The 57,671-nt window shown below is 46.9% G+C and carries 53 protein-coding genes and 1 tRNA gene (1 of these 54 running past the window's edge); 28 read left to right on the top strand and 26 right to left on the bottom strand.

Annotation, left to right across the window (positions count from 1 at the left end; translation table 11 throughout):
* The 3 genes from def to NDA06_RS12085 form a co-directional block, all read left to right on the top strand.
* Positions 1-37 carry the 3' end of a peptide deformylase gene (def, locus tag NDA06_RS12095; RefSeq protein WP_190410870.1) on the top strand. Its footprint begins 527 nt before the window's first position, so the window shows 37 of its 564 coding nt (coding positions 528-564); the start codon falls outside the window, past its left edge; the stop codon is at positions 35-37.
* Positions 38-54: 17 nt separating this feature from the next.
* Positions 55-249 carry a hypothetical protein gene (locus tag NDA06_RS12090; protein WP_190672969.1) on the top strand — a complete coding sequence of 65 codons (195 nt, stop codon included), beginning with the start codon at positions 55-57 and terminating at the stop codon, positions 247-249.
* A gap of 215 nt (positions 250-464) precedes the next feature.
* Positions 465-1,823, top strand: a complete 1,359-nt coding sequence (locus NDA06_RS12085) for a PrsW family glutamic-type intramembrane protease (RefSeq protein ID WP_190985483.1) — start codon at positions 465-467, stop codon at positions 1,821-1,823.
* Between the two features lie 57 nt (positions 1,824-1,880).
* Here the strand turns inward: NDA06_RS12085 and NDA06_RS12080 are convergent, their stop codons facing one another.
* The 6 genes from NDA06_RS12080 to NDA06_RS12055 all read right to left on the bottom strand — a co-directional run bounded on the left by NDA06_RS12080 (position 1,881) and on the right by NDA06_RS12055 (position 10,165).
* Complete coding sequence (locus NDA06_RS12080) at positions 1,881-2,939, bottom strand: alpha/beta fold hydrolase (protein WP_190985511.1); 1,059 nt, start codon at positions 2,937-2,939, stop codon at positions 1,881-1,883.
* A gap of 188 nt (positions 2,940-3,127) precedes the next feature.
* Positions 3,128-3,736 (bottom strand): exopolysaccharide biosynthesis protein, encoded by a 609-nt coding sequence (locus NDA06_RS12075; RefSeq protein ID WP_190410868.1) that lies wholly within the window; start codon positions 3,734-3,736, stop codon positions 3,128-3,130.
* Between the two features lie 922 nt (positions 3,737-4,658).
* Positions 4,659-5,282, bottom strand: coding sequence for a hypothetical protein (locus NDA06_RS12070; protein ID WP_348251733.1), 624 nt, complete (start codon positions 5,280-5,282; stop codon positions 4,659-4,661).
* 122 nt (positions 5,283-5,404) lie between these two features.
* Complete coding sequence (locus NDA06_RS12065; RefSeq protein WP_190410866.1) at positions 5,405-7,042, bottom strand: CHAT domain-containing protein; 1,638 nt, start codon at positions 7,040-7,042, stop codon at positions 5,405-5,407.
* A 363-nt stretch (positions 7,043-7,405) separates the two neighbouring features.
* Positions 7,406-9,772, bottom strand: a complete 2,367-nt coding sequence (locus tag NDA06_RS12060) for a protein phosphatase 2C domain-containing protein (RefSeq protein ID WP_190985485.1) — start codon at positions 9,770-9,772, stop codon at positions 7,406-7,408.
* A gap of 153 nt (positions 9,773-9,925) precedes the next feature.
* Complete coding sequence (locus NDA06_RS12055; RefSeq protein WP_190410864.1) at positions 9,926-10,165, bottom strand: DUF6737 family protein; 240 nt, start codon at positions 10,163-10,165, stop codon at positions 9,926-9,928.
* Positions 10,166-10,521: 356 nt separating this feature from the next.
* On the opposite strand from NDA06_RS12055, the gene NDA06_RS12050 reads away from it, so the two are divergent.
* Together NDA06_RS12050 and NDA06_RS12045 are read left to right on the top strand one after the other, a co-directional pair.
* Entirely contained in the window at positions 10,522-10,869 is a 348-nt protein-coding gene (locus tag NDA06_RS12050; protein WP_190681945.1) for a hypothetical protein, read from the top strand.
* Between the two features lie 85 nt (positions 10,870-10,954).
* Positions 10,955-11,227: a hypothetical protein gene (locus NDA06_RS12045; RefSeq protein ID WP_190410862.1), complete on the top strand. Its 273-nt coding sequence runs from the start codon at positions 10,955-10,957 to the stop codon at positions 11,225-11,227.
* Between the two features lie 80 nt (positions 11,228-11,307).
* On the opposite strand, the gene NDA06_RS12040 is transcribed toward NDA06_RS12045, so the two are convergent.
* Both NDA06_RS12040 and NDA06_RS12035 read right to left on the bottom strand, forming a co-directional pair.
* Positions 11,308-11,652, bottom strand: coding sequence for an NAD(P)H-quinone oxidoreductase subunit M (locus tag NDA06_RS12040; RefSeq protein ID WP_190410861.1), 345 nt, complete (start codon positions 11,650-11,652; stop codon positions 11,308-11,310).
* A gap of 134 nt (positions 11,653-11,786) precedes the next feature.
* Entirely contained in the window at positions 11,787-12,332 is a 546-nt protein-coding gene (locus tag NDA06_RS12035; RefSeq protein ID WP_190429652.1) for a 3-isopropylmalate dehydratase, read from the bottom strand.
* 371 nt (positions 12,333-12,703) lie between these two features.
* Between NDA06_RS12035 and NDA06_RS12030 the strand changes: the two genes are divergently transcribed.
* The 4 genes from NDA06_RS12030 (at position 12,704) to NDA06_RS12015 (ending at position 18,693) form a co-directional block, all read left to right on the top strand.
* Positions 12,704-13,597, top strand: a complete 894-nt coding sequence (locus NDA06_RS12030) for a hypothetical protein (protein WP_190985487.1) — start codon at positions 12,704-12,706, stop codon at positions 13,595-13,597.
* A gap of 483 nt (positions 13,598-14,080) precedes the next feature.
* Complete coding sequence (locus tag NDA06_RS12025) at positions 14,081-14,341, top strand: hypothetical protein (protein WP_190432645.1); 261 nt, start codon at positions 14,081-14,083, stop codon at positions 14,339-14,341.
* 219 nt (positions 14,342-14,560) lie between these two features.
* A complete protein-coding gene (locus tag NDA06_RS12020; protein ID WP_190985488.1) occupies positions 14,561-16,789 on the top strand; it encodes a GAF domain-containing protein in 2,229 nt (742 codons plus the stop codon).
* A gap of 221 nt (positions 16,790-17,010) precedes the next feature.
* Positions 17,011-18,693 (top strand): AarF/ABC1/UbiB kinase family protein, encoded by a 1,683-nt coding sequence (locus tag NDA06_RS12015; protein WP_190985489.1) that lies wholly within the window; start codon positions 17,011-17,013, stop codon positions 18,691-18,693.
* A gap of 103 nt (positions 18,694-18,796) precedes the next feature.
* Here NDA06_RS12015 and NDA06_RS12010 read toward each other — a convergent pair.
* Positions 18,797-18,869: transfer RNA gene (locus tag NDA06_RS12010), tRNA-Glu, on the bottom strand.
* A 292-nt stretch (positions 18,870-19,161) separates the two neighbouring features.
* Here NDA06_RS12010 and NDA06_RS12005 point away from each other — a divergent pair.
* The gene (locus NDA06_RS12005) at positions 19,162-19,653 is read left to right on the top strand and encodes a hypothetical protein (protein WP_190426015.1); all 492 of its coding nucleotides are present in this window, start codon (positions 19,162-19,164) and stop codon (positions 19,651-19,653) included.
* 59 nt (positions 19,654-19,712) lie between these two features.
* Here NDA06_RS12005 and NDA06_RS12000 read toward each other — a convergent pair whose 3' ends face one another.
* The gene (locus NDA06_RS12000) at positions 19,713-21,398 is read right to left on the bottom strand and encodes an iron uptake porin (RefSeq protein WP_190985490.1); all 1,686 of its coding nucleotides are present in this window, start codon (positions 21,396-21,398) and stop codon (positions 19,713-19,715) included.
* Positions 21,399-21,614: 216 nt separating this feature from the next.
* On the opposite strand from NDA06_RS12000, the gene NDA06_RS11995 reads away from it, so the two are divergent.
* From NDA06_RS11995 to NDA06_RS11975, 5 genes are all read left to right on the top strand, one after another.
* Positions 21,615-22,592: an aldo/keto reductase gene (locus NDA06_RS11995; protein ID WP_190985491.1), complete on the top strand. Its 978-nt coding sequence runs from the start codon at positions 21,615-21,617 to the stop codon at positions 22,590-22,592.
* A 258-nt stretch (positions 22,593-22,850) separates the two neighbouring features.
* Positions 22,851-23,885: a multicopper oxidase domain-containing protein gene (locus NDA06_RS11990; protein ID WP_190432673.1), complete on the top strand. Its 1,035-nt coding sequence runs from the start codon at positions 22,851-22,853 to the stop codon at positions 23,883-23,885.
* 97 nt (positions 23,886-23,982) lie between these two features.
* Positions 23,983-25,014, top strand: a complete 1,032-nt coding sequence (locus NDA06_RS11985) for a helix-hairpin-helix domain-containing protein (protein WP_190985512.1) — start codon at positions 23,983-23,985, stop codon at positions 25,012-25,014.
* A gap of 24 nt (positions 25,015-25,038) precedes the next feature.
* Entirely contained in the window at positions 25,039-25,473 is a 435-nt protein-coding gene (locus tag NDA06_RS11980) for a ferritin-like domain-containing protein (protein WP_190410818.1), read from the top strand.
* A 241-nt stretch (positions 25,474-25,714) separates the two neighbouring features.
* Positions 25,715-26,683 (top strand): FTR1 family protein, encoded by a 969-nt coding sequence (locus NDA06_RS11975; protein WP_190985492.1) that lies wholly within the window; start codon positions 25,715-25,717, stop codon positions 26,681-26,683.
* 317 nt (positions 26,684-27,000) lie between these two features.
* Here the strand turns inward: NDA06_RS11975 and NDA06_RS11970 are convergent, their stop codons facing one another.
* Complete coding sequence (locus NDA06_RS11970) at positions 27,001-27,300, bottom strand: 30S ribosomal protein PSRP-3 (protein ID WP_190410816.1); 300 nt, start codon at positions 27,298-27,300, stop codon at positions 27,001-27,003.
* 127 nt (positions 27,301-27,427) lie between these two features.
* Between NDA06_RS11970 and NDA06_RS11965 the strand changes: the two genes are divergently transcribed.
* From NDA06_RS11965 to NDA06_RS11955, 3 genes are all read left to right on the top strand, one after another.
* Entirely contained in the window at positions 27,428-28,261 is an 834-nt protein-coding gene (locus tag NDA06_RS11965; protein ID WP_190410815.1) for a TIGR01548 family HAD-type hydrolase, read from the top strand.
* Between the two features lie 154 nt (positions 28,262-28,415).
* On the top strand, positions 28,416-28,889 hold the full coding sequence (locus NDA06_RS11960) for a peptidoglycan-binding protein (RefSeq protein ID WP_242029116.1): 474 nt from the start codon (positions 28,416-28,418) through the stop codon (positions 28,887-28,889).
* Between the two features lie 313 nt (positions 28,890-29,202).
* On the top strand, positions 29,203-30,246 hold the full coding sequence (locus tag NDA06_RS11955) for a WD40 repeat domain-containing protein (RefSeq protein WP_242030323.1): 1,044 nt from the start codon (positions 29,203-29,205) through the stop codon (positions 30,244-30,246).
* A gap of 289 nt (positions 30,247-30,535) precedes the next feature.
* Here the strand turns inward: NDA06_RS11955 and NDA06_RS11950 are convergent, their stop codons facing one another.
* Positions 30,536-30,838 (bottom strand): RNA-binding protein, encoded by a 303-nt coding sequence (locus NDA06_RS11950; protein WP_190410814.1) that lies wholly within the window; start codon positions 30,836-30,838, stop codon positions 30,536-30,538.
* Between the two features lie 394 nt (positions 30,839-31,232).
* On the opposite strand from NDA06_RS11950, the gene NDA06_RS11945 reads away from it, so the two are divergent.
* A complete protein-coding gene (locus tag NDA06_RS11945; protein WP_190985493.1) occupies positions 31,233-32,297 on the top strand; it encodes a WD40 repeat domain-containing protein in 1,065 nt (354 codons plus the stop codon).
* Between the two features lie 218 nt (positions 32,298-32,515).
* Here the strand turns inward: NDA06_RS11945 and NDA06_RS11940 are convergent, their stop codons facing one another.
* Together NDA06_RS11940 and NDA06_RS11935 are read right to left on the bottom strand one after the other, a co-directional pair.
* The gene (locus NDA06_RS11940) at positions 32,516-34,936 is read right to left on the bottom strand and encodes a sucrose synthase (protein ID WP_190429972.1); all 2,421 of its coding nucleotides are present in this window, start codon (positions 34,934-34,936) and stop codon (positions 32,516-32,518) included.
* 184 nt (positions 34,937-35,120) lie between these two features.
* A complete protein-coding gene (locus NDA06_RS11935) occupies positions 35,121-36,644 on the bottom strand; it encodes a carboxypeptidase M32 (protein ID WP_190985494.1) in 1,524 nt (507 codons plus the stop codon).
* Positions 36,645-37,103: 459 nt separating this feature from the next.
* Here NDA06_RS11935 and NDA06_RS11930 point away from each other — a divergent pair, with 459 nt between their 5' ends.
* Positions 37,104-37,307 (top strand): hypothetical protein, encoded by a 204-nt coding sequence (locus tag NDA06_RS11930; RefSeq protein WP_190535634.1) that lies wholly within the window; start codon positions 37,104-37,106, stop codon positions 37,305-37,307.
* Positions 37,308-37,314: 7 nt separating this feature from the next.
* Here the strand turns inward: NDA06_RS11930 and NDA06_RS11925 are convergent, their stop codons facing one another.
* Entirely contained in the window at positions 37,315-38,244 is a 930-nt protein-coding gene (locus NDA06_RS11925; protein WP_190985513.1) for a tetratricopeptide repeat protein, read from the bottom strand.
* Between the two features lie 566 nt (positions 38,245-38,810).
* On the opposite strand from NDA06_RS11925, the gene NDA06_RS11920 reads away from it, so the two are divergent.
* The 3 genes from NDA06_RS11920 (at position 38,811) to NDA06_RS11910 (ending at position 41,685) form a co-directional block, all read left to right on the top strand.
* Positions 38,811-40,238 carry an aspartate ammonia-lyase gene (locus NDA06_RS11920; protein WP_190985495.1) on the top strand — a complete coding sequence of 476 codons (1,428 nt, stop codon included), beginning with the start codon at positions 38,811-38,813 and terminating at the stop codon, positions 40,236-40,238.
* Positions 40,239-40,297: 59 nt separating this feature from the next.
* Entirely contained in the window at positions 40,298-40,600 is a 303-nt protein-coding gene (locus tag NDA06_RS11915; protein ID WP_190410808.1) for a hypothetical protein, read from the top strand.
* Between the two features lie 122 nt (positions 40,601-40,722).
* Positions 40,723-41,685, top strand: coding sequence for a DUF362 domain-containing protein (locus tag NDA06_RS11910; RefSeq protein ID WP_190985496.1), 963 nt, complete (start codon positions 40,723-40,725; stop codon positions 41,683-41,685).
* A gap of 263 nt (positions 41,686-41,948) precedes the next feature.
* Here the strand turns inward: NDA06_RS11910 and NDA06_RS11905 are convergent, their stop codons facing one another.
* Positions 41,949-42,194 (bottom strand): HNH endonuclease, encoded by a 246-nt coding sequence (locus tag NDA06_RS11905; protein ID WP_190428030.1) that lies wholly within the window; start codon positions 42,192-42,194, stop codon positions 41,949-41,951.
* A gap of 33 nt (positions 42,195-42,227) precedes the next feature.
* Here NDA06_RS11905 and NDA06_RS11900 point away from each other — a divergent pair, with 33 nt between their 5' ends.
* Positions 42,228-42,521, top strand: a complete 294-nt coding sequence (locus NDA06_RS11900; RefSeq protein WP_190672894.1) for a DUF4090 family protein — start codon at positions 42,228-42,230, stop codon at positions 42,519-42,521.
* Positions 42,522-42,586: 65 nt separating this feature from the next.
* On the opposite strand, the gene NDA06_RS11895 is transcribed toward NDA06_RS11900, so the two are convergent.
* Together NDA06_RS11895 and NDA06_RS11890 are read right to left on the bottom strand one after the other, a co-directional pair.
* The gene (locus NDA06_RS11895; protein WP_190985497.1) at positions 42,587-42,979 is read right to left on the bottom strand and encodes a KGK domain-containing protein; all 393 of its coding nucleotides are present in this window, start codon (positions 42,977-42,979) and stop codon (positions 42,587-42,589) included.
* A gap of 154 nt (positions 42,980-43,133) precedes the next feature.
* Entirely contained in the window at positions 43,134-45,572 is a 2,439-nt protein-coding gene (locus tag NDA06_RS11890; protein ID WP_190985514.1) for a dynamin family protein, read from the bottom strand.
* Between the two features lie 137 nt (positions 45,573-45,709).
* Between NDA06_RS11890 and NDA06_RS11885 the strand changes: the two genes are divergently transcribed.
* From NDA06_RS11885 to NDA06_RS11875, 3 genes are all read left to right on the top strand, one after another.
* Positions 45,710-46,114: a PPC domain-containing DNA-binding protein gene (locus NDA06_RS11885; protein WP_190430111.1), complete on the top strand. Its 405-nt coding sequence runs from the start codon at positions 45,710-45,712 to the stop codon at positions 46,112-46,114.
* A gap of 356 nt (positions 46,115-46,470) precedes the next feature.
* The gene (locus tag NDA06_RS11880) at positions 46,471-47,958 is read left to right on the top strand and encodes a DUF2157 domain-containing protein (protein WP_190985499.1); all 1,488 of its coding nucleotides are present in this window, start codon (positions 46,471-46,473) and stop codon (positions 47,956-47,958) included.
* Between the two features lie 15 nt (positions 47,959-47,973).
* Positions 47,974-48,654: a GDYXXLXY domain-containing protein gene (locus NDA06_RS11875; RefSeq protein ID WP_190985500.1), complete on the top strand. Its 681-nt coding sequence runs from the start codon at positions 47,974-47,976 to the stop codon at positions 48,652-48,654.
* 91 nt (positions 48,655-48,745) lie between these two features.
* On the opposite strand, the gene NDA06_RS11870 is transcribed toward NDA06_RS11875, so the two are convergent.
* From NDA06_RS11870 to NDA06_RS11840, 7 genes are all read right to left on the bottom strand, one after another.
* Positions 48,746-48,988, bottom strand: a complete 243-nt coding sequence (locus NDA06_RS11870) for a hypothetical protein (protein ID WP_190985501.1) — start codon at positions 48,986-48,988, stop codon at positions 48,746-48,748.
* A gap of 110 nt (positions 48,989-49,098) precedes the next feature.
* Positions 49,099-50,913 (bottom strand): signal peptide peptidase SppA, encoded by a 1,815-nt coding sequence (sppA, locus tag NDA06_RS11865; RefSeq protein WP_190430107.1) that lies wholly within the window; start codon positions 50,911-50,913, stop codon positions 49,099-49,101.
* 88 nt (positions 50,914-51,001) lie between these two features.
* Positions 51,002-52,075 carry a type 2 isopentenyl-diphosphate Delta-isomerase gene (gene fni / locus NDA06_RS11860; protein ID WP_190985502.1) on the bottom strand — a complete coding sequence of 358 codons (1,074 nt, stop codon included), beginning with the start codon at positions 52,073-52,075 and terminating at the stop codon, positions 51,002-51,004.
* An 88-nt stretch (positions 52,076-52,163) separates the two neighbouring features.
* On the bottom strand, positions 52,164-52,700 hold the full coding sequence (gene pyrR, locus NDA06_RS11855; protein WP_190410797.1) for a bifunctional pyr operon transcriptional regulator/uracil phosphoribosyltransferase PyrR: 537 nt from the start codon (positions 52,698-52,700) through the stop codon (positions 52,164-52,166).
* 169 nt (positions 52,701-52,869) lie between these two features.
* The gene (locus NDA06_RS11850) at positions 52,870-53,487 is read right to left on the bottom strand and encodes a peptidoglycan-binding protein (RefSeq protein ID WP_190985503.1); all 618 of its coding nucleotides are present in this window, start codon (positions 53,485-53,487) and stop codon (positions 52,870-52,872) included.
* A gap of 244 nt (positions 53,488-53,731) precedes the next feature.
* A complete protein-coding gene (cbiB, locus tag NDA06_RS11845; RefSeq protein WP_190430628.1) occupies positions 53,732-54,865 on the bottom strand; it encodes an adenosylcobinamide-phosphate synthase CbiB in 1,134 nt (377 codons plus the stop codon).
* The gene (locus NDA06_RS11840; protein WP_190985504.1) at positions 54,810-55,253 is read right to left on the bottom strand and encodes an Rrf2 family transcriptional regulator; all 444 of its coding nucleotides are present in this window, start codon (positions 55,251-55,253) and stop codon (positions 54,810-54,812) included. The genes cbiB and NDA06_RS11840 overlap by 56 nt, the downstream gene beginning before the upstream one ends.
* A gap of 392 nt (positions 55,254-55,645) precedes the next feature.
* On the opposite strand from NDA06_RS11840, the gene NDA06_RS11835 reads away from it, so the two are divergent.
* Positions 55,646-56,059 (top strand): AbrB family transcriptional regulator, encoded by a 414-nt coding sequence (locus NDA06_RS11835; RefSeq protein ID WP_190410793.1) that lies wholly within the window; start codon positions 55,646-55,648, stop codon positions 56,057-56,059.
* Positions 56,060-56,145: 86 nt separating this feature from the next.
* Here the strand turns inward: NDA06_RS11835 and NDA06_RS11830 are convergent.
* The coding region (locus tag NDA06_RS11830) for a chloride channel protein (RefSeq protein ID WP_348251732.1) at positions 56,146-57,671 on the bottom strand (1,526 nt) is incomplete at its 5' end.

Below are 57,671 nucleotides of genomic sequence, written 5' to 3'. Positions count from 1 at the left end.
TGGCTTCTCTGCTCAAGCTGTCAAGCCAGTAGCTTAAGGATATCACCGCTCATGATGACGCCGAAAAGTGGTGTATTTTTGCTCGGTTCTTGCGTAGCAGCGATCGCTGCCGTTGGCTCCATTTTTGAACTCGCTTCTGGAAACCCTGACTTGGGCAACTTGCCCACCGGGATCATCCTGGCTGCCAGTATTCCTCTCGTAGGATTGCTGTTCTATGCCGCAGTTCGGGAAGCAAACTCTCACCAATAAATAGCATTGAATCAGGGTGATAGAAATCAACAAAAATCACCTCAGAAAGCTTGAGACCCGGTTTCTTGAAGAAATCGGGTTTCTTCTGATAGGGTTTTTTGTGATGATGTGCTGAGTTGTTAGCTTTTAGCCGGAGAGATGGGGTTAATCCCAGCCTCTACAACTCCCCACTAATTGCTAAGCTATCGCTAATCGCTTTCTCGCAATCTACTAAAATGACAGGCCAGAGCTACACAAGTGGGTTTCTCCGGCTGCTTTCTACTGGTGCTGCTGGTACGCCACTGCCCCCATACTTGCTTCCGCTCGATCGGGAGGTTGTGATTGGGCGCGAACCCAGTTGTCAAATTGTGTTGGATTCTAACCAACATGGTGTTGTATCCAGGCGTCATGCGGCAATCCGTCCCCTTACTCAGTCGGGAGTAGCATCCAGTTGGCAAATTTGCGACCTCAACAGTGCCAATGGTACCTACGTGAACGGGAGACGCTTACAGGGATGTCAAATGTTGCACGCAGGCGATCGCATTGAGTTGGGACAAAACGGCACAGAGTTTATTTTTGAGTTTCAAACTCCCTCAATCAGAACTCAACTGTCGTCTCAGCCATTCGCACCAGTGCAGCCATCCCAGCCGGAAGGAGTGACATTTACCCAGTTATTTCCGATTTTTTCCACCGGACGAGATTTAACGAAAAAAGCTTATCTAGTACCGGGGATGGTCACAGTCGGATTTGTGGTCTTGATGTTTGCCGCTGTCGGTGAGTCAGTGGTATTCAATCTGTTACTGGCAGCTTATCTGGCTTGGGCAGCTTATTACTTTGTCTACCAACTTTGCGGCAAGCATAAGCCTTGGTGGGTACTCCTGGGTTCAGCCGTCACAACCGCCTTGATTTTAGTCAGTCCTGTCTTACTAGCTTTTATCTATGTTTTTCGCCGTGTTTTGCCCGGAGACGTAGAAGCGGTACTCCGAGGTTCGGAACAGGTTAGTTTGATTGACTTTCCCAGTTTGCTGATCCGAATGTTTTTCGGGGCAGGATTAATGGAAGAGTTGCTCAAGGCGTTGCCGGTGCTGGGATTGTATTTAATTGGGCGGGGATTTCGCTCTCCCTTGCGCGATCGCATTGGCGTCTGGGAACCCCTGGATGGAATCCTGCTGGGAACCGCCTCAGCAGTTGGCTTCACCCTGTTGGAAACACTGGGTCAATACATCCCCCAGATTATCCAAAATGTGACACTACAAGCTGGAGAAGGTGCTGGAGAATTGGTGGGATTGCAACTCCTGATTCCCCGAATTTTAGGATCGGTGGCAGGACACATGGCTTACAGCGGCTATCTAGGCTATTTCATTGGGCTGAGTGCCCTAAAACCCAAGAAGCGCTGGACAATTTTGCTGATTGGTTATCTGACAGCATCAGGACTCCATGCGTTGTGGAACGCTACAGGCGCTGTCAGCGGCTTGTTGTTGGCGGTGGTGGGAATCATTTCCTATGCCTTTTTGACCGCAGCAATTCTCAAAGCGCGGGCTTTATCTCCAACGCGAAATTCAAATTTTGCCACCCGTTTTACTGCCCCGCCATAGTTAGTAGTGCAATTAAAAATTAAGGATGTAAAATGGCAACTCTTACATTTTGCATTTTTAGTTTTTAATTTCCTTATACCATTCTAAAATTCGATTCCACGCCCACCAGGGATCGGGATCTCCTATTTGACGCTGACATTCCCGGCTACTGATGTAGCCTACATGACCACCATATTGCGTCAGCACTAAAGTAATGTCAGGATTGCGATCGCTAGCCGCTTGCAACTCAGGCACAATTGAAGGGTCAAACATCGGATCGTCAGCGGCGTACAGAATTAGAGTCGGTTTTTTCAGGTGAGGCAACAGGTGTAGGGCACTGCTAGCGTCATAATACGCTTCGACAGATGGAAAGCCCAATCGCCCGATTACCAACTCATTGTCAAAGCCCCAAATGCTGTTAGCCCGCTCAATCGCTGCGGGATCGATGGCTTCAGGATGAGCATGATGAACGCGCCAAGCCAGTCTTTTTAATTCTCGCGCGATCGCTTGTTCTAAATACTTACCCAACGGGTGTTTCACCAAATAGGATAGGGAACGGTTAGAATCCAGGCTAGGACAAATCACCGCAGCCCCGCCAATCTCCCTTTCCTCCAAACCTAATTCCTGTCCTCTCCCGGTTAACAACTCCTGTGACGCTTTTACCGCCCATAGCGCCAGTTGCCCTCCCAACGAGTAACCCGTGAACCAGAACGGTGCAGGACAACCCATCGCCTTAGCTTGGGCAGCAATGCAGACAAAATCTTCTCCCTCGTACAAGCCATCAGAAGTCAAGGTCGGAGACAACTGAGCGGTTTTCCCGTGGGCACGCCAATCAAATAGCACTACTGCATAACCTTGTGCAAATGCCTTGCGCCCCAGCAGTCTCAGAAACCATTGATTCTCCAAATCGCCGGTAATGCCATAAGTCCCCACAATCGTACCGTGAGGGCGATCGGGGATAGCAACCCAGCCATAAATCGGTACGCCTCCGGCACCTGTAAAAGTTGTCTCCCGGTAACTTGGCTCCCGATCTACAGTCGTCTTTTCCCACTCGCGACCCGCCTGCAAAGCAGTATATAAGGTCATTGACAGACCATTTCTCAGCAACCAAGGCGGTGTATAGGACAAATTCGGCATCAACAAGCGCATCTGTGGAGTTCTGAGCATGAGCTGAGCATTACTTAATACAGCTTAACAAAGTAATGCTGGGTGCCTACATCCTAATTGAGATAGTGAAAAATAATCATTCTAGAGGTATCAAGATATGCGCCTTTACACTTCTATCTTGTAACCCCGAAGAACGAGAAAGCTCTAAATTATAGAATTTACTGAAACAAGCTTTGCAGCATCGAACTTAACGCTTGCCACAACGTCCCAGCAGCCACTGCAAACAACAAAGTAATCGCAGCAGTTAATCCATAACTGAAACACATCAGCAAACCATCGGCTTCTAGCATGGCAATGACGAGTAGCAAAATCCCAATTGTTGGAATCGGATTCGTAAAAGGGATGGGTAACATCAGCAACACAGACAGCCATGCAATACAAAGCCCGTTTAATTGCCAAATTTGAGGATTTTCTGCGATCCAGCGTAACCGGGGACGAGTCACTTTCTCTAGCACTCCTGTGACTCGTTGCAGATTTTTTAAAAGTTGCTGGGCAAACCAGCGGGGAAATCTGAACTGGCGAATTCTTTTGGGTAGCCAAGGAAAACGTTGCCCTAAAGCCATTTGCAACGCTAATATCAAGCTGCCGCTACCCAATATCACTGTAAATCCGGGTGGCATCGGAAACAGAAACGGCAAAACAAGTAATGCAATAACTAAACTAAAGCCCCTTTCAGAAGTTTCTGCCAGAACATCCGCTAAAGTTAACGGTTTATTCGCTAACTTCTCTAGAAGAGACTTGATATTTTGAGAGAATCTGAGATGCATGGGGTGTTAAATTCTCGGCTTTTAGGTCAACTTTTTTTCAATAAATAAATATCTCTTCTAATTTTAATGTAAAGTAAGATTGCTTTTTTCAACTGCGCTTAACTATTGGTCAGAGAAAAAAATGCAGTGGTGAAAAGCAGATCAACCCCTGCTTTTACGGGCAGAACAATTAAATAAATCCCACTAAATAGGGATGTTATCGAGGGGACTCTCATTACTTGGTATAGCAAGAGATGTTTGCACAATTACGAACCCCTACCTTATTTTAGCTAGCTATTCTGTCGGATGAGAATATCCTAGGAGATACTCAATCTTGCAGTTGCTTACTCACTTAGGAACAACTAGCTATGCCAGCAGGAAGAAGTGCTGTTGACTTCCCGAAGTGGGGGTATTTTAAAAAGGGCGAGCAAATTTTTCAAACGCCTGACTTCGCCAAGTCTCAACTACTCTAACAACAGAGCGAAAATACCTCTAACGATTGGTGCGTATCCTTTCCAGGGATTCAGTAATGGGGAATTATTGTACCAGACCAGAATGCTCCTTAACCAGTAGAAGCGATCGCCTGCCGGGGTCAGAAAAAAATAATGATGTTTTGTAACAAAAATTCTAGTTCTTGCATAAAAACCAGAATTTGACCGATATCTATACAGAGGGGACGGGTCTACTGATAAGCAGACCCTCGTTAACAACCCTCCAATCCTCTCCCACGTCGTCCATAGGAGCCTCTAGAATGACTGATTAAATGAACTGTTGGCAAAATGCCATCATCGATGTGTTGGCATCGATCGGCACTATAAGGCAGCCAGGAATCGAAGTACACCTTCCTGATTCCCTGTTTGAGACTCTTTGGGATTATTCTTAAACGCCAATCACAACCAAAATCACGCTCGATATTACGCAGAGAATAAATCCGATAAAGTGTCTACTCAGGGGACTTATTTTGTGCTGAAGAATTAAGGTCGTTGAATTGTCTGAGTGCATACCGGGCAACTGCTAAACTCAACCGTGCCCGTTCGCTTTCCGATAACTCATCCCACTCAACTGGGCGGGCAATTTCAGCTTCCGAGCCTCGCATGGCGGAAGCCAAAGGACGCGCCCATACCTGCAACACATCTTCTCCCCATTCCGGCAGCAGCTCTTGAACGCACTGTACCATCTGATCCGCGATTGACAGAGGGCTTGATACAACCTGTTGGGCTTTGTGAGCGATCGCATCCAGCCAAGCTTGGGGAACGCGGGCAGCAAACCGCTCGCTTAAACTAGATGTCACTGCGATCGCTGCTGTCGGCACAACTGCCACATTTGTATTTGCCCAGCATTCATCGAACTTTGCATAGAGTGCTTGCGACCCCCTACTGATTTCTTCATCTAACCATCCCTCAAGTTCAAACTCTTGTTCCAGCTCTGTCCAATAGGCTTCTACATTTGGATCGGCTGGATTCCAGGGATAGGGAGCTTCTTCAGGCTGGAGGAGTGCCTCTAGTAGTTCTGCTTGCACTTGAGAAAGAGAATTCTCATAAAATCCTTCGATTGATTTCCTTGCCATCATGATGCTCCTGTGTATTGATATACCGTTCTTGGCAGGGGTAGCTACAGCGGCACTTTGGCGAGTTCCGTAAATATTATTTAGCACTCAGTATTCTGTAGGGCGATTACTTTTACCGTACCCTAGCACTTCGTACTATCTTGAATAATGAACTCCCAAGTTTGACCCTGCATACTCCCAAACTTTATCTGGTCTCCCGATTGCAAAGGCACTTCCGGATGATAGACTTTCTGCCATCCACTCGGTCTTAAAATGAACGTGCCGTAACGAGATTTATCTTTTAGAAAGTAAGTAAGTTTACCGTCTGGGAGAGCATCACAAATAATTTCAGCGTGCTGCCGAGAAACTTCCTGTTTTTCAATCACCAAGTCGTTTCCCTTAGGATTACGCCCCACTCGCAAACTCGTGCCACTAATTGGCGAAACTTTGCTGGTTACTCCTAACGGACGAAGATAGGCAGAGGGAGTAGATAAATCGTGCCCGGATGACTTCACATCCACCGGCAGTATCGTCACTTCCTCGCCAATTGGTCGAATCAACTCACCCTCAAAATCTGGGTGCATATACAGAACCGGCAAAGTCCAGGCTGGTTGGTTGAACTTGTAAAGCGTCAACAACTTTTGCCTTGCTACCGCCACCGCCTCATCAATGGGCATCCGTGCTGCCAGAGCTTGTGCAAAAGCCTGAATAAACGACAGAGCCTCCTCGTCGGCAATCGAGTCGCGCATTCCCAAAACTGCTGGAACACCGTGATGAATTAATACCTCTGCCAAACTGCTGCGCGGCAAACTTTGTTGGTTGTGCCGCTCTGGTTGAGCGCCCCAACAAGCATTAAACACCGCTAGCGTCACCTGACAGCGAACCAAAACCTGGGCTAACTCCGTGCCATTGATTCTGGCATCCGGTCGCAAAAACAGTAATCCACCATCCGCTGCTGGAATGCCATGACCGGCATAGAACAAGATGTTGTAATTTTCTGTTTCCAGACGTGAAATCAATTCTGCTTTTGTAGGTTGTAAAAGCGTATCTACCTGGCACAGAACTGTTGCACCAGTATGTTCGCCATCTGGGTGTAAGTCTGGTCGTCCGCAGCGTTCCAAAATATTAGCCAGCGCCTCCGCTTCTTGTTCCAGCTGCAAGCTGGGAGCGACTTCGCTTTCTGTATCGTGTCCCAGTACCAACAGGATGTTTAAAGCCTGCTCTAAGCGCTGGGGTGGAAGCGGGTCAACCGCATTGCTGGTACGACTAAACAATAGTTGTTGTGATAGAGAAATCGCTTGTTTCCCTGGTTCGGGCTGCATAATTTCCCAAGGCACAGGAATTAAGTCTGGGTCTCGAATTTCTAAGCGCAGCCGCAGACGTTTTTTTTGCCCAATTGCAATTCCCTGGCTTTGAGCGAAACTATTTTGAATTTCCCCGTCAAATAACCACTTCCAGAGGCTAATCCCTAAATCTTGCATCAAACGAGCCGTATACGGAAGTGCTTGACCGTTGACATTCAGGGCGTCGAGTGGCACTGTCAAGGCGGGAGGGTTTGCCTGATGTACCAGCGGAACATCAGGGAGTCCCCGTGGGGAAAACATTTCCTGCCATGCCAGCCACTTTTGGGTCAACATTTCAGGCCACGTACAGTCATGCAGAACGTGACCACCCGGACAGGGTGCTTTCATCACCCAAATGGCAAAATGTTCTGCCCCAAGGGAAGTTTTGGAGAGCCGATTGATGGCTAAACTGAGGCAGGGATTCTCAGACTGGGACATTCTAAAGACATTAACCTTAAACCTAGCACTATACGAGGTTTTTTATCAGTCTACCCGAACAACAGGGGAATACTCACCGAATATTCTTCACTCGCTCTTATCACCTCAAATAGGGTAAACAAGGTTATTGAAGAGATATTTTAGCTTTAGCGATTCACTATCAATCGTTTTTGGGCAGTGAATCGTGAGTAATGGGTGGCAAGTCTCTGGCGGTCGTCACTGGCAGCAAAAGACAACTGACCTAGAGACGCGATTCATCGCATCTTTACCAATTGACGAATGACTCCCAACTAGCAACTACCCAAAAACACCTAACCCTGACAAAAACCGAAGTCCTAACAATTAAAGGCTAGCAACTAATTGCTATTTAGAGGGGGACGAAGTGACGGTAGGTGTTGGAGAAGCAGCCCCAATGGCACATTCGCCCAAATTAGCCGATGTTGGTGCGAAATTTGGATTAATTACAGGTAAAACGTCGGATTCTCGAATCCAGCCAATTTCTCCTGGTTTTATTGGGCGATAGGTCACTTCAGGGATGGCTCTTGGGTTTGGGGTGCTGGAATTAACTTGTTCAGGGGGAAGCTGCGGATTGGATGTAGGGAGCGTTGAGCAAACTTTTACCTGTAGCCAGCTGTCAGGGTCTTGATTTCGTTGGATGGAGCTGACTTGCAAAATACTCCCATCTAAAACTAACCCGACTACAGATTGGTTTTGGGGTGCCTGGGCACCACGTCGCAGCAAAACAGGAACTTCTTTTCCCTGAACGTTCTTGGTTGTGGAACGGGTGGTTTGGAGCAGCAAGCCAGCCTCTAAAGAGGGCACAGAGGTGGAAGGAGTCACGACAGGTTCTGCCGATGGAGATGAACTGGCTGCGGATGGTTCAGGACTAGGGCTAGAGGGGGGTGTCAGCCCGATTAGAGGCTTGACCCTGTCTTGGACTTCTGGAATCAACCAATAAGCGATCGCTCCGCTGACACCTGCTAACAGAAGCAGCACCAGAAGGAGCGGCAAAGGACTCCTAGTAGTAGACTGCGGTGAAATGATCTTGGTTTTGATTCTGGAAGCAGATGCAGATTGAGAGCGCACCGAAGCCGCTGGAGCCGGAGTTGGAGCTGCGGGTGGAATGGCTCCCATCTGTAGTGCTGTGACCTGTTGCCCAGTTTGAGCTGATGCCACTTGGCAGTAGACCAGGGCTACCGTAACGTTGTCGTGCCCGTTTTTGGTGTTGCCAATTTCAATCAGCCGGGTTCCGGCGGTTGACAAATCAATCTGACCTTCTAGGATTGGCAGAATCTCTGTTTCCCAGTATTGCTCTACTCGGTCATTGTCACTCAGACCATCCGAACAGAGAAGAAAAACACCGTCTTCATCTAAAACAAAGCGCTGTACGGAGGGGTGCAGGGTTGCTGATGAACTCATACCCAACGCCTGAACGAGAGAGCCAGCGCCGGATTGTTCCACTGCATCCCGGTAGAGGGCGTATCCGAGCCGCACCTCCCGCGAAGCAATATCATCATCTAGGGTGATCTGCCGACACCCCGTGCGAGTAATCCAGTAAGCTCGACTATCTCCCACATGAGTGATATACATTTCATGAGCGTGGGCTAACGCCATCACCAACGTAGTGCCCATGCGTTGCCGGTCGAGCCGCTGTTCCGTGTCGTTGCGCTGGCTGATAACATCATTGGCAGCACAGGCAAAGTTTTCCAATTCTAGGGTAAGAGCGGTCGGATTTAAAGGATTGGCTGGATTCGCCAGCAGACTCTGTACTCGCTCTTGGATAGTTGCAATTGCCAGATGGGAGGCGACTTCCCCGCCTTCATGTCCCCCAATACCGTCACAGACTATTGCCAAGGGAAGGGAGGGATTGGTACTGCTTGGACTGGGGGGATAGCAGGCATCCTCATTTTGCCGACGAGTTGGCCCTGTATCGCTGCGGGTAACAATTTGATAGGTGCAAGATTGCGATCGCCCAATGGTTTCCATTGCCTCATCCAACAGCCCCACCAGCTGCTCTGCCGTCTGTACGGCTCCTTGGTTGAGCTGCTGACAAACTTGTTCCAAAAATTTTCCAATGGTTGGGTGTGAAGCGGCGACCCATTTAGACCAAAGTTGACCTAAGTTTTGCAGCGTTACCGGGGAGCTTCGATCCGCCTGCAATATCAATAACCGTAGGATGGAACCTTCTACTCGCAGCAGCGCTGGTGTCAACAAGCTCGACCCTACATGATTGATTTGCAAGGGTTCCCACAAATTTGCCATCTGCCATAGCCAAGTCAGCTGGCGCATTGCCGAGGCATTTTTCCAGACGCTGGTTAGTTCTGGCATGAGAGTGCCTTCCCCGTTCCCGCAGCTGTAAATCGGTACCTGCTCTAGCAGCCAAGTTTCAGCGTTACGCTGCCCTTCTGTTGGTGTCAGAAGTCCGTATAGTTGGGGAACGTGCAGCTGATAGGGAGACAGCTTGAGATACGGCATGAGGCTGTTGGATATCTCCGGCAGCATTTCCGGGGACAAAGCCGGTTTGGTATCTAAAATGATGCGATCGCTTTTCAGCAAATATCGCTCAGCAATCAGATCCCCAGCTTTGTAAGCCTCTATCCCTTCACCAACTGCCCATAAGTACCGTTTGAGCAGCGGCGTGCGGCATTTCTGACAAAAGTTATGGCTCTGGGGATTAGGAGCCTGACAATTGAGATTCGAGCAGTAAAGCGTTGCCGCAGAATTGTTCATGAAGGTTATGCGCTCCCATCAGCCTGTTGTGATTTGACTTGCTGTTACCAGAAGCTACTGAGAAAGGTAGCTCTTTCTCAATTCGCCAAATCTGAGCGTTAATCTGGATTGTAGCCTCTGTCACTCAATAGATTTGCGATCGGTCAATAAAACTCATTCTTCACTTACAGAATTTTCGGTTTGCTGATAATAACGCCGCATTAGTCGAGGCCAGAGTAGCAAAAAGTATGACATCCACACAAGAATGGGAATCGAGACGCCAGCCGTTATCCAAATTGTTTTGGTTAGTGTCCAAGAGGCAGTGATGACGGTAATAGTTGTCAGCAAAATAGACCAAGGCTGACACCACCAAGGTTTATACGTCCAAGGGCTTTCGGGGTCTTTTTTATACACTAGAGGTAAAAAATAATCAAGTTTCTATTTCCAGAGTTTAGCGGTTAAGGGTCTTCTCGTGCTTGGGAAACTGACACTTCGCGTTAAATTTGAATCAGACTAGGCGATGCTTTTTTAAACGTTGGGTAAAATCACTCCGGTTACCAAACTTCAACGGGGGCAGTTTAACTCCTCTTTCAACTCCTCACGAGCGAGGGGTGAAATCCTCCCCTTTCTGGGTAGAGATGGGGAGTCGAGGGTTTACATTTGTTGTCCTGCTTTGATATCGCATTGTGCCCTTTGCAGGTTCTCCAATTTCGCCAATCAAGGATTGTTATTCCAATTTGCTCTGTGTACTGCCACTTTCCCCAATTGCCATGCCCAAGTCCGAAGCTTATACTGCTACAGATCCACCATTTGCAGAGCTTAATTCACCTGCTAGTGCAGAAATTAAGCAATTAATTGACTCTTTAGAGGAGTCTCACCGCCTGCGTTCCAAGATGGTAAATTTGGAAACTTGGGCGCTGGCTGAAACGATGGATCATTTTCTTCCAGGGTTTTGGAGCCGCTTCTTAGAAAATCGCCGCATTGCTCTTAAGCAATTTTTGGAGCAGAAACGAGCGGCTAAATCCCAAGTTGCTGCAAATGCTCAGTCTTTGGATGGTAGCGTTATCAACCCAACTCAGCAAAATTCCCCATCAATGCAGAAACAGACAGAGAGCTGACTTACACCCACAGAAAGAGGCGATCGCACACCCATTTCTCTAATCTAATATTAGTAACATTAAGATTCAAATCTTTAGGAGTTATATGGAAAACCCACCCAAAGATACAACCAATAGAACCACTAATCCGGGCGATAGAATTTCCGATAAACCCGAAACCGTTGAAGAAAAAGCCCAGCAAATTGCGGTGGATGCGCCAGATATTACCGGCGACCATATCGTTGTTCCAACTTACTTTGAAGTGGAAGAGCCGGACGGAGAAAAGAAGGCATTACACCATGTTAAGGATGCCGAGGAAATCTCTGATGTGATTCGCCAAGCTCGCGTTGATGAAAATGGGAATCGGATTTGGCGGTAAATTATCTGTAGTGACCAGTAATTAGTTGTTAGAAAGTTTTCTGATAATTAAACTCAACTTTTCTAACAACTAAAAAAGAATTACTCAGCCGATTGAGTGCTAACCTGAGGCAGTCCCATGCTGTAATTGAGAACGCGGCTACTCAGGTTGTAACTAATTTGCCCCTGCTGTAGCAGGCTTCTCAGGAAATGTTCCAAGTCGGAACCGATACGACGCAGATTATATTCGGTTAAATCTGCACCGTTGTAAGCTTCAACCATCTCATCGAATTTGCCATAAACCTGTTGTAGAGCGTCTTCGTTCCAATTAAATTCATTATCTGGATCAACATCTAGGGTTAATACATTGTCACTCTCGACGAGTTCGTTGTTCTTCACCTCAGCAGTATAGATGCGGATGTGGCGGGTTGTACACTTTAGCAGCATAGTCGTCAATAGTTTTTGGCTTACAGACATTAATAACTATTTTAAAGAATTGTAAAAGCGATCGCGCTTAGATTCAAAAGTTTTGAGTGTTGAAGGATTTAACTCGAAATTCAACACTCAAAATATTGCGATCGCTACCGCGTAGGAATCATCCCCGTTTGCCGAGCATAAGCGAAAATTCCCCCTGCATCAATCACTGGGCCTACATCGCCCAATGGCTGGAGAGAATAAGTTTTACCCAAAGTATGGTTAATCAGCTGATTTTGTTCAAAATCAATTGAAACATCCTGTCCCGTTTCAAATTCATCGCACAACCGCTCAGAGGATTCCCAAGGGTAAAGTTCCCCAGTAGCCGCACAATTGCGGAAAAAGATCCGAGCATAAGACTGAGCTACCACCGCTTTAACGCCGCTAGCACCCAAAGCAATCGGTGCATGTTCCCGTGAAGAACCGCAACCAAAGTTTTCCCCAGCAATAATGATGGGATACTGGGTCTTGATTTCTCCAGAAGCCACAAACTTTCCATAACGATCCGGCAATCCAATCAAGGCATAACTGCCCAACTTTTCGTACTCGTCAGGCTTGGAAGGAACCAGAGTCAGGTATTCAGCTGGGATAATTTGATCGGTATCGATGTTGTCATCCAAAACAAAAATTGCGCCGCGAATCAATGCGCCCATGATTCAGTTCCCGGTTTTTCCAATCTTCTGTTTAGCTATTTCACTTTATCATTCAAGAGTGCGACTGGCTGCTCTGCGACAGATAGCATCTCGCAATGGGAGGTGCTTGCATGCCTCCCAATTGCCTTAACAAAGCCTTCGTAAGCGAACCTCCCGCTCAATGTAGAAAAAATATCTTCTGACAGAGGCATCTTGCCACAGCAAGGCCTTTAGCAATCATCTGCGCTGCTTCAGGAAACTAAGAGCAAAAAAGGAGCGATCGCAGTTGCCGGTCAATTATACTACTCTGACAGAGTCTCTTAAACAAAAAGACTGATACTCTTAAATAAAAAAAGTCAGGTTGAACTACCGGCATCATTTACTCAAACAAAATGGTTGATCCGATGGATGATATCGCCAAACAAGCTCGCCAGGGGAGCGTGGCGGCGATTATTCAAATACTCAATGACAAGCTGGCAGAGGCTGGTGTCAGAACTAGAGCCATTTTTGCCGATGGTGTCTTGCAGCTTTTGTGTGAGGCAGCTACGCCAGATCAACTCGAACAATCTAGCCTGGTACAGCGCATTCGGCAGATTCTGGAATCAATTTCACCGCGAAATATTCGTCGAGTCAATATCAACAGTCGGATTGTCCGAGAGCAACAATTACTCTGGCTAGAAGAAATTCATCGAGATCCGGAGAGTCAGTTACTTTGGGCTGAAGAAATTACCCTTGCCAAGCCGAATGTTTTTCGACGTTTAGGAGAAGATTTCAAGGGACGGAAACCTGCCAAAAAAAGTCAGCCACCATTCCCCCAGCCGTCCTCCCGGTTTGTACGGGAAAAACGCCAATTCTGGCGTGGTATTGTGGGCGGTGCCAGCTTATCGTTACTTTTACTGCTGGTAGGCTGGGCGCTTTATGATTGGCTGGGGCCATTTACGATTACTCGGACGCCAGCTTCTGCGCCAAACTCTCCCCCAACGGCGACGACCGCGCCAGCAACCTCTTCAGCACCTGTGGCATCTAGCACTCAAACAACTGCATTGCCTTCGTCAGATCCTTTTGCAGACGCGGTGCGACTGGCGGAACAAACGTCAATTGCGGGGAGAAATGCTCAGACTTCTGCTCAGTGGTTGGATTTGGCGGCTAAATGGCAACAAGCTTCCGATTTAATGGCTGCTGTACCCCCCTCTGATAGTCGTTACGGAACGGCTCAGGATCGGGTGGAATCTTATCGGAAAAAGAGTGAAATTGCCCAGCAGGAAGCAAAAAAAAGGCGTTCTTAAACGTCAAACATTGTTGTTCCCTAGGTTGTTCCCTAGAAAAACCGCTGAAAATCACTTCTTTAGTGAGAACCCCGTTTTATTCAAAAAATGAGCTTCTCGTTGCTCCAATGGTTTTTCTGCCGACTACCTGACATTAGACTGGCAAGACTGCGCTAGCGCTACGCCAACTTCTCCTGACTCCTCTTGTTTTAGGGATGAAACGCTTACGGAGGAAGGGGAGAAAAGAAGTTACGTCACTGTGATTTAGAGCAAGTCTGCCATTGAGCTTTATTTAAGAAAAAGCCAATTTGGCATTCAGGTTTTAGTAGATATTTCAGTGATTTCAATCACAAAAGCCCTAACTGGAAATCACAAGAATCAGGATGTATACATCATAAAGTCATTGCCGACAGGGTCACTTAGACAGAAAGATTAGCGTCACCTGATGGCAACTGGATAAATTGGATACTGACCTTGCTGAGCAAGTCGTCTAGGAGGTGCACGATGATTCTAATTCGAGAAGTGGTTCAACAAGCTCTCAGTACTGGTTTTTTGACAGTGGAAGCAGAAGAGCTGCTCCGGGAGATGCTCCAAGGCAAATATGGCTCAGAGGATCTGAAAGCTTTTATGAGCCTACAACAAGCTGCCATGTCTGGTCAGGTGACGCAAGAGTCGCGCGTGCAGCTGGAAGAAAAAATACTGGGGCAGGCTGAGTCGTTGAAACGGTTACCTACAGAGGTACTGGTTACCACTTCTAGAAATTAGGCATTTGAACTGGTAGAAATCTAAAAAATCTGGGAACCCTAGTCTATAGAAGAGTGAGGGTGAAATCTGGTTGCCCCAGTCATGGTTGTAAAAGATTGACAGCGGATTGCTCCCGACAAACGACTGTTTTTATTGCTGCCGTGCCAACGCCTCTCCCTCTATCCAGCAGAGTGTCTTTTAACCCCTGCCTTGATGTCCTCCTAATGAAGCTCGGCTAAGATGAATGATGCACAAGCGGATATGGATGCAGCCACTGCGATCGCAACGCGGATGTCCCAAGAGTTGGTCGCAAAGCGGCACGCTAGCGTTAGTAAAGCGGCTCAGGAAGAGCTGGCGGCTGTCAAAGAGCTGCAAACAGCTGCAACCCTGATGGTAGAGCCTCTCACTTCACCGATGCCCAGTCCAGTTGAACCGGGTTTTATAGAGGAATACAAGGGCGCACTCATGCATTACCCCAGCGATCGCTGCATTCACTTAGGGCAACAGATTACTCAAATCCTTCTGACAACCTCAGCTCCGGAAGCGGTATTGCCCAAAATTGCGGAGGTGGTGGGAAGGAGTTTGCAGGCAGACGCTTGTTTTATAAAAGCGATCGCGAGCCATCAGGCGACGCCACAGGCTGCTTTTTGGTATGCAGAGGCATTTTCAGGGTCTAACGGAACATCCAACGTGGCGGAGGTGGGAACCGTTGAGTTTAAGAGCGTGCGTCCTCTGTCCTCGAAAGGATGGATGCAAGAAAATGCCGTGCTAGAAGAGATCCTAAGCGATCGCCAACCTGTAGCGATTTCGGATACTCAGGCAATTGAAACTGGACGTGCCTGGGAAGATCCGGTACGTGCCGTGCTGGGAATTCAAACCCAATTTCAATCTTCAGCAAATGGGGTGATTGTCGTCGGGCGATCGCAACCCGGCGATTGGACAGAGATTGAAAAAGAATTGCTGAAAGCTGTGTCAGACTCAGTTGCGATCGCCATTTCTCAAGTCCAACTCCAGCGACAGGTGCGTATCGCCGCCCAATACCAAATCCTGATCAACCAGCTGACCTTGGCAATTCGAGCAGGCAAAGACGTGAATCAGATTCTCCAACTCGCGCTTGCCGGTACAGCTCAAGCTTTCCAAGTTCACCGTGGCTTTATTCTACTGTTGAAATACGTCGCTCCCCCGTTGAAAAACCGTTCTTTAAAGCAGATTCCTAAAGCGAAAGTTACGGTAGTTTGCGAATGGTCTTCCCAAAGCAACAGCGAACAACCAGCAATTAAAGAAACAACCGCTTCTGTTTTACCTTCTTGGTTAAACCATTCTTTTGCTCTATCGGAGTGTCACTGGTGCCAACAAGTCTTCATGCAGTCGCCTGAGCTATTGGCGATCGCGAATCAAGCGGATCTCGCTACCAGCAACCCAGCAGACACCTCTGCCAGCCAATCCTCCGACCTGTTTAAAGAAGCCATGCCTGCTCTGCTGATGGTTCCCCTGGAAAGCCAAGGTACCGTGTTAGGGTTCCTGGTGCTACAGCATCATCAGCCTCGTTCCTGGCAATCTGAGGAATTAGAGTTAGTAAAATTAGTCAGCGCTCAGGCGAGTACGGCAATCATTCAAACGCAATCATTACGCCAAGTGCAAGCTCTTGTCGAGGAGCGTACCGCCCAGCTGCAAGGCAGTATGGAAGTGCAGGCAAAGTTGTACGAAAAAACTCGCCAACAACTCGATCAGTTGCGGCAACTCAATCAAGTGAAGGATGAATTCATCAGCAACCTGAGCCATGAGTTGAACACACCGCTCACCACGATGAAGCTAGCGATTCGGATGTTACGTCAAGCCGAACAGTCGCCAGAAAGTCGTGCTAAGTATCTGCAAATGCTGGACGAGCAGTGTACTCGAGAAATTGATTTGATCGCGGACTTGCTCGCTCTCCAGAAACTGGAGTCGAAGAAATCTTCAATTCATCTGCAAAAGATAGACCTCAAGCAGGTTATTCAAGAGTTAGTTGAGCCGTTTGAGCAGAAATGGGTGGATAAAGGATTAACGCTAGCCGTAGAGTTCCCCAAGCGATCGCTAATGCTTCAGACTGACACGGATAGCCTCAATCGCATACTGCATGAGCTTTTGACCAATGCTGGCAAATATTCTGAGCCAGATTCTACCGTTCATTTGCGTGCTACTCACGAGATTAATCCGCAAGGGAATCAGATTGTTCTTTACTTGAGCAACAATGGTCCTGGCATCTCGCCAGCAGAAATGGGGTATATCTTTGATAAATTCCGCCGGGGTAAAGGCATCACCGAACAAGCAATTCAAGGCACTGGGTTGGGTCTAGCTCTGGTAAAGTCTTTAGTACAGCACCTCAATGGTGCGATCGCTGTCTCTAGTTGTTCTACTGAAGATACTCACGCTTGCGAAACCTGCTTCACTCTCACCTTGCCTCAGTCTTTTGACAGCACTCAAGTCTGAAGCCAGAAACTAGACAATCAGACGCCAAATCTGAGAATTTATAAGCTGTTGCACGTTTAACTTGCATATTCTGAAAATAGGGGAAAAGTGGTGAATTCCTCTCTTCTGTTCTTGTAGCAGTTCAGACTGGCTTGCTTCGAGATTTCACGGCTTACTAATTCTTGTAAGGGCTTACCTGCCAAGCACCCCGATTCTGACTCTTGACTTTATTAAGGGATGATATGCTCGCAAAAGCTCCACTAAAACCCCTACGTTGGCAACGAACGAAATATACTGCCCTTGCTCGTCAACTAGACATTTTTGGAGCAGCAGCAGAGTGGGTGTTTTATTTATGGTGGGATAATATCTTTAGAAATACTTCCCCTTTACATAAAAAGCGACGGGCACAGTGGTTAGTTGAAACTTTACTAGATTTAGGTCCCACTTTTATTAAGATTGGGCAGGCATTATCTACCCGCGCAGATTTGCTGCCTCTAGAATATGTAGAAGCGTTGGGGCAGCTACAGGATCGGGTTCCGGAATTTAGTGCCGAGCAAGCAGTCGCGCTGATTGAATCGGAACTTGGTAATTCAATTCATGCTCTGTATCGGGAATTCGATCGTTTTCCGATTGCTGCGGCTAGTTTAGGGCAAGTCCACAAAGCACGGCTGCATACGGGTGAAGATGTCGTTGTCAAAGTACAACGTCCGGGATTAGAAAGGTTATTTAAATTAGATTTTCAAGCTTTGGGTAGGCTTGTCCGTTTTTCGCGGCGCTATATGCCTTGGACAAGAAAATATGAATTAGAAGCAATTTATAGCGAATTCTTTAATCTTCTTTATCAAGAGATTGATTATATTCAAGAAGGTAAAAATGCCGAACGTTTTGCTGCCAATTTCCTCGGTTATCCCCGGATTCTGATTCCGAAAGTTTACTGGCGTTACACAACCACAAAAATTTTAACTGTAGAATATTTACCTGGAATCAAAGTAAGCGATCGCAAAACTATTGAAGCCTGTGGGTTAGACCCGAAAAGAATCAACCAACTTGGAATCTGTTGTTATTTAAAACAACTCTTACAAGATGGTTTTTTTCAAGCAGATCCTCACCCTGGAAATATGGCAGTGAGCCAGGATGGCAGCTTGATTTTTTATGACTTTGGCATGATGGCAGAACTGAAGTCTATTGCCAAAGATCAAATGATTAGAACATTTTTTGCTGTCCTAAAAAAGGATACAGACGAGGTATTAGATACCTTAATTGATATGGGTTTAGTGGTGCCTGTCGCGGATATGACTCCGGTACGAAGGTTATTAACTTTTATCTTAGATAAGTTCACTGAAAAACCGATTGATGTCAAAGCTTTTAGTGAAATGAGTACCGAAGTTTATGCCATGTTTGAGCAGCAACCCTTTCGCTTGCCTGCCCAGATGACGTTTATTTTGAAGGCTTTAACTACACTCGATGGGATCGCTAGGACACTCGATCCTGAATATAATCCAGTAGCAGCGGCTCAACCCTTTATTAAAAGTATCACTGTCTCTCAAGCCAAAGGAAATTTAATCGGGGAACTTGCCCGACAAGCCAAGAATTTTATTGGTTATAAATTGCGACAGCCAAAAGCTTCGGAAATTTTAATCCGGCGCTTAGAAGAACGAATTGAACAGGGAGAGTTACAACTGCGGGTGCGAACCCTTGAAAGCGATCGCATCCTCAAACGGATTAATTTAGCCCTAAAAAGCCTAGTTTATGCCTGTTTAACAGGTTTTACCCTCCTGTCGGCGGCAGTGCTGCTGGCGCTACCTTCCTATAGTAGTTGGGCGATCGCTATTTTTGGTTTATCAGGTCTATGGTTCTTGGTGTTGCTACGCTCTTTATTCAATTTAGGCTTGAAAGAAAAAATAGACAAACTCACTGAAAAATAGCTGTTAGCCGTTCGTTCTTTTCTCATCTAGTAACGATGAGAATTTATTCCCTTAAATTAAAAAGGCAAAAGGCAAGAAAAACTTCTTGCCTTTTGCCTTTTGATACCCCCAGGGGAATTCGAATCCCCGTCGCCTCCGTGAAAGGGAGGTGTCCTAGGCCTCTAGACGATGGGGGCCTGCTCCGTTGCACTTTTATTAATTTAGCCAATTGAAAAGCTTTTGTCAACACCTAAACGAAAAAAATTTGAGCGGGGAGTTAAGACAGGCAATTTCGGAGTTTTGGGGCAGGAGGAGCGCGATCGCGTTAGGCTAGTGGCTGGGTAAGCAGCGAGTGTATGCGGCAATAATTTGCCGCTCCGCGATCGCGGGACGCGACCAATCGGGACGTAATTTTAGTGAAAAGCCCGATCGCGTCAGCTAGAGCTGCTAGAACAATAGTAGTCTTTAATTTCTATCTCCTCACATTCCATGCTGACCCATCACCGCAGACCTGTCTGCCTATCACTTGTATCTACTGATATGCCGGTTTGGTCTACCATTGAAACCGCTGCTACCTTATATCAAAAAGACAAACAGCGCTTTCATCTGCTGCTCACGGAACCAGAAATCCGGGATTGGGAACGCTCTGATGAAGCGCCCGCTGTTGCTAAAGACCAACCGCCAGAAACTCCCAGACTTTTGTGGTTGGAAATTTCCCCTTCTAGGGTGATCATGACCATGCAGGGAAACGGCAAGTTGAGTTATCGCCATCTCTGGGAACGAGGAATTTATGGTCTTAGCCGCTATTGGTTACATAGCGAGTCCTTAGCCGCGCATGGACAGGTGCGTCTGCGAAACTTTACCAAAAGTTTGACTCTAGAAGGGCGTCTCTTGCCAGAACATCTGCGGCTGGAATATGAATTATGGTCGGAAAAAGTCCAGTTGGGGAGCTATATCCTGAATCTGGAGATTCATCATTAGTCATTCGTCCTTAGTTGCGACTCCTCAACTAAGGACGGATGACTAATGACTTCAGACTTTTAAAAAGTAAATGTTGTTCGGATGGTGCCAATCACCAGATCGTCATTAGCCGCATTATGATCGGGAGCAGTGAGCCAGATAATCCCCGGTGTTATCGCGATGTTATCTGTCACCTGGTACTGATAGAACGCTTCTAGGTGCAATGAAGTATCTGAATCCTGAATGCCCAACTGGCTAAGGCTATTAGCCCGATTTGTCACCTTTGGTTCCATGCCAACAATCACACCTGCCAAATTGCCGGTTTTTCCCAAGTCAGGAAATGCCAACGTTAAAGCCCAGTTCCAGATGTTGGCATCTCCCAGCGCGATCGCCCTCGCCGCCGTGTAGCCAACCCATCCTCCGACGACAAACCGGGGACTAATCTGAAAAGAGGCTTCTACACCGTAGGAATTGCTAACAACTGGAAACCCTAACGGATTTAACTGATTATTCAGGTTGGCGTCATTGCTGCCAGTTTGCAGGTCATTTTTATAAGCGTGAACATAAGTTAATCCAATGCTGGCGCGATCGCTGGGTTTAAATAATACTTGTGCTAGTGCCCCATAAGAACCATTGAACAATCCGTTTCCAGATTCTGGATTATCAGCGTCACCGGCTAAATAGCCTAAGCTCAGTTCCAGTTTGTCGTTGAAAGCATGCCGAATCCCAATACCCGCCCCTTCAACCAGGTAGTAAATGGAAGGACGGGTTCCAAAGCGAGATAAGGCACCGCTGCCACCGTCGCCATCCAGGTAAGGGTTGACGGTATTCGTAAAGTTTTCTGCATCAGCGGCATTGGCAGCAACCACGACTTCTGTATTCTTGCCGACGGGGAACTGGTAAAGCAGCTCATCAATCACGACATCACTGCTAGTATCGCCCGTAAAAAACAGGTCGCCTTCTGGAGTAAGGGTACGTTCGGAAAGCGAACCCAATCCTTCAGCTTGCAGTCGAGTTCTCAGGATATCTCGACCTGTAAAGCTAGTTTCTAAGTTTAGGCGCGTCCGATGCCCAAAGATTGCCACGTCATCGATCGGCTTGCCATCAGCATTTTCCCCAGTTGCAACGCCTGCAACCCCAAAAATCGCTTCCCCAGCAAGTTTGGTCGTGGTGGAAAATCCAATCAGTTTCAGTTCCTCAGTCCGCGCTGTTAGTTCATCGACTTTCCCGCGCAGCAAGGCGAGTTCAAGGGTATATTCTTCTTTTAAACGCTCCAATATCACTAAGTCTTCTTTAGCAATGGCGTCTCCGTTCGCCACAGGCAGTACCTGGCTAATTCGGTTGAGGGCAAGATTTAGGGCAGCAGCGAATTCATAGCGGCTCAAGGCTCGATTGCCCCGAAAGGTGCCATCGGGATAGCCAGCAATGACCCCATATCGCTCTACTAAAGACCGTAGCGCCTCATATGCCCAGTCACCTGGTTGAACATCCTTTAGCTGGGAAACGTTCGTGACTTGGTTCATGCGGTCATCAACAGAGTCTTCCTGCGCCGAGTCTGGCTGAGCGTAGCCATCAATTTGTTCTAAAACGCTGGAGGATGACTCCGGGGGGTCATCGACGGGCATGACAACTTCTGGAGTGTCAACAGGAACAGGATTTTCTGGCGTTGTCGGAATTTCAGACGCGATCGCTTTCCCACTGACAATCAGGATTGCTCCTAAAACTGCTGAGCTTAGCCACTGAGAATTCCTGAGGATTTTGCACATCTCTACTCTTCACACCACTTAAGCTTCTTCCCCATTGTTCATTGTCAAATGCTTTCTAACATGAAGAGAGAGAAGATTTGTTTTATTTCACCCAGAGTATTGCGTCGTTGAAATTTCAGTAGCGATCGCATCCGATGAAACAACCAGAATCATTGCGATCGCAAGCAGGATTCGCTGCTAAAACAAAGAGTAGAAGCACTACTCTATAAAATCACCATGACACCGAAAACAACGCGCCGTGCTTTCTTAGCCACTAGCATAGCTGTAGCAGGAGGGATTGTCGGCACTGCGGCGTTGAAAGAAGAGCGGACGCCTGCGGAGTCATCTCCAACGCCGGTGACAGCGACCATGCCAGAACGGGAATTGGGAAGTACTGGGGTGCGTCTCCCGATTCTCGGTTTGGGAGGTGCTGGTCAGACACCATTATCTTGGGAAAATTCAGAAGAGAAAGCGATCGCGCTCGTTCAAAAAGCTTTAGATTTGGGCATTCGTCACTTTGATACAGGGGCAAGCTATGGCCCTAGCGAAGACTATCTGGGAAAAGTGCTACCTGCACATCGAAGTAAGTTATTCCTGAGTAGTAAGACGGCTATCCGCGACCGAGATGGGGCTTGGCGAGAGTTGGAGCGCAGTCTCAAACGTCTGAATACAGATTACCTTGACCTATGGCAACTCCATCATGTCTCTTTTGAGCAAGAACTAGACGAAATTTTTGGGCGCAACGGTGCAATTCAGGCTTTGGAAGAGGCAAAACAGCAAAAGCTGGTGCGTTTCGTTGGCATTACTGGGCACCACGAACCGGCAATCATTGCTGAAGGCTTGCGCCGTTATGCCTTTGACACAACACTTATTCCCGTAAATGCTGCCGATAAACACCATCCGCGTCCGTTTATCCCGGCGGTGCTACCCGTGGCGCGTGAGAAAAAGCTGGGCGTCATTGCCATGAAGGTTCCTGCTTATGGGCGTCTATTTAAGCCGGGAGTGTTGGATGGTATGCATCAAGCGTTGGGGTACTCGCTGTCAGTCCCAGGAGTCCATTGTGCAGTCATCGCCGCTGAGAATCCGGCACAGTTAGAGTCAAATGTTAAGGTAGCCCAGGCATTCCAAGCCCTGGCTGAGACAGCGATCGCAGAAATTGAGCAACGCACTGCTGCTGCTTGGGAGGATAATACTTTCTTCCGCGCTTGGACTTGATTGTTTTAACCGCAAAGGACGCAGAAAAATTCGCCCTCACGACGATTACCGAACCTCACTATCGAAAAAACGGCGATGAAAGTCGCACGACGCCTTAATGCTATGTATGCACTGTCAAAACTAGGCAAGCAATTTTACTAACGTTTATCTTGATTTACTTATTGAGAATAATTGACAATAAATGAACAGAGTTTTATACTCTTCTGGAATTATTTACAAACTTTCCTCAATTGATCGGCGCGAACCGTCGATCGTGTCATGCCGAAGAACCCACTACTATTACTACAACAAGGAAAACCTTTGAGCCGCCGCAAACTGCTGGCACTCGGATTAGCAGGAGTCGGTGTGACTGGTGCAGCGTTAGCCGGAGGTAATGCTTTACGCTTGGCTTTACCCGGTCTCAATAAAAAACGAACGCTCCCAGCAAGAGTGCCACCCGTTGCGAGCGATACACCCGCCGATCCGAGTGGCTTAAACCCCATGACGGTGTTGCGAGATTTTGATTATGGCACGATTAAGCAGGAAAATGGACGGGCAATCCGGGAATTTCGGATTGTTGCGGAGAATTCCATGCTACAGCTCAATAGTGCGGTTTCTTTTAACACCTGGACTTTCAACAATCGCGTACCAGGGCCAACATTACGGGCAAAAGAAGGCGATCGCATTCGCGTTCTTTTCCTCAATCAAGGTGGACATTCCCACTCGATGCACTTTCATGGCTTCCACCGTTCTGAGATGGATGGAGTGCGTCCGGTGCGCCACGGAGCCGCAACGATTTATGAGTTTGACGCAGAACCGTTTGGCGTGCATCTGTACCACTGTCACACGGAGCCTGTGACGCGGCATATTAGCAAAGGTCTGTACGGTATGTTTATCATCGACCCTCCTGAGGCTCGTCCACCAGCAGATGAGATGGTGTTGATGATGGCTGGCTATGACATCGATGAGGATCGGAAAAATGAACTTTATGCCTTTAATGGTCTGCCTGACTATTACATGATGCACCCGATCCCGATTTACCAGAATCAACTGATTCGCCTATACGTTCTGAACATGATTGAGTTCGATGTAGCGGCAACGTTTCACCTGCACGCCAATATGTTTCAGGTGTATCGCACTGGGCGCACTCTAACTCCCAGTGAAGAAACAGATGTCATCACGATGGGTACCGCTGAGCGGCATATCCTAGAATTTTCCTTCCGGTACCCGGGGAAATATATGTTTCATCCCCATCAGGATGAGATGGCAGAACACGGTTGTATGGGTCAGTTTGAAGTAATGGGTTCCGCTTAGTAGAAATTTTCGCAAAAAGTAGTTGATATAGTTTTGCAACTACTAGATAATAAACCCCGGAATCTGAATAAAAAAAATGTCTCAAAACTCTTCAATGATGCCTTCTTTTCGGTCTTTATCTTATACCGTGGCGATCGCTGGTTTAATCGCTCTCACCAGCTGTGGGAATGCCCCAACCACCGACAACACCGCATCCCCAGCAGCGAGTCCCTCGACCGCAGCTTCTTCCCCTGCAAGTACCACAGAAACGGCTGCTCACAATCACAGTAGTGGTAAGCAAATCAACATTAACACGGCTATTCTCTCCGAGTTAGACAAATTAGAAGCAAAATTAGGCATTCCAGCACTGTCTAATAAAATTCAAGCAAGTCGTCCCTACGGCAGTCCTGAGGAATTAGTTACCAAAAAAGTAATTAGCCAGGAGCAATATGACCAAGTGAAAGACATGGTCACGATTCAGGATGTGGTGCTAACTGGGGAAGCCAAAGACGTTGATTATATGACCAAGTTAGGCTTAATGAAAGGTCATCTCTTGGTTGCTAGAGAACTTCTAGATCAACAAAAACCCGACCAAGCCGAACCTCATATTGGACACCCGGTAGAAGAAATTTACGTGGATGTGGAAGACCAACTCAAGGAACGCAACGTTAAAGAATTTAAGACAACTTTGATTGGCCTGCAAGATTTAATAAAGTCCAAACCCAAGGATGCTAGCGTGAAAACAAGTTTCACTCAGTCCACACAGGCTGTTGACGCGGCAATTCAGGCTTTACCCGAAACCCAACGCCAGTCTCCAAAATTTGTGCTACAGACGATCAACGGGTTGCTGGATGCGGCGAATGCAGAATATAGAGCCGCGATCGCTAACGGCAAAATCTCCGCTGCGATTGAGTATCAAGACTCGCGGGGGTTTGTTAACTACGCCGACACTTTGTATAAAGGGATCGCCGATAAAATGGTTAAAGAAAATCCGGAAGCCCACAAAGCGATCGCAGACAGCATGACCCAGTTGAAAACTGCTTGGCCCTCCGCCATTCCCCCGGCTGCACCCGTAAAGACTCCGGAGGAAGTAAACCAGCTAATCAAGACAATTGAGAAGAACGCTCAAACTGCGATCGCGAAGAGTTAACCAATCTAGGACATCACCGAAAGCATGAAAGAGCTTGACCAAAAAAAGACTATTGACCTGCTGAACACCATCATGGAATTTGAGCTGGCAGGAGTGGTGCGTTATACCCACTATTCCTTGATGGTAATTGGCCCCAATCGAATTCCGATTGTGGAATTTTTCAAATTGCAGGCAACTGAGTCTTTGACCCATGCCCAACAAGCGGGAGAAATTCTGACAGGTTTAGAGGGACATCCTAGCCTACGAATTGCTCCCATTGAGGAGACTTATAAACATTCGGTGCAGGACATTTTGCGGGAAAGCTTCAATCATGAAAAGAAAGCGCTAGACCTCTATAAAACCTTGCTAGACACGGTTGCAGATGCCAGCATTTACTTGGAAGAATTTGCCCGCACGATGATTGGCACTGAAGAAATGCACACCATAGAAATCAAAAAGATGTTGCGTGACTTTAGCTAATGGGTAATAGGTAAGCAGAGTTTTGAGTTTTAAATGTTGAGCTTTGAGCTAGAAGAAAGTTCTAATTGCGGTTCTCGGTTATGTGAGGTACATTCTCAAAACTGAAAAGCTTGATAATCGTGAATTTTGGCGTACCTCACTAGTGCAATAACCGCGATCGCTCAAAACTCAAAACTCAGATGAGATAAACTCTTGCCTCTACAACCTTTTCCCAATTCCTTACTACCAATTACCAATTGTCATGGATTTTAGTTCTGCGCTACCGACCTTTGCGATCACCCTGCGGGAAGGAGTTGAAGCCGCCCTCGTTGTGGGAATCGTGCTGGCTTGCTTAAAAAAAGCCAAGCAGAGTTCCCTGAACCCTTGGGTTTATGCGGGTGTTGGGGCTGGGCTTGCCGCCAGTGCCGTAGTCGGCGTTTTGTTAGCCTGGATAGCTCAAGCGCTCTCGAAATCCAATCAACCCTTTGCACCCGTGCTGGAGCCACTTCTGGAGGGTGTATTCAGTGTAATCGCGATCGCGATGCTCAGCTGGATGCTCATCTGGATGACTCAACAGGCACGCTCGCTGAAAGCATCTGTCGAAGGAGCCGTTACATCGGCTCTGAGGCAAAAAGGGGGTTCGGGCTGGGGTATTTTCAGCCTAATTTTCATCGCAGTTCTGCGGGAAGGTTTTGAAACTGTTCTCTTTATCCTTGCCAAATTTCAACAAGGTTTAATTCCAGCTTTGGGTGCCTTGGCTGGCTTAGGAGTTGCTGCTGGGATTGGTGTTGCTTTATTCAAGTGGGGAATTCGGATTAATATCCGCCTATTTTTCCAGGTGATGGGCGTTTTATTGATCCTAGTTGTTGCAGGTTTAGTCGTATCCTCGTTGAGCCATTTTGACTCAGCGATCGCTACATTAGCTCAAATGGATCGGAAGTCAGAAGCTTTGTGTTTCTACTACGAACGGTTTGCTAAAAATCCCTCTTGTATTTTGGGACCAATCGTTTGGAATACGACCCAAATTTTTCCCGATGACAAGTTTCCTGGCCTACTTTTTAGCGCCTTGTTCGGATATACCGATAAGCTCTACGTCGTTCAAGCAGTCAGTTACCTGCTGTTTTTGCTGACTATTGGGGGCATTTATTTCCGCAGTATTACCGGACGCACCAGTGTAGCCGCGGCAAATGGTAAATCGGCACAAAAACCGATTAGCTATCGGCAAGAATAGCGCCAATTGCAAGATTCTAGAGATTGGTATAGAGGTAGTCATAGAAAAACCCGTTTTCTTCTCAGAAAACGGGTTTTTCTATGTTCGGATTGTGTTAGCGACATACCGATTGTCCCACCGCTTCAGGGTGACAGGAACAATACGTCCTTTGCAAAAATGAGCGATCGCCAGTTGCTAAGCAGGACAGTTTAGCCCTAGAAAAGAAATTGCTACCCTCTTTAGTCACATAAAGGTTAGCTTATCTCTCTTGCTCAACTCCGAAGTGCTTTGGCAGCAGGACAAAAGCATTAAACTCTGGCAGATGCACAGGAGAATTCTTAAGCACTACCTGTGAAGGCGACTTCTGGAAATTTTGCCTGAGCATCAGACATAGAACGGCGTTTGCCTTCTTCTTGCCAGTAGTTAATCACTTCTGTCGCTTTGTTGAGCAACGCGACGCGCTCTTGATCGGTAATCCAATGCTTGGCTTCCAACTCATTTTTTAGCTGTTCCCAAGCATCGTTCCGAGGCCAAAAAAAGTAAGATGTCAGAGGGCTGGTGCCTTTGCCTACTACTTGGTCAACTGCTAGTGCTACGTTCTCTTCCAGCCAGAGAACCTTTAAAATAAACCTCGACAATCACACCTCCAGGGAAGTCCCAGGCTTGTTGAATACTGTACAAACGATTATTTTACACCTAGGCGATCGTGGATAGCTATGTGTTTGCTCATCGAATATTTTAATTGGGATTGGGAGATGCTTTGCAGTGGTTCAAGAATCTAGTTGCCTAAGTTTAGTCGTTTTCGATATTGACGGTGTAGTGCGAGATGTTGGGGGATCTTACCGACGGGCGCTAGCTGATACTGTGGAGCAGTTTACGGAGGGTGCTTACCGACCAACCCCAGAGGAAATTGACCATCTGAAGTTGGAAGGGATGTGGAATAACGATTGGGAGGCATCCCAAGAATTGGTCTATCGTTACTTTGAAAGCGCTGGACAGAAAAGATCGCAACTAAGCCTTGATTATGACGTTTTGGTTGCTTTTTTCCAATCGCGGTATCGTGGGCCAGATCCACACCATTGGACGGGTTATATCTGCGATGAACCGCTGCTATTACAACCGAGCTATCTAGAGCAATTGACAGCGGCTGGGATTCCCTGGGGCTTTTTTAGCGGTGCTACCCGTGGATCGGCTAATTATGTCTTGGAGCAACGCCTGGGTTTAAAGTCGCCGTTGCTCATTGCGATGGAGGATGCTCCGGGTAAACCTGACCCAACAGGGCTGTTTGCGGCAGTACAAGCGATGGAAGAAAGATCGTCGGTTCCCCCCTCAACCCCGGTTATTTATGTGGGAGATACGGTTGCTGACATTTACACGATAGAAAAGGCGCGATCGCTTAGCGTCTCCCCAGGAGAATCGCTCCACCCTGACCGTCGTTGGATTGCAGTGGGCATTTTGCCACCCCACGTTCAGGAAAACCAGCAACAAAGGGATGCTTATGCAAATGCTCTCAAGGCTGCTGGTGCTGCTGCGATTTTCAGCAATGTACAGGAATTGACACCCGTGCAGATTTTACAACTGGTCAATTCACCAGAATGAGCGAATCGTGTAGCAGCGGGCGAGTGGGTATTGCTTCATACGAATGGGTGAGCGGTTAAGGTGAGTTTAAATACACCTAGCAGGGCGAAGGGGAAGCGGGGCTGCCATCAGTAGATTGGAACAGTAGAAACAACACTTCCCAGGAAAATTCATCATGCAATCAACCAATCAATTTGAAGCCATGACTCCTCAAGCCGCTGCTACCAATGCGATTAAAAAGCCAGTTCTGCGTAGAGGTTCCCGCGATCGCGCAGTGGTAGAACTCCAACAACTACTCGCTCATTGGGGCTATTATGCCACTCCTTTCGATGATGTGTTTGACCTCCCCGTCGAAAATGCCGTGAAAGCTTTTCAACACCGCGTCTTTCTAGTAGAAGATGGGATTGTTGGCGCTAAGACGTGGCAAGCTCTTTACTCTGGTGCCCCCGTTGATATGCCGGAACTGAGACTAGGTAGCCGTGGTGAAGCAGTGAAAACCCTTCAGAAAGTCCTACAGTTGATTCCCGATGGTATATTTGGGTCAATTACCCAGAATACTGTGAAAAGCTTCCAAAGCTCCCGTGGCTTGGTAGCGGATGGAATTGTCGCTTCTCGCACTTGGTTTGAGTTGAGCAAGCTACCTCACTAAGAAGTTGTTGCATCGGGATGTGGTGGCGCTCCTTTTTTACCCGCATCCCTCGTATCGAATTGGAACTTTCAACCAGCGCGATCGCTCTAGAAGTCCTAGGGCGATCGCTGTGTTTTTCGCGCTGGTTGTTTAATCAGGAGTTTCAACTGTGCAGAAAATCGATAAATTTTTACTCAGAATGCAGCTTCTGACCGCAGAGAGTGTGCGGAGCGGGTATCGCCATCTATATTAAGAAACGACCTGTAAAATTCTGCAATTACTGCCCATATTTCAGCAGATGTGCAAAATTTCTTCCCATTCGTCTGTTATTTCTATGTTTTCTGCTCAAACTAGGACTTTAGTCGGTACCATAGGCGCGATCGCCACAGTCATGGCTACGAGCGTTATAATTCCACCAAGCAACATCAAGGCATACGCAGCTCCAATCGATGCTTCTGTTGCAGTAGCGAACTTAAACGCTTGGGAAAACGCTCAACTAGAACGCACCCTCAGAGGGCATTCAAATTGGGTAAATGCTGTCGCCATCAGCCCTGATGGAACAACCTTAGCCAGTGGCAGTTCTGACAACACGATCAAACTTTGGAATCTTTCCAGCGGACAAGAAATTGGCACCCTTACCGGGCATTTCAAACCAATTTTCACAATTGCATATAGCCCCAATGGGCAGCTTCTCGCTAGCGGATCTCAGGATAATACAATCAAAATCTGGAATCTTGCTACAGGTCAAGTCATCCGCACTCTCAGGGGGCATTCTAGCTCCATTGATTCGGTCGTTTTCAGTCCTGACGGGCAGTTTATTGCCAGTGGGGGTAAGGACGACACGATCAAGATTTGGAATCTGACTTCCGGCGAGCAAATCTTAAGCCTCACAGGGCATTCTAATGGGATTGATGTTGTTGCCTTTACCCCAGATGGGCAGACCCTCGTGAGTGGTTCTGAGGACAAAACCATCAAAGTTTGGGATCTCTCTACAGGTCAAGTCATCCGCACCCTCAGAAAACATACAAATGCGGTTCATTCCTTGGCAATTACCCCAGATGGACAGACACTTATAAGTGGGGGTTTTGACAAAACTATCTACCTTTGGGACATGACCACATGGCAGCTCAAAGGTCGCCTGAGAGGGCATGCAGACATGGTTTATGCAGTTGCTATTAGTTCGGATGGACAGTTTCTCGCTAGTGGTAGCGAAGATAGAACAATTAAAATTTGGAGCCTAAAAACTGGGAAACAAATTACAACGCTGACGGGTGATTCTAGTGCAATTTATTCCCTCTCTATCAGCCAAGATGGACAGACGATTGCAACGGGTAGTTATGACAAAAACATCCGAATTTGGCGAACGCAGGGACTTTAAATTGAATAGCTAAAAACTAAAATCTGGGCTAAAAGCTTAAACCCATTGAAGCGAGTTTTAGCTTCCCCAGGAAAATTTTAGCTTGACCAATGCTATAAATGTCGCTCGTTGACGTGCATCTTGAATCGTCACACTTGAGAGGCATACCTGCAAAAAAAGGCTTAAGCATAATGCTTAAGCCTTTTTAAATTTAATACGAGTAACTGAAACTAATTGCGCTTACAAATTACTCAGCCCTTTTTGTCTCAGCTTTTTCAAGGAAAAACTAAAAAGGTTTAGTTTCTAAAGCTTAGTAGCGGCGAGAAAAGCTGTTGTTTCCGCGACCACCACCACCAGACGGGCCTCTATCTTCTTTGGGCTTCGCCTTGTTAACTTTCAAGTCGCGACCCATCCATTCAGCACCGTCAAGCGCTTCAATGGCAGCTGTTTCTTCAGCTTCTGTACCCATTTCTACGAAACCAAAGCCACGTAGACGACCTGTTTCCCGGTCAGTGGGTAGCTGGACGCGCTTTACAGAACCATATTCTGCAAAAACCCCAGTCAGGTCTTCTTGCGTAACTTCGTAGGATAGATTGCCTACATAAATAGACATAGATTGTCTCCAAAATCAAGGGGGTGTAGAGATTTGAATTTCGGAGAGAAGCCTGTCAAGACCAAAAGGAAAACACCTATCAATACTATAAACAAACACTGCAACCGAATTTATTCTCACCTATTACGGTAGCACAACAGATTCTGGAATGGGGCTTTTGGTATCTAAGTTTTCTCCAACTAATCTTTAAACTTTGACCGAGTATAGCTTCTAGCTAATTTCCCGGATTCGGAAAAGTCCGAGCGATCGCTTTCCTCGCGTATGCATACTTCTAAGAAATTTGCAACGGCAACATTACATAAATTTTTTAATTCTGGGCACACAGGTAAATCAACAACGTCTCAGTGTAAAGCAACACATTTTTGTAGTGTGCGTTGTTTCCCAATTTACTAAAATGACAAATCAGCAAATTTCCGCTAAGGTTTTCACGGCGCTGGTCGTCGTGGCAACGATTGGCGTTTCTGCAATGCCTATGTTTAAAGTAGTATCTCAGCCGCCTGTCATTCCATCTACCTTAACGGCTCAAATACCCACCAACACTTGGCAAAATGTGCGACCGATTCGCACCATCGAGGCTCATTCAGGGAGCGTGGGAGCGATCGCGATCGCTCCCAACGGACAGCTAATGGTTAGTGGTAGCGATGATGGCACGATCAAAGTATGGAATCCGAAAACGGGTCAACCAATTCGCACCCTAACTGGGCATACTGACACCATTTGGGCACTTGCGATTAGTCCTAATGGGCAAACCCTCGCCAGCAGTAGCGCGACCAACGATGGCTCGCTAAAACTGTGGAATTTAAAAACTGGCAAGGTAATCCGGACTATCACGCGGGATTGGTACGTTAAATCTCTCGCCTTTAGCCCAGATGGAGAACGCCTTGCGATTGGTAGCTGGAACACGACTGCACGGAACGCAGAGATTGAAGTGTGGAATGCACGCACGGGTAAATCGATCTATAGCTTCCAGGGATCTCCTCAGTCGAATTTAATGGTCGCCTTTAGTCCCGATGGAAAAACTCTCGCTAGTGGGAATGAAGACAGTACGATCCAACTATGGGATCTTAGGTCAGGCAAACCCATCCGCACCATCAACAATGGAGAGGCTGTCAGAGCGATCGCTTTTGGTCGAGATAGCAAAACCCTTGTCAGCGAGACTTATAACCAAATCGTCAAAATCTGGAATCTGCAAACCGGCGAACTCATCTCTACACCGATTAAGGATTCAGGCACCGTTTTCGTGAATGCTGTTGCTTTGCATCCGAATAATCAAATACTTGCAAGTGCATTAGGCGGATCGGAAGGCAGTTTAAATTTATTTGATTTGCAAACTGGTAGTGTAATCAATCCTCTTACAGGGTCTTTTAACGTTATCTCCTCACTCGCATTCACCCCAAACGGGCAGACTCTTGTTAGTGGTAATTTTGACGGAACAATTACCTTCTGGGAACCCCAATAGTTATACTGTTTCGCTTTTGCCTGAAGTGAGATTGGCATCGCTTCAGGCTCTATTTCCCTTCTCTTGCGTAGGAAAAGCCCGACTCTAGACACATTGGTTAAGAATGTTATCTGCGACCTTCTCTTAGCTCCCAATAAATTGGGGGTTAAAGGGATCGAAACGTAATGCAAATCACGTCAGATCCCCCTAGCATCCAATTTATTAAGAGGAGAAACTCCCTATCGCTGCATTTGCTGTTCCAACAGTTTCTGCGCTCTCGGCTTGTAAATTAAATAGAACAACGCCTCAATGTAACGCAGTAGATCTTCGCGGTTCTCCTTGGAAGTATAATTCCAGAAGCCGTAAATTCGAGCTAAAGATAGAAGTTTGGTTGTGTGAATCTTCCACGTATAAGTGCTATAAACTCGATCAATCGCTCGTGTAGAAATTTCGTACCAGTAGTTAGGATTTTGGTCGCACTTAGAGACAAACTCCAGGATTTTTTCCGCCATTTCTTCAAGATGCGTCGGGTTAATGTAGAACCCATTAAACTTATCCTGAATAATCTCTAACGGGCCACCGAATTGAGTAGCAAATGTCGGTAAACCAGAAATCATTGCCTCCAAAATGGTCAGACCAAAAGCTTCAAACAGCGCTGGTTGAACAAAGACACCTTGGCGATCGGCAATCACCCGATAAATTTCGCCAGAGTCGGTTTTAGAAAGGCGCACGCCTAGCCAGCGAATTTTACCTTGTAGATTGTACTTTTCAATGATTTGGTAAAGCTTAACAATTTCATCTTTTTCTTCGTTATCGCTTGATTCCTCAACGCGCAACTTCCCAGCAACTAAAATTAAGTTGCAATGTTCTTGTAAAGCTTCGTTCTTGCCAAAACACTCAGCCAATCCGGTAAGATTTTTGATTCGGTCGAGACGAGCCATTGAGAAGAGAGGGCGCTTGTTCGGATCGTCCAATTTCCCTAAAATTTGGGACGGATCTTCGAGGGTAAAGAGCATCTCCTCGATCCGGGCGCGATCGCTCGGTATGCGATCTTCGGTACGCGAATAGGGAAAATAAGCATTTTCATTTACTCCAGGCGGCACCACGTTGAATTTGGGGCTAAATAGCTCAACTCCGCTCACTACATGGTACAAATCCGGCATCGTGAAACACTTGTAAGATTCATACTGTCCCACGCTATCCGGCGTTCCGACAATTTCTTGATAAGTACTGCTAATGATGAAATTTGCAGCATTCATCGCAATTAAATCGGCAGTGAATTGTAGGGAGAAATGATACTTTTCTTCCAAGTCGTTCCAGTAGAGGTTACTGAAAAGATATTTAGATTTTTCTAAGGCGTGGGCAATGTTGCATTGAGTCACCTTCAAGCGACGCGCCAGTAAAAATGCCACCAAATTACCGTCGGAATAATTTCCAACAATTAAGTCGGGCTTACCTTGAAATTCTGCCAGCAGCTCTTTTTCCGAGTCGATGGCATAGCTTTCTAGATAAGGCCAAAACTCAAACCGGGAAATCCAGTTTTGAGTCACTTTGGGATTAAACTCTCGCAAAGGCACTCGCAAAATCCAAGCATTATCTGTGCCGTGAACTTTTTCTAAGCGTTGGTTACACAAAGTACCATCGCTATTCGGAATTAAGCGAGAGAGAATAATTACTTTCGGCTCAACACCTAGAACATCCAACCCAGCCAGCGAGAGGTCTTCTTGCATCTGCTGTTCGAGACTCTTGGCTTGGTCGAGGACGTAAACGACCTGTCCGCCAGTATCCGGACGTCCCAAGACACCTTCTTGCCCAAACCAACCGTGGGGAGACACGAGGACAATCCGGAAGACCATTGGAATCCGGGAGAGAAAAGCTTCTAGAGTCTGATGATCGGGGGAGTCGAGGAGTTCATCAAGAATTTCTAGAGTTTCCCGCACCCGTCCGGCGGTGTTTCCCCACCCAGGCTCAAAGCCCATTGCTTGCAAATCATACCGAAATTCATCGTAGCTTTGCTCAAAAGGGCGATCGCCCAAAAATCCCAAAGCTTGCTTGACACGACTAGAAAGTTGCTGCTGCGATTTAATTCGCCCGTTGATCAGCAGTTGCAGATTGTTATAGGAATGGACGCTTAAAAATTGAAACAAGCTCTCCAGCCATTGTCCGGGGTCTTGAAAGAGTTTGCTCGATAAATAACGGTTGAGATACTGTACCCCCTTACCAATATTTTTAGGGTCGCGAATGGTCGGGGTATAGTCGTAAAACGGCTGAAAATCGAGTTCTAGGATGTCGCCTTCCTGGGGATGGAAGCGATTCACCAGGCGATCGCGTACATCCAGCAGTTCTTGCACCGTCATTGGTTCGACAATTAAATCTTCCGTTAACCGATAGATTTCTTGAGAAGCAATGGTTGGGCGGACGATCAAACAGATGTTTCCATCCTCCCGAATAATTTCTTGAGTGTAGTAAATTAATTTACCTAAATGGGAGGATTGGTCAAAATGTTCAGGCTTTTGGTGATTTGTGCAGTATTCGGAAAAAGCATTGAGAATGTCGTTTCTCAGTAAATACGACTTGTCCTGTTGGCGTAACTCACTCACAAATTGGCGCAGATCGATTTTTTCATCACTCTCTAAAACAGCCTGAATCAAATCGGACATGACAACTCCCTAGATTAGTTCAATAACATTCACAAAGACTAAACTACAAAATGTTTTTCCTGGTGACGCCCTTCCGAAGGTGGAAGGAGTACGTCTCAAACCAAAATTAATTCACCGTTCATCTTTCTTAAGAGTGAATCGGCTAGGCTATGCCTAGCCTAGCTTCTTTTCACGCTGTTGTGTATCACAAAGCGTAAATTTCTCCGTATTTTTGCTGAATATAACGAATCAAGGGATTAATACTCAAACAATTGCCAGTGACGCGCTCGATAATTTCAGCGGCGGTATATTTCTGTCCGTGTTGGTAAATATTCTCTCTCAGCCAATTATGTAGAGTGCTGAACTTCCCTTGCTCGATTTCGGTAGGAATTTGGGGATTTGCCTTGAGTGCAGCTTCAAAAAACTGGGCGCTCATCAGGTTGCCAAGAGTATATCCTTGGAACATTCCGCCGATGCTACCCGTGTACCAATGGACATCCTGCATGACGCCAACACTGTCGTTGGGGGGAACAACACCCAAGTCCGATCTGTAGCGTTCGTTCCAAGCTTCCGGGAGATCGCGCACTGCCAGATTGCCTTCGAGTAGCGCCAATTCCAAGTCAAAGCGGATCATGACGTGCAGGTTGTAGGTGACTTCATCGGCATCGGTACGGATGAGCGATCGCTCGACTTTATTAATCGCTCGGTAGAATGCCTCCAGGGGTACATTACTGAGTTGATTTGGGAAAGCTGCTTGTAGTTGCGGATAGCAGAATTTCCAGAAGTTGCGACTGCGTCCCACCTGATTTTCCCACAGCCGTGATTGGCTTTCATGCACACCCGATGAGGTGCCACTGGCTAAAGGCGTCCCTTCATATTCTGGGTTAATCCCTTGCTCATACAAGGCGTGTCCCATCTCGTGAATGGTGCTAAACAGTGCCTCATTCAGATCGTTCTCTCTGACGCGGGTAGTAATTCGCACATCCCCAATCGAGAAATTGGTCATAAATGGGTGCAGGGTTTTATCTTGCCGTCCCCGTTGGAAGTCATACCCAATCTGTTCGATCACCTTTAAGCTAAACGCTAGCTGTTCGTCTTCTGGAAAAGTTTGGTGCAAGCAACTATCATCGGCAATCGGCTGGGAAGCGATCGCATTTACAATTGGAACCAGTTCTTGACGGAGTTCCGCAAAGAGCGATCGCACGGTTGAAGCCTTCATCCCGTAATCGGCACCATCAATCAGCGGATCTGCAATATGCTCGTAGCCAGAGAAAAAGCTGGCATAGTCGCGGCACAGATCCAGCGTTTTTTCCAGATAAGGCTGCACAGCGGCAAAGTTATTTTCCGGACGTGCTTTTGCCCAAGCACCATAAGACTGAGTTCGGTGGAGAGACATTTTTGCCATAAAATCCGCTGGCACTCGCACCGCGCGCTCGTAGCTGCGTCTGACAACACGAATTAGGCTGGCTTCATCAGAGTCGTAGGGCAAGCTTTCCTCGTAGGGACGCAAATCTTCCAACAGTTGCGCGATCGCTGGATCGCTAAACTTAGTATGGGCAATTTGCCGCAGAGTCGCCATCTGCCGCCCTCTCGCCGCTGCACCCCCAGGCGGCATATAGGTTGCTTGATCCCAGTAAAGTAGGGACGACGCTGAATTAATATCGTCGATTTCGGTGAGGCGGGTTTTGAGTTCTTGAAGTTTGGGGTGAGTCTTGTCCAGAGTCTGCATGATTCGCTGTTGATACTCGTTTCCTATAGTGTGGCGCAGGACGAGCAAATATCAGTCCAACCACCGTTCGCAATATGTCACTTTCCCCAGCTTGCTCAAGCGCAAAAGTGACGACCGTTTCACTCAGTCGGATACTTCTATTTTTCATGCGTTCAATCGGTTGCTACATTGAAACTAGATACCCTTGCCGCTTGGCACGCAGCAAAATGTCTATAGAACCTGTTAGTGAAAGCCGCTTAATCTAGCAATCCGCCTACCAACGGCTGCGTTCATACAGACGGTTTGGATCCCTTCATTTGTTGCCGTTCAGCGACGCAGAGATGTCTGCTACTGTCGTCCCGCTTGGCGCATTCATACATTAGGATGCACCAAAAGGAAGGTTATAACGTGTATTTGAATGACTGTGAGGAAATGGTGAATTAACTACTGGGACGAACAGGTAATCGTAAAAAATCAGCTGTGGCGGTTGGAAAATGTACCTGTAATCAAACCCAAAGTAGACGATTAGGTGACTTAGCGCTGTTCACATGGTTGGAGACAGCGGCAAGACCTTATACAGTGAAAGAACTGGTAGCGATCGCTAAAGAACCGCTTGATCGAACAGATGTCGGTAGGGTGGAGGCGTCTATCTCCAACCCTACATTGAAGGGGAATGAGCAATAAAACTGGATCAAAACCTGGATGCTTCTACCAGCGCCTCAAACAAATCCTGATCGCGAACTGCGTCAAAATCTGGGTCGTATTTCGCCATTTCCCGATATTTTTCCTCACTCAGACGAATCGCTTGTTGCAAGTTGTGGACTGTCTGCTCGACATTGCCCAGCAAAGCATAGTAGCAAGCTTTGTTATACCAAGCGGTGGGGTAGTCAGTCTGAAGTTGTAACGCTTTATCACAAGCAGCGATCGCTTCTTCGTAGCGAGCTAATTTCCCTAGAGCAATGGCTTGGTTGAACCAAGCTTTGTAGTATTCCGAATTAATTTCCAAACTTCTTTGGAAGCTAGAAATTGCCTTTTCATAAAGCCCCCAGTCATTGAGGGTAATGCCTCGGTTGTACCAAGCATTGCAGGAATCTGGTTTAAACTCAATCGCCCGGTCATAGCTATGAATCGCCTGTTCGTAATGATTGAGTTGGGCAAGAGCATTGCCTCGGTTGTACCATGCCCAGTAGGCGTCTGGACGCAGCTTCAGGGTGCGGTCAAAGCTGGCGACCGCTTTTTCATAGAAACCCCAGTCAATTAAGGTAATGCCCCGGTTGTGCCACGCAGCGGAAGCATCCGGGTTAAATTCTATGGCGCGATCAAAGCTATTAAGCGCCTGTTCGTAGCGACATAATTTCCCCAGCGCAATACCCCGGTTGAACCAAACCCAAGAAGCATCCGGTTGAATTGACAAGGCGTTGTCGAAGCTGGCGATCGCTTCTTCGTGGCGACCTAAATTCCCTAGGGCAAAACCCCGCTGCGATAAGGCATCGGGGTAATTGGGTTCGCACTTGAGGGCGTTGTCTAAACAAGCGATCGCCGCTTCATATTTTGCCGACTGAAGCTGGCGTAGTCCTTGCTGGAAGAAGAATTCTGCTTCGAGGCTAATAGTTTGACCCATAGAATTTTGCATCTTACTTTAGGAGGATCTTGTATTTAAGATTCCCAAAACAATAACATAAGTCAACATCAAGACGGTAAATCCCTTTCTAAAATAGATTCAAAGCAAGAACGATAAATTCCAGATGACCGCTGGACAAGGGATTCAGCCACCAGAGGCGATGAAAAATTTCTTTGAGCAGTCGGTACGGTAATCCTTATTTAACCTCTCTCCAACCCACCGGGTGCCACGGGAGGGGTGATAAATATCCTCTTCTACAAGAAATTGACTCTACTTCCCTCTCTCTTAGGGCAGGATTAGGAACTCTGGGCAGGGGTTATCCCGTTTTAGATTTGGGATTATCAGATTTTGGGTGGCACCAGTCTTGTCAGTAGACACTTCTAACAATTTATTTGTGCCGACCTTCAGGTGAAATGGGATTTAGACGGATCTTTTCTCAGAAGGATTGCGCCGGTATTGCGTAATCCTTCTGAGAAAAGAATGCTGCCAAATCTGAAGACTGACTCATCGCATCCCCCAGCTAGACATGGGATGATCTCATCTAAAAGAATCCATAGACGACTAACATGACTGAACAGATAGGTAGAACCTACCGCATCGAACACGATTCAATGGGCGATCGCCAAATCTTGGATAACGTTTACTACGGGATTCAGACGCTACGGGCGATTGAGAATTTCCCGATTAGTGGAATTAAGCCGTTACCCACTTATATTGATGCTTGCGTGCTGATTAAGAAAGCAGCAGCGATCGCAAATGGGGAACTTGGCTGCATTCCCCAAGACATCAGTCAGGTAATTGTCCAGGCGGCGGATGAAGTGCTTTCCGGGAAGTTCCGCGATCAGTTTGTCGTGGATGTCTACCAGGCGGGTGCGGGGACTTCGCACCACATGAATATCAACGAAGTATTGGCGAATCGGGCGCTGGAACTGCTGGGCGATGAAAAAGGCAATTACAAGCGCGTCAGTCCCAACGATCATGTTAATTACGGTCAATCGACGAACGATGTAATTCCCACGGCGATTCGGATTGGGGCGCTGGTGGCGCTGGAGAGGACACTGTACCCAGCTTTAGCCGATGCGATCGCTGCTTTGGATAACAAAGCTGAGGAATTTCAGGATGTCGTCAAATCTGGAAGAACCCATCTGCAAGACGCCGTACCCGTACGACTGGGCGAAAACTTCCGCGCTTGGGGGCAAATTCTCGCAGAACACATGATTCGCATCGAGAGGGCGTCTGAAGATTTAATGGCGCTGGGTTTGGGTGGAAGCGCGGCGGGAACTGGGTTAAATACCCATCCCGAATATTGCGATCGCGTTGCCCAATTGTTATCAGAATTGATCGATCAGCCCTTGCGCCCAGCCCCTCATCTGATGGCGGCAATGCAGAGTATGGCACCTTTTGTCAGCGTTTCCGGTAGTTTGCGGAACTTAGCCCAGGATTGCGTCAAGATATCTCATGACTTACGGCTGATGGATTCCGGGCCAAAAACAGGTTTAAAGGAAATTCAGCTACCGCCAGTACAGCCTGGATCGTCGATTATGCCGGGGAAATATAACCCGGTGATGGCAGAAATGACTTCGATGGTGTGTTTTCAGGTGATGGGGTACGATTCGGCGATCGCTTTAGCCGCCCAAGCAGGACAGTTAGAGTTAAATGTGATGATGCCGCTGATTGCCTATAACTTGATTCACAGTATTGAAATTTTGGGCAATACCTTAAGCGCACTGACGCAGCGTTGTTTGGAGGGAATTACCGCCAATCGCGATCGCTGCCTTGCCTATGCAGAAGGAAGCCTCGCCCTCGTCACTGCCCTCAATCCCCACATCGGCTATCTCAACGCGGCTGCTGTTGCCAAAGAATCTCTCGAAACTGGCAAATCCTTGCGGCAAATTGTCCTAGAACGAGGTTTGATGAGTTCCGAAGAACTAGCCAAGGTCTTAGACTTGGAGGAAATGAGTGCTATGTCAGGAGTGCAGCGTCCAGAGTTGTAGATACACCAAAATTTGCATCTATCCAAAACTCAAAACTTTCTAACCAGGAGTCTCGTTCTATGCATAGTCATGATGGTTTGACCCAGTTAACTTTTCACTATATTGATGGGCACACAGAATCCTTTACTATCTATGAGTCAGTAGAGGAAGGCTTAGAAACAAAGCAGGAAATTCGGCAAGAAGTCCGTCGGCTTTTAGATAAATCCTGGTGGATTCTCCACTTACCTGAAGAAACGGTTTTTATTAACACCGCCAATATTACCAAAGTTGAGGTGAAGCCCCCGATTCCTCACCTCCAGGGAGAAGATGTCTTCTCGAATGCCCAGCGGGTAACTGCCCTGACTCGTGGCAGCAATCGCTGAGAATTTGAGATTTTAGATTAAGAATTGCCAGGTCTTCATGAAGAATTGGAGGCTGGCAATTCTCACTTTAATTGATTCAAAATTCTTGTATTCGCTCAATCCTCAATTACAAACGCAGAATCATGAAACCTTCCGTTAGTTTAATTCGTGCGAATTCCTACGAGCGGCAATTATTGCGAGAATCCGTGGAAAGTTTGCTGGAACCCTTGGGAGGAATCAAAGCTTTTGTCAAAGCAGGCGATCGCGTTCTCCTCAAGCCCAATTTACTCACTGGCGGACATCCGAGTAAAGAATGTGTCACCCGTCCCGAACTGGTTCACTGTGTTGCCAAACTGGTACAGGAAGCGGGTGGCAAGCCTTTCCTGGGAGACAGTCCCGCGTTTGGCAGCGCGATGGGTGTGGCAAAGGCAAATGGTTATCTTCCCCTTATGGAAGAACTCAATTTGCCGCTAGTGGAATTTACAGGGAAGCGTTACGAAACCGTTAGCGAAGGGTTCAACCATCTGTTGTTGTGCAAAGAAGCAATGGATGCAGATGTAGTAATCAACCTGCCTAAACTGAAATCCCACTGTCAGCTAACGATGACAATGGGGGTCAAAAACTTATTCGGTTGCGTACCGGGAAAAATGAAAGCCTGGTGGCACATGGAAGCGGGGAAAGATAGTGCCCGATTTGGGGAAATGTTAGTAGAAACTGCAAGAGCAATTAATCCTACCCTAACGATTTTAGATGCAATTATTGGACATGAAGGGAACGGCCCTAGCGGTGGCGAACCTCGCTTCTTAGGGATTTTAGCGGCATCGTCTGATGTATTTGCCCTGGATCGGGCGATTGTAGAAATTCTCAATGTAGATCCTCTCAACGTCCCTACTATGGCGGCTTCGATAAGGTTAGGGCTATGCACAAACGTGGAGGAAATTGACTTTCCCCAACTGCATCCGGCTGATCTAAAGGTGCTGGATTGGCAACTTCCTACTAACATGATGCCTATCGACTTCGCGATGCCTCGCGTGATTAAGTCCACGTTTAGGCATCTTTACATCCGGTTTATCAAGGAACCGATGAATGCCTACGCAGGACGATAAGAGTTTATCGATAAAAAAACTCGGTTTCTATAGAAATCGGGTTTAGAAAGCCATCAATAAACAATTTTGAGGCAGATTCGGTAAATTCTGTTACAGTAGGATACAAAATCATCAGCGTAATCTATTATCTACCCTCCGATTGCTTAGGAAGACCGCCCTGACTCATGCTAGAGGCGGTTTTTTTCTGCCCGTCAAATGACGGAGTGTTAGCAGCGCTGCGCGGACGGTATATTTTTAAAACCGAGTCTAGTGTGTTTTCCAGATTAAAGATCGAAATAACGCCGGAACCGAGGATCTAAATGGTTGGTTTTGCGCTGGTTACAGGGGAGACAGAGGGTTTGTAGATTGCTAATGTCATTGGAACCGCCACGAGAGAGCGGTATGATGTGGTCAATCGTGAGGTTTGCTTCTAGCGCCGTTTTGCCGCAACTTTGGCACTGACAGCGATCGCGCTGAAACACATACTTCCTGACTTCTGGCGGGATGCGAATTCTGGGTGTTTTAGTCATAAAATGCTCTTGTAAACACGATCCCACGCTGCAATGACTTCAGAGAATCAAACAACTACAGGTGCTGATGCGATTGATGTAGCGATCGCGCAGGGAATTGATTTTGACGGTTCCCCGATTCCAACACCCAAACTAGAATTATACACAAAAGTAATGGGGCTGGAAGCTGGGCGGCAGCGCAGCGGCGTATCAAATACGATGCGTTCGAGGATTGTTCGCATCGGTGCTAAGCACATTCCCCAAGAAGAACTCAACCAGATGCTAATCGACGCCGACTTTGCACCGCTGAAAGAAAAAGAAATCGCTTTTTACTATAGCGGTAAATAGTATTAGTAATAGTAATTACCCCCTAGATGAATAAAAATCTAGGGTTTTTTTTATCAATTTCTCTCCTAATTTTCTTGATTAATCATCTTCCGAAGATCGTCAAGCGGCGATTCCGATTGGCTAATCTCTGGTATTTTTTCAGCATCAGGTTCATCAGGACAAAACTCTACAGCAACTTGGAGTTTGAGTCTAAGTCTTCCTTTTTTCCAGCCCTTAGCACCGATTCTGAGTATTTCACAATCTATACCTTTGTTAAATAATATATTGGGAGGTCGAAGGTTATCAATCTTATTTATTGATACTTCTTTAAATGATAATGAATAAATTAGCGCCTCTACTACTGAGTCGGTATGGGATGCTTCATTCACTGCTTTCTTGACTTTACCGACTTTGAATAGTTCTGGAAATGAAAAAACATCATCTTCGTTGAAATCTATCACGTCTATCCAGTTTTCCATGCTAATCTCCAACTATTTATTTTTACAAGAACCAGCAAATAGAGTTCGCGGCTGTATAAACAAAGTTCACATACGCGGAGTAATAGATTTGAAACCCGCGTAGGCGGGTTTCGTTTGTGTAGCCGCGATTTCCAATCGCCAAGGCTATGATGAACTATGCTTCTGAATGAACAACTCCATTACCCATAGCGCTAACCTTGGCAGCTTCTAAACTAGGCTCAATTGAGCTAACATCAGAATCAGCAATTACAGGCAGTTGACGATCGTACAAGCCTATCGCCTGCAAACAACCATTGATACTGGCAACCGCAGAGTTGTAAGCCGCTATTTTTTGCTCAACTGTACTTTGCAAACGGCGATTGTTAGCAATTTTTTCCTCAGCTTCTTGTTCTAGTGTTTGCTCTAAATAAGCACGAGCTTGAGTGTACTGCTGTAATATTTCATCAGCTTGATGCGCTGCCATTGGCAATAAATTAGTGGTGAGAGTTTGATTAACGGTTGCTGGAAAACCACTACTAATTGTTGCTTTGACTTTTGGCTCAAAATCTAACTTTAACAACTGACGGATTGCCGGTTCTGCTGCTATCATACTTTCACAACCATAGCTTTGGGAAGTTTGCAACAACGTTTGCCGAAATTGATAAATCGAGAAAGTACCTTCATCGTAAAAGCGAGGACTTTCACGGACATAGCGATTGCATTCGTCACTTGCTGCATTGACTAAAGCATGATGAACCTGTTTTTCTATCTCTTTTAACTTTTGCTCAATCCCGCCATCATTGCCTAGCAAACGATAAAGCTGGCGATAGTAATCAGATTTGCGAACTTGTTCAACTAAACGCTGGAATAGGTTAGTAACTACTTCCTGACAAGACTCTTTCAAAATATCCTCTAGTTGATTTGCCAAGTAATAAAGCGCCTCAACTAAAACAGCAATCAACGGTGCTGTAGAATTGCGGGGATGGCTGAGGATAGCGCGGCTATAAGCATCTGCAACCGAGAAAGTATCCAGCAACTCATCCAAACGCCGAACCATCCGAGATTGCAGTTGGCGAAGATCTCCCTCGAAAGCACTGGATTGGCCTGTTACAACCTGGTTTAATTCTTCTGTAATATGCTGGTGAAATTCTTGACCAATTTGCTGTAACTGCTGGTTGAGGCGTTGTAATTCCTGCGTCTTCATTGCCTCAATTTCGCGGGGTTGGCTATCCAAATCGCGCAGTGCAGCTTGGTAGTATTTCTTCAGGCTAATACAAACGTCTTCGAGGTCGTCAGCCAGATTTTTAAACAGTTGAGGACGCTTCTCTTTAGTCAGATAGTCGGTGATAGCCGTGCGAAATTCCTCAATCCCGCTATCTCTAATGAGCTGCTCTATAAGTGGCTTCCCCCAATCGTCGAGAATCCGCACATAGTTTCCATTCGGCGAATCCCAACCCCGAACTTCTGTCCGGAAGGAAGTGGAAGATAGCTTGCCAGAATTGACACAGTAATTGTTAAACTCGCTAACAAAGGGGTGAGGTTCTTCTGCACCTGCTAAGAAGGTATCTAATCCCCAGCGATTACTGGAATTACCTGCAACTTTCAGCAGGCTACCATAAAAACCGAGTAGCCCACTGGTTTTATAAAACCGGGTGGGAGGCTGAAACTGGGAGCTAATCAAACTATCCAACCGTCGCCGCAGTTCCGGCTTGAACCAGGTGATATCAATGTAATTGAAGATATAGAAAACGCGATCGCGTATTCCCGGATTCCCCCGCATCGTTTCTAGGAGTTCCGTTTCTTCCTTCGTCATGTCCCCATCTTTGGCATACTTGAGGATACAAGCCACCGCAGAGGTGTCGGGGTGCTTAATCTTGTCGTATGTCAGCAAAGCATCTCGCTCAACTGGCGCATCAATCCCCGGCGTATCGACAATGACATTGCCATCTTTCAGCAGGGGATGGTTGCAGTGATATTCAATCCGCTTCAAAACTGCACTATTTTTGCCGCGACGAGCGTAATCTGCTGCTTGTTGGAGATTGGAGAAGTTAAACTGCTCCATCGGATAGGTAGCATTACTGACAGTTTGGATGCGATCGCGGTTTGCTACAAATCCCTCTAGCAACAACATCAGCGCATTCGCTTGTTTTGCTCTTTCTGATTTACTTTCTCCACCCTCAATCTCGATAATCGCTTGGCATCCATCGCTTAGCAATTGAATCACTTCAGATTGATTAATATTGCTAGCTGTCCCTAACCCCAGCATCTGAGATACCGCACTTGCCTGTTCCCGAATTTCTACCTCACTCAGAAACGTCAGCACCACTCGTTCTTTATCCGGTTCGGCGTACTCAATTTTACATTCCGTACCTGTAGCGTGTCCCTCTGCACTGTAAAGCAATTCCCGCTCTAACAGAGCGTTAATTAACATCGATTTCCCTGCACTAAAAGCTCCCGCAAATACAATCTCAAACTTAGGGGAAATCGCTTTACCGAGAGATGTCTGTACGGGTGTAACATCTTGCGATCGCAGAGACGGCTCTTGATGCAACAGTTGTAGTATAGTCTCGACCTGTTCTTTCAGATTTTGACACTGAGGCGGCAATTCAGGCACAGTTTGCATCCTATCAATATAAAGTAGAAGCCTTTACGCATATTTTAGGAATGGCAATTCATGATGGGTATGATGAAATTACCGATACAATTAGTAATTATCCGCGTAATCCCAGTAGATTTACCAGTCTTTAATTCATGAAAGTATTTGCTATTCGTCTGAAGCCAGATCAAGATTTAAAAAAAAGCTTGCAAGATTTTGCAATCAAGCAAAATCTTCAATCGGGCTTTATCTTAACCGGAGTTGGCAGCTTGAAAAAAGCGACTCTTCGCTTTGCAAATCACAGGTATAGTACAGCTTTTAACGACAATTTTGAAATTATTTCTCTCAATGGCACTCTGGAAGCGGCTGGCATTCACCTGCATATCGCCATTGCAAATAAAGAAGGAAAAACCATCGGTGGACATCTCATGGAAGGCTGTATTATCTATACAACTGCCGAAATTGTCATCGGAGTTAGCGAAGAATTCACTTTTTTAAGAACAATGGATGAGCAGACAGGCTATAAAGAGTTGGAGATTTTTCCAAACCCTAATTATTAACTAAATGCTATTTAGCCTTAAATTACTTAAAGTAAAAGAGGTCAGCAGTCTACAAAAATGTATTGCCAAGTTGTCGGCCTAAGAACAGCCAAGGACAAATTCCCCGTTTTTTCCTGACATCAAAGAAAGCAAGGAGGAAAAGGTTAAGGATGAATTAAGAGTTCAAGAAACTTTGCTTGTTCGCCTAAGTCATCGAATAGACGCCGACTGAGTTTAAGCAGTAACGTAGAAGGTTTTCCCATCTGTAGATAGTGAATCTAACTGTCACATCCCCTTGAATTGAATCATGGGAGGGCGTTAAAACTAAGTTTATAGTCAAAAAAATTAGACTACAGAGCGGATTGTAATTGAGGGTTATGGTTTCAGATAAATTTCGCCGTCAGTTACGTCAGGAAGCAAATCTTTGGCGAACTGAGGGGCTGATTGATGCTCAACTATACGAACAGTTATCAGAGCGTTATCAATTTAATAGGCTGGAGACTGCTGCCCGCGATCGCTTTGTCATGATCTTGTTAGGGTTGGGGAGTATCCTCATTGGCTTGGGGACGATCAGTTTTGTAGCAGCAAACTGGCAGGAGTTGCCGCGAAATGGCAAAGTAACGCTGCTACTGAGTTTGTTTATTGGAGTGAATATTGCTGGTTTTTACTTGTGGCGGCGTCCGAATGGGGCGCAACAACGCCTCGGTCATGGATTCTTGCTCTTAGGAGCAATCATTTTAGGGGCAAATATGGGGCTGATGGGTCAGATGTTTCACATCAGCGGTCCCTTCTATGAGTTATTGCTAGCGTGGGGAGTCGGTGTACTAGCAATGGCTTACAGCTTGCGTTTGACTTCCTTAAGCGTGCTGGCAATTATCATTATCGGATTGGGTTACTGGAGTTTTTGGTGGAACTGGGAAGGGGCAAGCTGGTCAAATTCCTACTATTATGAAGAGTTTTCCTGGTCATCCCAGATGGGACAACATATGCCGCTGTTGGCAAGCTTGATGTTTGTGCCGCTGGCATACTGGTGTCGTTCTCGCGTGATTTTTGGACTGGCAGCGATCGCAGTTATTTCTTCTTTGGAAGCAAACCTCCGACCGCTCAGCTTAGGACTATTTAATCTATTCTCCCTGAAGTCTACGGGTATCGTATTAGCGATCGCCTTGGCACTGCCCCCCGCACTGTTATGGGGCTATGATGACTCGCTGTGGGTCTACAGTGACTTAAATCGGGTTCCGAAGCCAAACCAAATCTTTCCCGCCTCTTGGCAAGGGGGAAGCTGGGGAGGTTCCTTTCGACCCCTCGCCCGTCGTTTGGCGCTGGTATTTCTAGGCGTTGTACTTTATCTGTCGTCCTCGCTTTGGTTCTGGGGTGTTTTATCCAAAATGTCTTCTGCGGAGCGATCCGCGAGAGTTACTTGGTTTCCCCTGGTAGATGTAGTGATTTTGAGTGGGTTGGCAATCTTTGCGTGGTTGCGTCTGCTGTGGCTTACCAGAAGCCTTCGCACTCGTCGGGAGGAAATTCTGACCACAATTGCCATCGGTATCTTTATCTGCTTCATGGCTGGGATACCCGTTTGGCATCTCACCGTCCAGCCAATTCCCCTGCTTGCCACTTTTATTGGCAATGTGCTGTTGTTCTTGTTAGCCGCGGGATTGATGCGCCAAGGGCTAGCACAAGCAGAACGCAGCGCCTTCTGGGGGGGCATGATGCTATTAATTGTGCGAATTCTGACTTGGTTTGTGTTGTCTGCGACGGGATTAGTCTTCAAATCCTTGCTGTTTATTCTCTGCGGTATCACTGCGATCGCTATCGGGCTTTGGTTCGAGCGCTATGTCCACACGCTGGAAATTAAAAATTGACTCAGAGGATTTTTAATGAGGCACACTTCTCAATCATCTTCAATCGCTCCGACTCTCATAGAGCCACAAAAGCGAATGCCTGCTTGGAGACTCTGGGTGCCTCTCCTGTTGCAAACGGCGATCGTTCTTGCCGCACCTGCCCAGCCACTTTACACTAACCTCACTGGGAAAACGGTCGTTCTCAAGACGGTTCCCGTAGACCCATACGATTTCTTGCGTGGCTATTCGCAGACGCTAAACTATGACATCTCGCGTCAAGAGAATTTGCGATCGCTTCCGGGTTGGAAAGCGTTAGTAAAACAACACCTCGAAGCAAAAGCAACGGATTTGCCACCGTCCGTACCGCCTTTAAATTCTTTACCGACAGGAATTCGCTTCTACGTGATTTTAGAAGCGCCTGCTGCTAAAACAAATTCTCCCCAAGCATGGAAACCCGTGCGGGTGAGTAGCAAGATGCCCAAATCTTTACCAGCAAATCAGATAGCGTTAAAGGGCAAATCTAGCGGTAATTCCATCGACTACGGCTTAGAAAGCTACTATATGCCAGAAGCGCGGCGGGATGAAATTAATCAGGAGATTAATCAAGCCCAATCGAGCAGACAACGACAAGCGATCGTGGTGGAAGCGAAGGTGGATGCCCAAGGTCGTGCAGTCCCGATTAGCTTCTGGGTAAGCGCTCGCCGTTATCGATTTTAATAGGAGAATTTTAATAGGGGAATGAAAGTATGGCTAATTGTTCGAGATATCTTATCAATTAGCGATACTTTCATTACTAAGAACAAACTTTCTAATCTTCTTGCCGCTTTAGCTGCAAAGTAGCACCCAGTGCTGCTCCAGCTCCAGCTATCAAACCCATACACATTCCTTGAATCGTTTGACTCGTGGGGTCTTGCATCAAGCATTCACTGGTAGGCGTTTTGGCTTGCAGACATTGATTACTATCTATCCAGTTGGAGACGCCTCCCACAAGGATACCAGCAGCACTACAAGAAACGATCAGCAGGACAAAGCGGTTAGATTTTCTACCCATAGATAGAGGCTTTTAAGTACTTGGTTAGCTATTCCGTTCAGTCTACTCTACCTATCGGCAGACTGTTACCGTATATTCCACATTTTCAACTGCCTATTCCGGACGTTGCACTAATCAATTCGCAAATTATAGGGCAAACGGGCGTAAATACCTCTAGGATCGTTCATTGTTTTGAGCGCTACTAATTCTTCTTGTAACTTGAGGAGTTCTGCACTCAGCAGATCGGATGGCTGCTTGGTTTGCGCATTGTCCCCACCGGCAAACTGTTTCAAAATGCGTTGTTCTAGACTGCGAACCTTGGGGTACTCTTCCAACTCCCAATTCTCACCCAGTTTAGCCGCAACGGCAGCAGATTTGATCGCATCATCAATACCGCCAATCTCATCAACCAGTCCCAGTTGCTTGGCATCTTGACCCGACCACACTCGTCCTTGGGCAATCTCAGCGACTTTCTGCTTTGAGAGTTTTCGAGAATCCGCCACTTTGTTGAGGAACTGACCGTAAATTTGGTTAACAAATCGTTGATGAATTGCCAATTCTTGAGGCGTTTTTGGACGAGAAACCGTGTTGCTGTCCGCAAATTTGGAAGTTTTGACGACATCCCAGGTAATGCCATTATTATTCGCAAGCTTTTGGAAATTGAGCAACATCCCAAAGACACCGATCGAGCCGGTAATGGTATTTGGTTCGGCGTAAATCTGATTAGCATAGGTGGAAATCCAGTAGCCACCGGATGCTGCCATATCTCCCATAGAAACGATGATTGGCTTCACCTGACGAGTTAGCCGTACCTCTCGCTGAATCACCTCAGACGCCGAGGCGCTACCGCCGGGACTATTTACCCGCAGCACGACAGCCTTCACATCTTTATCAAGTCGCAGCCGTCGCAGCTGTCTGGCAAAGCGATCTCCTCCCACTTGCCGAGAGCCACCTTCGCCGTCTACGATTTCCCCTTCGGCGTAAAGTAGGGCAATTTTGTTGTCAGAAGTGCGATCTTTACCTTCGGTTTGAGTCGCTCTAGCGTAAGTAGCAAGGCTAATTTGACGGAATGTTTTATTCTCTTCGGTTCTGCCAGTTAGCTTTTTCAGGTCTGCCACCACCTGATCTAAATACGCCACCCGATCCACAAAGCCACGCTTTTTCGCATCCGGTGCGGTTAATATTCCTTGAGTGTCTGCGATCGCTTGTAGCTGTTTCGGGTTTAATTTTCGACCCTGGCTCACTGTTGTCAAAAAGTCTCCCCACAAATCGCCCAACAAATTCTGAGTTTGTTGTCGGTTCTCCGGACTCAGTTTCGTGAGTACATAAGGTTCCACCGCTGACTTAAATTTCCCAACCCGGATCACCTGAACCCCAACCCCGTATTTCTGTAAGGCTCCTGTGAGGAACATCGACTCAGAACGCAAACCGTTCATTTCGATTGTTCCCAACGGGTTCATCACAATGGTGTCTGCCACTGAGCTTAAATAATATTCCCGTTTCCCCAAATCCATGTTGTAGGCAATAATCTTTTTGCCAGACTTACGGAATTTTTCCAGCGCCGAACGGACTTCTTTGAGCGTGGCAAACCCGGTGCTAGAACTAGAGGAACCACTGCCGTCTAGATATACGCCTACAATCCGTTTATCTTTAGTTGCCTGCTCAAGGGCATTCAAAACCGTTCGCAGCCGCACGCTATTATTTTCCTCACCAGATAAAGCTTCGCTGATTGCTTCGCTGGTGCTGGATATCGGATCGCTATCCGTAATCGTCAAAGACTGATCGATTACCAGTACCGATTTATCCTCAACTTCCGGCCCTGTATCTTTAGATGCCACCGCAATCAATAACAAGATTAGCCCGCTCGTTCCCAAACCGAAAAATAGGATGAGTCCGAATAGGCTTCCAAGCAAGCTAGCAAAAGTTTGTTTAAGGAAACTACGCATTAGGCTGGGGTTAGGGTAATGGGTAATTGGGAATGGGTAAAAGTTTTAAGCTTTGAATTCACTTATCGCTTTCCCATTTCCAACACAGTTATCGTAATGGTTGCAACGCGCCAGACTGTTTCAGAGCAGACAAAGTGGGATTGCCAGTGCAGAATAATACAGTGGTGATTTCGGCGACTAAGACTTCAACCAAAGCATCAAGGGCGTCTTCCGATTCTACGGCTGCCTGGAGAAAAGGCCACGCCAGACCCGCGAGATCGGCTCCTAGCGCGATCGCTTTTGCCACTTCCAGACCGTTGCGTAATCCCCCAGAGGCAATCAAGGGAATATTTGGGGCAATGGCTCGAATACTGGTAATGCATTCTGCTGTGGGCAAACCCCAATCAGCAAAAGTTAGTCCTAACCGGCGCTGCTGGGCATTTTCAGCCCGTTCACTCTCCACCTTTGCCCATGATGTCCCACCGGCACCGGCAACGTCAATGGCGCTCACACCCGCATCAATCAACTTCTGCGCGATCGCAGCGGAGATGCCATTTCCCACCTCTTTGACAATCACGGGTACTGGTAACTTATGGCACAGATTTTTAATTTTGTCAAGTAAGCCTCGGAAGTTGGTGTCACCTCTGGGTTGAATGCACTCTTGCAAGGCATTGAGATGCAAAATCAAGGCGTCTGCCTCTAACAAGTCAATTGAGCGCAGACATTCATCAACTCCATAGGTATAGTTAAGTTGCACCGCCCCCAAGTTCGCAAATAGGAGAATATCGGGAGCAAGCGATCGCACGGCGAAAGTCGAAGCAACCTGGGGATTCTCCACCGCTACCCGCTGGGAACCCACGCCCATCGCTAGGTTATAGCGTTGCGCCGCAGCAGCTAGACGATAATTAATCATCCTCGCCAGTTCCGTTCCCCCCGTCATCGAAGAAATGAGCAAAGGCGCACCGAGCTGTTTTCCCAAAAAAGTTGTTGAGATATCAACTTCACGTTGATCTAACTCTGGCAAACAACAGTGATTAAAGCGGTAGCCTTCCAATCCATTCGTTGTGGAGTGAAATTGCACATCCTCATCGAGACAAATTTTTAGATGATCTGCCTTTCGGGTCTGGGTTTCTTTGGTAAGAGCCGATTTATTAATCAATCTACTATCTCCAACGTTCTGCATAGACAGCGCCTGACAAATGTGCACAGACTGGTTTATTAACAATCTCGATTTTCCCACCAACACACCAGGGAAACCGAAGACAGACCGCTTAAACCTTTAATAATTCCACAGCATCTCGTCCATCAATCTCTTGTAAGTAAACCTTCACCTGTTCTTCTTTGGACGTTGGTAACTTCTTGCCAGTGAAATCCGGGTGAATGGGTAACTCCCGCTGTCCCCTATCCACCAGAACCGCTAACCAAATTGCCGCCGGTCTACCATAATCATTCACCGCATTCAGGGCAGCACGAGCGGTACGCCCTCGATAAATGACATCATCCACCAGCACTACCGTCTTGCCAGAGAGATCGAAAGGGATGTCAGTTTTGGCGGGTGTGCGAATGCCAATTTGATCCAAATCATCTCGATAGAAGGTAATATCTAGCGCTCCCACGGGCACTTGCACTTGTTCGAGCGCTTCTATCTGACGAGCCAAGAGATTGGCTAATACAGCGCCTCTGGTATAAACACCTACTAGCGCTAACTCAGACAAGTCGCGTGACTTCTCTACCACCTGGGAAGCGATACGATTGAGGGTTCGACGGATTTCGTCTGCGGAAAGAATTTCTACAACTTCGGGAGACATGGTTTAGGAAAATCCGATGATAACTACGGACAAATTACAGCCTCAGTGTACAAGTTCACCTAAACCATCATCGTTATCATTTCAACAAAAATAACTTCCTGTTCCTGGTAGGAACAGGAAGTTATGTCATTGAGTTATAGATAGCTCAATCTCATCAAGCTATATAAGATTAGTCCGCGGCAAGTGCTGCTTTCGTTCTTTGCCCAACGATTCCGTCAGCGAATAGCCCTCTGCTTTGCTGAAATCTTGTAACGGAGGTCTCAGTCAACCGACCATAGTATCCAGTAATTGGCCCGTTGTAATAGCCTAAGGCTTTCAAAGTATTTTGAAGCCTCGTTACGGAGGAACCGCTGCTGCCGCGTTTCAGGGGGCTGCTGCCAAAACCACCCCCCGTAATCGGTTCATCATAATTACCACCCCGATTTTCTAGAGCTGCTAGAGTTCGAGAGCCTGCAACGCCATCGGCTCTCAGTCCAACCGCTCGCTGAAAACTGCTGACGGATGCCTGCGTCAATTGACCGTAGTATCCAGTAACCGGGCCGTTATAGAAGCCTGCGATTTTCAGATTTCTCTGAAGTGTGGCGACTTGAGAACCGCTATTCCCTCTCTGGAGTGCTAATGCATGACCGGCTGTACCGATGACGGATAAGGCAAGGGCAACTGATAATAACCGAATCCAGGCTGAACTTGGAAGCGGGTTCCGATTTTGGAACAATTTAAATTGGTGAGGCTCCGAGTTAGGGTCTTCGTAATTGGCAGATAAATGAAGATATGCAAGAGTTTCCATCGTTTTAGTCGCAGATGATAACTTCGTAGCTCAGACTTAGGCGATCGCTTCCGTGGTTTAGCGGGGGTTAAGTTTTTGGGTCGCATCTCCTCCTTGGCATTTCACTTGACCAATCACTAAAAAGTGCGATCGCTTTCCCAGATGAATCAGTGATTGATTACCCTTCAACTGGTTGCTCTATATTCAAAGATATGCTTACACCTATTCAGTAGCCATCGCCCGTTGAGTTCACCTGATAGGGCGATTAAAAAGTCATCAAGTTGATTCCAAGCGATCGCCCATTTCTAAACCCCAACAGCAGCAAGATAGCGATCGCTATCCCCAACCAAATCAAAAAGTTATATCGTGTTAACTGCAAGGCTTGTTGAATGCATTCTGCATTGATAGGCTGGAGGTCATCTCCCAGTAAGGCTTTGTGTTTAGCAACGCCACGATACCAATTTGTGCCCCCCACCTGAACGCCCAAAATTGCCGCATAGGCGCACTCACTCCAGCCAGAGTTAGGACTAGGATCTTTCGTCGCATCGCGTTGACAAATACTCCAAACATACCCAGGTTTTCTAGATAGTAAAGCCAAGGTAATCACCGTGAAGCGGCAGGGCAACCAAGTCAGGATATCTTCTAATTTGGCACTAAACCAACCCAAATCGGTGTAGGGTGCTTCTCGATAGCCGACCATTGAATCTAGGGTACTGGCGGCTTTATAGGCAAGGGCGAGAGGAACCGTTCCTAGTAAAGGTAAAAATGCCCCGATAATCGCATAAAAAAGGGGTGCCATTACTCCATCGGTAGCATTTTCTGTGACGGTTTCCAAAACAGCCCGAAGAATTTCTGTTTTATGAAGATTTTCGGTATCACGCCCTACATATTGGCTTAACTTAGAACGCGCCGCGACAAGATCGTTCTCATTTAGAGGTTGCAAGACATCTTCAGCAGCAGCTCTCAAACTTCGACCGGCGAAACAACTGGCGAGTAAAATACTTTCTATCGCAATTCCTAAAAAAGGATGCACCCAGTTCGCTGCGTGAACGATTAACCACCCCATCCCGTAGCTGCCAGTTATCAGCCCAATTCCTAAAATTACTCCAGCCCATCGGAGCGTGAGAGGATGACTAAATAATTGGAAAGCCATCTGGCTGTAGCGAGAAATTAGCCAGCCCATGACTCGGACTGGGTGAGGCCAACCCCACGGATCGCCGATGATGTAATCAAAAAGGGAAGCGATCGCTAATGATAGGACTGAGGAATGAGAAAGCAGGACTGCGGCAAATAAATCTTGGAAATTCACAACACCAAAGCTGCTAGAGATCCGCTGACAGTTTCTATACAACAAAACTGGTTTCTTCGCCTTGGGCTGCTTGCCAACTGCGAGCGTCATAGTAAAGGTCTGCCAGTGTAATACTGTACAACGCTTCTTTAAGTTTTTGATGCAATCGGTGCCAAAGTGTAAACGTTACCCAATCCTCAGCAAGCTCTGCATCTGGGGTATGGCGAGGCAGCGGTTCAATTGTTTCACCGACTGCTTCTAATATTTGTCCTAGAGAAATTTGTGCGGGGATGCGGGATAGTTGATACCCCCCCTGGGCACCTCGAACTGATTCGACTAACCCAGATCGACGTAACTCTATCAACAATTTTTCCAGATAGGGTGCGGGTAAGTCTTGCCGAGTTGCGATCGCTTTTACAGAAGTTGGTCCATACCCAGGTTGTAGACTCAAATCCAGCAGTGCTTTAACACTGTAGTGTCCGCGGGTTGTCAGCTTCATACTGGAAAATATTCCTTAGGGTAATGGATAATTAGTCAGTGGTCATGAGGCGGTAGTCAATGGAAAAAAACAGCTCAGAAGCGATCGCTAATGATAGACTAACGACTACCCTACAGCGTACCCCCTTCATTTTTTCTCAGGTTGATGCTGTGAGGAACTCCGATCATCGAGATGCATCGGTTGTTCGCAAGGCACAGATATTTATGCTTAAGCAAGAACTTGGATTAAAAAGGTTAGTAGTGAATAAATTATCGATCTTATTGAACTATCTTTCCCCAATCCGTATGATATAGTTTTATGAGCTGATATAAAGCTAAGCTAAAATTAGCTTAGAAACAGTCAGTCGAAAACACTGTACACACTCGCTATTCCTTACTTTTCGCTCCAAGTTGATGAATAAAAAGAAAAAGATCGATCCCTTAACGGGGGAAGCGCTAGTCAAGAAAGTTAAAGAGCTAGAAAACCTCAGCAAAGAAGAAAAGGCTAGAGCCTGCGGTTACTACACTGTTACCAAAAGCGGTGTAGAGCGGGTGAATATGATGAAGTTCCTGAATGCTCTCATTGATGCTGAAGGAATTGAGTTAGACGGCAAACAAAATGGTAACGGACGTGGCGGTCGAAGTGCCAGCTACAAAATTAGCGTGCAATCGAACGGCAACTTACTGATTGGTTCTGCCTACACCAAACAAATGGGTCTAAGGGCAGGGGATGAGTTTGAAATCTCTCTGGGACGGAAGCACATTCATCTGCGGCAACTGGATAGAGAAGAAGGCGCTGAAGACGAAGAACTGGAAGAGGCATCCTAAAACTTTAGTTTTAGTTAGCAGTTATTAGTTATTCGTAATGAGTCATTGATTTGTAACCAATGACTCATTAACGATTCTCTAAATTTTCAAACTGTTTGCTTGAGGGGCGGTAAATTTAACTCTTTCGACACTGGATTGAGGGGAAGATAGCGGCGCAGTGTCTTGCGAGTGGCAGCGACACTATAAGCTAAAGCGATTCCCTCTTGTTCCAGCACACCTAACACTTGTTGGGGGCGATCGCGGTCAACGACGGGTAACTGGTGGAGACCGCGTGCTGCCATCCGGTCTATCGCTTCTGCTACCGATTCATCAGGGTTTGCATACAGAATTTCAGTGGTACAGATGTCAGCAACTGGCTGATAAGCCAGATGACTGGTTAAATTGTTCGAGACATTGCAAAGAACGTTGTTTGTTTCTACTGTTTCAGTAGGAGCGGTAACTGGCGTTCGAGCTGTAGACATTGCTCGATTAATATCCTGCAAAGTGACGATGCCAATTAACTGCTCGGCATCATCAATGACTAAAGCGCTGCGGCAGCGACCATTGGTTAAAGCTAAACCTGCCTCTAATACTGATAAAGAACCACTCAGCATCAAACCTGGTACTTGCATTGCTTCTGCAACTAACATTTGTTGCAAAATTTCTAACTGCTGGTCTTTCTCCACATTGAGTTCCAGCTGTTGGAAATTTTGACCTTTCGTTGGCGCTGACTTAAAGCGCTCCACCAGCCAAATGCTCAAACCGACTGCTGCCATCAGCGGCAAAACAATCCGGTAGTCGCGCGTTAGCTCAAACATTAACAGTATCGCTGTCAGGGGTGCCCTAGCGCTGCCAGCAAGAACGGCTGCCATTCCCACCATTGCGTAAGCCGGAGGTGCGGCAATCTGAATCGGTGCGCCTGGAAGCATCGCTGCCAGAATTTTTCCATACGCTGCCCCTAAAGAAGCACCGAGGAACATGGCAGGGGCAAAGATACCCCCCACCAAACCGCTACCCAGACTAATCGCCGTCACGATCAGCTTGACCACTAGTAGGACGAGGAGTAACCCTAACGGAAAATCCACATCCTGAAGCATGGCGGCAATTGTTTCGTAACCGATTCCCAGAATTTGGGGCCACTGCAAAGCAACCAAGCCCAAACAGGCACCACCAATTACCGGACAAAGCGATCGCGGTATCTTTCCCAGCCACTCAAAACCGGCAATCTGTCCCCGAAAGAAACTTCGAGCCAGTTGAATTGACTGGGTATAGGTCAGCGACACCAAACTTGCTAATACCCCCAATCCCAGATAAAGCGGTAATTCTAGAGGACTACGGACTTCATAGACGGGCAGCGTAAAAGCTGGTTGGGCACCCAAACCAATCTGAGCAATTAAAGACGCCACAACTGCTGCCAGCAATACGACGCTAACCGCTGAAGTTGCAAAGGTGGTTCCCAAGACCACCTCTAAGGCAAAGAAAACCCCGGCAATCGGGGCATTAAAACCAGCCGCCAGACCCGCCGCTGCTCCAGCTCCCAGGAGTAACTGCTGCCTTTCTCTGGAGACTTGCAGCACTTGACCGAGCAGCATTCCAAAATTGCCGCCAATTTCCACGCTCGGCCCTTCTGGGC

Origin of the sequence: Trichocoleus sp. ST-U1 (assembly GCF_039961835.1) — a bacterium.
Lineage (GTDB): Bacteria > Cyanobacteriota > Cyanobacteriia > Cyanobacteriales > FACHB-T130 > FACHB-T130.
Note: the sequence above shows the minus strand (reverse complement) of the source record. Positions and strands in the feature narration are given on the sequence as shown.

What these genes read in the sequence shown, in the direction of transcription:
- NDA06_RS12090 (WP_190672969.1), top strand. Translation starts at nt 55, where the DNA reads ATGACGCCGAAAAGTGGTGTATTTTTGCTCGGTTCTTGCGTAGCAGCG.
- NDA06_RS12085 (WP_190985483.1), top strand. Translation starts at nt 465, where the DNA reads ATGACAGGCCAGAGCTACACAAGTGGGTTTCTCCGGCTGCTTTCTACT.
- NDA06_RS12080 (WP_190985511.1), bottom strand. Translation starts at nt 2,939, where the DNA reads ATGCCGAATTTGTCCTATACACCGCCTTGGTTGCTGAGAAATGGTCTG.
- NDA06_RS12075 (WP_190410868.1), bottom strand. Translation starts at nt 3,736, where the DNA reads ATGCATCTCAGATTCTCTCAAAATATCAAGTCTCTTCTAGAGAAGTTA.
- NDA06_RS12070 (WP_348251733.1), bottom strand. Translation starts at nt 5,282, where the DNA reads ATGGCAAGGAAATCAATCGAAGGATTTTATGAGAATTCTCTTTCTCAA.
- NDA06_RS12065 (WP_190410866.1), bottom strand. Translation starts at nt 7,042, where the DNA reads ATGTCCCAGTCTGAGAATCCCTGCCTCAGTTTAGCCATCAATCGGCTC.
- NDA06_RS12060 (WP_190985485.1), bottom strand. Translation starts at nt 9,772, where the DNA reads ATGAACAATTCTGCGGCAACGCTTTACTGCTCGAATCTCAATTGTCAG.
- NDA06_RS12050 (WP_190681945.1), top strand. Translation starts at nt 10,522, where the DNA reads ATGCCCAAGTCCGAAGCTTATACTGCTACAGATCCACCATTTGCAGAG.
- NDA06_RS12045 (WP_190410862.1), top strand. Translation starts at nt 10,955, where the DNA reads ATGGAAAACCCACCCAAAGATACAACCAATAGAACCACTAATCCGGGC.
- NDA06_RS12040 (WP_190410861.1), bottom strand. Translation starts at nt 11,652, where the DNA reads ATGCTGCTAAAGTGTACAACCCGCCACATCCGCATCTATACTGCTGAG.
- NDA06_RS12035 (WP_190429652.1), bottom strand. Translation starts at nt 12,332, where the DNA reads ATGGGCGCATTGATTCGCGGCGCAATTTTTGTTTTGGATGACAACATC.
- NDA06_RS12030 (WP_190985487.1), top strand. Translation starts at nt 12,704, where the DNA reads ATGGTTGATCCGATGGATGATATCGCCAAACAAGCTCGCCAGGGGAGC.
- NDA06_RS12025 (WP_190432645.1), top strand. Translation starts at nt 14,081, where the DNA reads ATGATTCTAATTCGAGAAGTGGTTCAACAAGCTCTCAGTACTGGTTTT.
- NDA06_RS12020 (WP_190985488.1), top strand. Translation starts at nt 14,561, where the DNA reads ATGAATGATGCACAAGCGGATATGGATGCAGCCACTGCGATCGCAACG.
- NDA06_RS12015 (WP_190985489.1), top strand. Translation starts at nt 17,011, where the DNA reads ATGCTCGCAAAAGCTCCACTAAAACCCCTACGTTGGCAACGAACGAAA.
- NDA06_RS12005 (WP_190426015.1), top strand. Translation starts at nt 19,162, where the DNA reads ATGCTGACCCATCACCGCAGACCTGTCTGCCTATCACTTGTATCTACT.
- NDA06_RS12000 (WP_190985490.1), bottom strand. Translation starts at nt 21,398, where the DNA reads ATGTGCAAAATCCTCAGGAATTCTCAGTGGCTAAGCTCAGCAGTTTTA.
- NDA06_RS11995 (WP_190985491.1), top strand. Translation starts at nt 21,615, where the DNA reads ATGACACCGAAAACAACGCGCCGTGCTTTCTTAGCCACTAGCATAGCT.
- NDA06_RS11990 (WP_190432673.1), top strand. Translation starts at nt 22,851, where the DNA reads ATGCCGAAGAACCCACTACTATTACTACAACAAGGAAAACCTTTGAGC.
- NDA06_RS11985 (WP_190985512.1), top strand. Translation starts at nt 23,983, where the DNA reads ATGCCTTCTTTTCGGTCTTTATCTTATACCGTGGCGATCGCTGGTTTA.
- NDA06_RS11980 (WP_190410818.1), top strand. Translation starts at nt 25,039, where the DNA reads ATGAAAGAGCTTGACCAAAAAAAGACTATTGACCTGCTGAACACCATC.
- NDA06_RS11975 (WP_190985492.1), top strand. Translation starts at nt 25,715, where the DNA reads ATGGATTTTAGTTCTGCGCTACCGACCTTTGCGATCACCCTGCGGGAA.
- NDA06_RS11960 (WP_242029116.1), top strand. Translation starts at nt 28,416, where the DNA reads ATGCAATCAACCAATCAATTTGAAGCCATGACTCCTCAAGCCGCTGCT.
- NDA06_RS11955 (WP_242030323.1), top strand. Translation starts at nt 29,203, where the DNA reads ATGTTTTCTGCTCAAACTAGGACTTTAGTCGGTACCATAGGCGCGATC.
- NDA06_RS11950 (WP_190410814.1), bottom strand. Translation starts at nt 30,838, where the DNA reads ATGTCTATTTATGTAGGCAATCTATCCTACGAAGTTACGCAAGAAGAC.
- NDA06_RS11945 (WP_190985493.1), top strand. Translation starts at nt 31,233, where the DNA reads ATGACAAATCAGCAAATTTCCGCTAAGGTTTTCACGGCGCTGGTCGTC.
- NDA06_RS11940 (WP_190429972.1), bottom strand. Translation starts at nt 34,936, where the DNA reads ATGTCCGATTTGATTCAGGCTGTTTTAGAGAGTGATGAAAAAATCGAT.
- NDA06_RS11935 (WP_190985494.1), bottom strand. Translation starts at nt 36,644, where the DNA reads ATGCAGACTCTGGACAAGACTCACCCCAAACTTCAAGAACTCAAAACC.
- NDA06_RS11925 (WP_190985513.1), bottom strand. Translation starts at nt 38,244, where the DNA reads ATGGGTCAAACTATTAGCCTCGAAGCAGAATTCTTCTTCCAGCAAGGA.
- NDA06_RS11920 (WP_190985495.1), top strand. Translation starts at nt 38,811, where the DNA reads ATGACTGAACAGATAGGTAGAACCTACCGCATCGAACACGATTCAATG.
- NDA06_RS11915 (WP_190410808.1), top strand. Translation starts at nt 40,298, where the DNA reads ATGCATAGTCATGATGGTTTGACCCAGTTAACTTTTCACTATATTGAT.
- NDA06_RS11910 (WP_190985496.1), top strand. Translation starts at nt 40,723, where the DNA reads ATGAAACCTTCCGTTAGTTTAATTCGTGCGAATTCCTACGAGCGGCAA.
- NDA06_RS11905 (WP_190428030.1), bottom strand. Translation starts at nt 42,194, where the DNA reads ATGACTAAAACACCCAGAATTCGCATCCCGCCAGAAGTCAGGAAGTAT.
- NDA06_RS11900 (WP_190672894.1), top strand. Translation starts at nt 42,228, where the DNA reads ATGACTTCAGAGAATCAAACAACTACAGGTGCTGATGCGATTGATGTA.
- NDA06_RS11895 (WP_190985497.1), bottom strand. Translation starts at nt 42,979, where the DNA reads ATGGAAAACTGGATAGACGTGATAGATTTCAACGAAGATGATGTTTTT.
- NDA06_RS11885 (WP_190430111.1), top strand. Translation starts at nt 45,710, where the DNA reads ATGAAAGTATTTGCTATTCGTCTGAAGCCAGATCAAGATTTAAAAAAA.
- NDA06_RS11880 (WP_190985499.1), top strand. Translation starts at nt 46,471, where the DNA reads ATGGTTTCAGATAAATTTCGCCGTCAGTTACGTCAGGAAGCAAATCTT.
- NDA06_RS11875 (WP_190985500.1), top strand. Translation starts at nt 47,974, where the DNA reads ATGAGGCACACTTCTCAATCATCTTCAATCGCTCCGACTCTCATAGAG.
- NDA06_RS11870 (WP_190985501.1), bottom strand. Translation starts at nt 48,988, where the DNA reads ATGGGTAGAAAATCTAACCGCTTTGTCCTGCTGATCGTTTCTTGTAGT.
- sppA (WP_190430107.1), bottom strand. Translation starts at nt 50,913, where the DNA reads ATGCGTAGTTTCCTTAAACAAACTTTTGCTAGCTTGCTTGGAAGCCTA.
- fni (WP_190985502.1), bottom strand. Translation starts at nt 52,075, where the DNA reads ATGCAGAACGTTGGAGATAGTAGATTGATTAATAAATCGGCTCTTACC.
- pyrR (WP_190410797.1), bottom strand. Translation starts at nt 52,700, where the DNA reads ATGTCTCCCGAAGTTGTAGAAATTCTTTCCGCAGACGAAATCCGTCGA.
- NDA06_RS11850 (WP_190985503.1), bottom strand. Translation starts at nt 53,487, where the DNA reads ATGGAAACTCTTGCATATCTTCATTTATCTGCCAATTACGAAGACCCT.
- cbiB (WP_190430628.1), bottom strand. Translation starts at nt 54,865, where the DNA reads ATGACGCTCGCAGTTGGCAAGCAGCCCAAGGCGAAGAAACCAGTTTTG.
- NDA06_RS11840 (WP_190985504.1), bottom strand. Translation starts at nt 55,253, where the DNA reads ATGAAGCTGACAACCCGCGGACACTACAGTGTTAAAGCACTGCTGGAT.
- NDA06_RS11835 (WP_190410793.1), top strand. Translation starts at nt 55,646, where the DNA reads ATGAATAAAAAGAAAAAGATCGATCCCTTAACGGGGGAAGCGCTAGTC.